Source organism: Pseudomonas sp. NFX15 (genome assembly GCF_049132105.1).
In the GTDB taxonomy this organism is placed as follows: Bacteria; Pseudomonadota; Gammaproteobacteria; order Pseudomonadales; family Pseudomonadaceae; genus Aquipseudomonas.
Genome location: NZ_JAFMPV010000023.1, coordinates 1 through 57,553, shown reverse-complemented (window position 1 = coordinate 57,553; position 57,553 = coordinate 1). Strand labels below are relative to the sequence as shown.

General features: G+C 59.3%; 47 protein-coding genes, 1 tRNA gene and 2 pseudogenes. 19 read left to right on the top strand and 31 right to left on the bottom strand.

Annotated features, from left to right (window positions below):
* Positions 1 to 131 precede the first annotated feature (131 nt).
* Positions 132 to 1,574: a mechanosensitive ion channel domain-containing protein gene (locus J1D76_RS21420; protein ID WP_421140345.1), complete on the bottom strand. Its 1,443-nt coding sequence runs from the start codon at positions 1,572 to 1,574 to the stop codon at positions 132 to 134.
* A 170-nt stretch (positions 1,575 to 1,744) separates the two neighbouring features.
* Entirely contained in the window at positions 1,745 to 2,509 is a 765-nt protein-coding gene (locus J1D76_RS21415; RefSeq protein ID WP_421140344.1) for a GntR family transcriptional regulator, read from the bottom strand.
* 348 nt (positions 2,510 to 2,857) lie between these two features.
* Between J1D76_RS21415 and J1D76_RS21410 the strand changes: the two genes are divergently transcribed.
* Positions 2,858 to 4,048 (top strand): benzoate/H(+) symporter BenE family transporter, encoded by a 1,191-nt coding sequence (locus J1D76_RS21410; protein ID WP_421140343.1) that lies wholly within the window; start codon positions 2,858 to 2,860, stop codon positions 4,046 to 4,048.
* An 82-nt stretch (positions 4,049 to 4,130) separates the two neighbouring features.
* On the opposite strand, the gene J1D76_RS21405 is transcribed toward J1D76_RS21410, so the two are convergent.
* Positions 4,131 to 4,472: a YggL family protein gene (locus tag J1D76_RS21405; RefSeq protein WP_421140342.1), complete on the bottom strand. Its 342-nt coding sequence runs from the start codon at positions 4,470 to 4,472 to the stop codon at positions 4,131 to 4,133.
* A 233-nt stretch (positions 4,473 to 4,705) separates the two neighbouring features.
* Here J1D76_RS21405 and dacB point away from each other — a divergent pair, with 233 nt between their 5' ends.
* Complete coding sequence (gene dacB / locus J1D76_RS21400) at positions 4,706 to 6,166, top strand: D-alanyl-D-alanine carboxypeptidase/D-alanyl-D-alanine endopeptidase (protein WP_421140341.1); 1,461 nt, start codon at positions 4,706 to 4,708, stop codon at positions 6,164 to 6,166.
* 111 nt (positions 6,167 to 6,277) lie between these two features.
* On the opposite strand, the gene J1D76_RS21395 is transcribed toward dacB, so the two are convergent.
* Positions 6,278 to 8,677, bottom strand: a complete 2,400-nt coding sequence (locus tag J1D76_RS21395) for a sensor domain-containing diguanylate cyclase (protein ID WP_421140340.1) — start codon at positions 8,675 to 8,677, stop codon at positions 6,278 to 6,280.
* Between the two features lie 211 nt (positions 8,678 to 8,888).
* A complete protein-coding gene (gene rlmKL, locus J1D76_RS21390; protein ID WP_421140339.1) occupies positions 8,889 to 11,159 on the bottom strand; it encodes a bifunctional 23S rRNA (guanine(2069)-N(7))-methyltransferase RlmK/23S rRNA (guanine(2445)-N(2))-methyltransferase RlmL in 2,271 nt (756 codons plus the stop codon).
* Positions 11,160 to 11,689: 530 nt separating this feature from the next.
* On the opposite strand from rlmKL, the gene rmf reads away from it, so the two are divergent.
* Positions 11,690 to 11,905 (top strand): ribosome modulation factor, encoded by a 216-nt coding sequence (gene rmf, locus J1D76_RS21385; RefSeq protein ID WP_003223300.1) that lies wholly within the window; start codon positions 11,690 to 11,692, stop codon positions 11,903 to 11,905.
* 297 nt (positions 11,906 to 12,202) lie between these two features.
* Here rmf and J1D76_RS21380 read toward each other — a convergent pair whose 3' ends face one another.
* Complete coding sequence (locus J1D76_RS21380; protein WP_421140338.1) at positions 12,203 to 13,222, bottom strand: quinone-dependent dihydroorotate dehydrogenase; 1,020 nt, start codon at positions 13,220 to 13,222, stop codon at positions 12,203 to 12,205.
* Positions 13,223 to 13,420: 198 nt separating this feature from the next.
* Here J1D76_RS21380 and J1D76_RS21375 point away from each other — a divergent pair.
* Positions 13,421 to 14,017 (top strand): annotated as a pseudogene (locus J1D76_RS21375) ((2Fe-2S)-binding protein); the annotation flags it as partial.
* A gap of 165 nt (positions 14,018 to 14,182) precedes the next feature.
* Here the strand turns inward: J1D76_RS21375 and J1D76_RS21370 are convergent.
* From J1D76_RS21370 to ppsA, 8 genes are all read right to left on the bottom strand, one after another.
* Positions 14,183 to 15,229 carry an OmpA family protein gene (locus J1D76_RS21370; protein WP_421140337.1) on the bottom strand — a complete coding sequence of 349 codons (1,047 nt, stop codon included), beginning with the start codon at positions 15,227 to 15,229 and terminating at the stop codon, positions 14,183 to 14,185.
* Positions 15,230 to 15,336: 107 nt separating this feature from the next.
* Entirely contained in the window at positions 15,337 to 15,927 is a 591-nt protein-coding gene (sigX, locus tag J1D76_RS21365; RefSeq protein ID WP_015096065.1) for an RNA polymerase sigma factor SigX, read from the bottom strand.
* Positions 15,928 to 16,018: 91 nt separating this feature from the next.
* On the bottom strand, positions 16,019 to 16,843 hold the full coding sequence (locus tag J1D76_RS21360) for a mechanosensitive ion channel family protein (protein ID WP_034147984.1): 825 nt from the start codon (positions 16,841 to 16,843) through the stop codon (positions 16,019 to 16,021).
* Positions 16,844 to 16,845: 2 nt separating this feature from the next.
* Positions 16,846 to 17,094: a hypothetical protein gene (locus tag J1D76_RS21355; protein WP_008048593.1), complete on the bottom strand. Its 249-nt coding sequence runs from the start codon at positions 17,092 to 17,094 to the stop codon at positions 16,846 to 16,848.
* A 63-nt stretch (positions 17,095 to 17,157) separates the two neighbouring features.
* A complete protein-coding gene (locus J1D76_RS21350; RefSeq protein ID WP_421140336.1) occupies positions 17,158 to 18,153 on the bottom strand; it encodes a zinc transporter ZntB in 996 nt (331 codons plus the stop codon).
* 26 nt (positions 18,154 to 18,179) lie between these two features.
* The gene (rraA, locus tag J1D76_RS21345; RefSeq protein WP_421140375.1) at positions 18,180 to 18,668 is read right to left on the bottom strand and encodes a ribonuclease E activity regulator RraA; all 489 of its coding nucleotides are present in this window, start codon (positions 18,666 to 18,668) and stop codon (positions 18,180 to 18,182) included.
* Positions 18,669 to 18,808: 140 nt separating this feature from the next.
* Positions 18,809 to 19,798 carry an alpha/beta fold hydrolase gene (locus tag J1D76_RS21340; RefSeq protein ID WP_421140335.1) on the bottom strand — a complete coding sequence of 330 codons (990 nt, stop codon included), beginning with the start codon at positions 19,796 to 19,798 and terminating at the stop codon, positions 18,809 to 18,811.
* 194 nt (positions 19,799 to 19,992) lie between these two features.
* Complete coding sequence (ppsA, locus tag J1D76_RS21335) at positions 19,993 to 22,314, bottom strand: phosphoenolpyruvate synthase (protein ID WP_421140334.1); 2,322 nt, start codon at positions 22,312 to 22,314, stop codon at positions 19,993 to 19,995.
* A 228-nt stretch (positions 22,315 to 22,542) separates the two neighbouring features.
* On the opposite strand from ppsA, the gene ppsR reads away from it, so the two are divergent.
* Positions 22,543 to 23,361: a posphoenolpyruvate synthetase regulatory kinase/phosphorylase PpsR gene (gene ppsR, locus J1D76_RS21330; RefSeq protein WP_421140333.1), complete on the top strand. Its 819-nt coding sequence runs from the start codon at positions 22,543 to 22,545 to the stop codon at positions 23,359 to 23,361.
* Positions 23,362 to 23,531: 170 nt separating this feature from the next.
* Here the strand turns inward: ppsR and prpF are convergent, their stop codons facing one another.
* From prpF to J1D76_RS21305, 5 genes are all read right to left on the bottom strand, one after another.
* Entirely contained in the window at positions 23,532 to 24,722 is a 1,191-nt protein-coding gene (gene prpF, locus J1D76_RS21325; protein WP_421140332.1) for a 2-methylaconitate cis-trans isomerase PrpF, read from the bottom strand.
* 63 nt (positions 24,723 to 24,785) lie between these two features.
* On the bottom strand, positions 24,786 to 27,380 hold the full coding sequence (gene acnD / locus J1D76_RS21320) for a Fe/S-dependent 2-methylisocitrate dehydratase AcnD (RefSeq protein ID WP_421140331.1): 2,595 nt from the start codon (positions 27,378 to 27,380) through the stop codon (positions 24,786 to 24,788).
* A gap of 197 nt (positions 27,381 to 27,577) precedes the next feature.
* A complete protein-coding gene (prpC, locus tag J1D76_RS21315; protein WP_421140330.1) occupies positions 27,578 to 28,705 on the bottom strand; it encodes a bifunctional 2-methylcitrate synthase/citrate synthase in 1,128 nt (375 codons plus the stop codon).
* A gap of 151 nt (positions 28,706 to 28,856) precedes the next feature.
* Positions 28,857 to 29,747, bottom strand: a complete 891-nt coding sequence (gene prpB, locus J1D76_RS21310; RefSeq protein WP_274073170.1) for a methylisocitrate lyase — start codon at positions 29,745 to 29,747, stop codon at positions 28,857 to 28,859.
* On the bottom strand, positions 29,744 to 30,463 hold the full coding sequence (locus J1D76_RS21305) for a GntR family transcriptional regulator (RefSeq protein ID WP_421140329.1): 720 nt from the start codon (positions 30,461 to 30,463) through the stop codon (positions 29,744 to 29,746). The genes prpB and J1D76_RS21305 overlap by 4 nt, the downstream gene beginning before the upstream one ends.
* A 297-nt stretch (positions 30,464 to 30,760) precedes the next feature.
* On the opposite strand from J1D76_RS21305, the gene J1D76_RS21300 reads away from it, so the two are divergent.
* The 4 genes from J1D76_RS21300 to pabB all read left to right on the top strand — a co-directional run bounded on the left by J1D76_RS21300 (position 30,761) and on the right by pabB (position 35,385).
* Positions 30,761 to 31,297 (top strand): ATP-dependent zinc protease, encoded by a 537-nt coding sequence (locus tag J1D76_RS21300; protein ID WP_421140328.1) that lies wholly within the window; start codon positions 30,761 to 30,763, stop codon positions 31,295 to 31,297.
* A gap of 5 nt (positions 31,298 to 31,302) precedes the next feature.
* Positions 31,303 to 32,838 (top strand): inactive transglutaminase family protein, encoded by a 1,536-nt coding sequence (locus J1D76_RS21295; protein ID WP_421140327.1) that lies wholly within the window; start codon positions 31,303 to 31,305, stop codon positions 32,836 to 32,838.
* Positions 32,838 to 33,824, top strand: a complete 987-nt coding sequence (locus tag J1D76_RS21290) for an alpha-L-glutamate ligase-like protein (protein WP_421140326.1) — start codon at positions 32,838 to 32,840, stop codon at positions 33,822 to 33,824. Before J1D76_RS21295 ends, J1D76_RS21290 begins: the two co-directional genes overlap by 1 nt.
* Before the next feature lie 217 nt (positions 33,825 to 34,041).
* Positions 34,042 to 35,385 (top strand): aminodeoxychorismate synthase component I, encoded by a 1,344-nt coding sequence (gene pabB, locus J1D76_RS21285; RefSeq protein ID WP_421140325.1) that lies wholly within the window; start codon positions 34,042 to 34,044, stop codon positions 35,383 to 35,385.
* 85 nt (positions 35,386 to 35,470) lie between these two features.
* Here pabB and thrH read toward each other — a convergent pair whose 3' ends face one another.
* Complete coding sequence (gene thrH / locus J1D76_RS21280) at positions 35,471 to 36,088, bottom strand: bifunctional phosphoserine phosphatase/homoserine phosphotransferase ThrH (protein ID WP_421140324.1); 618 nt, start codon at positions 36,086 to 36,088, stop codon at positions 35,471 to 35,473.
* Between the two features lie 173 nt (positions 36,089 to 36,261).
* Between thrH and J1D76_RS21275 the strand changes: the two genes are divergently transcribed.
* From J1D76_RS21275 to J1D76_RS21265, 3 genes and pseudogenes are all read left to right on the top strand, one after another.
* On the top strand, positions 36,262 to 37,002 hold the full coding sequence (locus J1D76_RS21275) for a phosphoadenylyl-sulfate reductase (RefSeq protein ID WP_421140323.1): 741 nt from the start codon (positions 36,262 to 36,264) through the stop codon (positions 37,000 to 37,002).
* Positions 37,003 to 37,228: 226 nt separating this feature from the next.
* Positions 37,229 to 37,357 (top strand): annotated as a pseudogene (locus J1D76_RS21270) (Asp/Glu/hydantoin racemase); the annotation flags it as partial.
* A 140-nt stretch (positions 37,358 to 37,497) separates the two neighbouring features.
* Positions 37,498 to 38,244, top strand: coding sequence for a 3-oxoacyl-ACP reductase family protein (locus tag J1D76_RS21265; RefSeq protein ID WP_421140322.1), 747 nt, complete (start codon positions 37,498 to 37,500; stop codon positions 38,242 to 38,244).
* A 117-nt stretch (positions 38,245 to 38,361) separates the two neighbouring features.
* Here the strand turns inward: J1D76_RS21265 and J1D76_RS21260 are convergent, their stop codons facing one another.
* Entirely contained in the window at positions 38,362 to 39,057 is a 696-nt protein-coding gene (locus tag J1D76_RS21260) for an HAD-IA family hydrolase (protein ID WP_421140321.1), read from the bottom strand.
* Between the two features lie 248 nt (positions 39,058 to 39,305).
* Between J1D76_RS21260 and J1D76_RS21255 the strand changes: the two genes are divergently transcribed.
* From J1D76_RS21255 to J1D76_RS21245, 3 genes are all read left to right on the top strand, one after another.
* Positions 39,306 to 44,102: an RHS repeat-associated core domain-containing protein gene (locus J1D76_RS21255; protein WP_421140320.1), complete on the top strand. Its 4,797-nt coding sequence runs from the start codon at positions 39,306 to 39,308 to the stop codon at positions 44,100 to 44,102.
* A complete protein-coding gene (locus J1D76_RS21250; RefSeq protein ID WP_421140319.1) occupies positions 44,099 to 44,386 on the top strand; it encodes a contact-dependent growth inhibition system immunity protein in 288 nt (95 codons plus the stop codon). The genes J1D76_RS21255 and J1D76_RS21250 overlap by 4 nt, the downstream gene beginning before the upstream one ends.
* 775 nt (positions 44,387 to 45,161) lie before the next feature.
* Positions 45,162 to 45,578, top strand: a complete 417-nt coding sequence (locus J1D76_RS21245) for a hypothetical protein (RefSeq protein ID WP_421140318.1) — start codon at positions 45,162 to 45,164, stop codon at positions 45,576 to 45,578.
* Between the two features lie 305 nt (positions 45,579 to 45,883).
* Here the strand turns inward: J1D76_RS21245 and J1D76_RS21240 are convergent, their stop codons facing one another.
* From J1D76_RS21240 to J1D76_RS21210, 7 genes are all read right to left on the bottom strand, one after another.
* Positions 45,884 to 46,054 (bottom strand): hypothetical protein, encoded by a 171-nt coding sequence (locus tag J1D76_RS21240; protein WP_421140317.1) that lies wholly within the window; start codon positions 46,052 to 46,054, stop codon positions 45,884 to 45,886.
* Positions 46,055 to 46,070: 16 nt separating this feature from the next.
* Positions 46,071 to 46,538: a glycine zipper domain-containing protein gene (locus tag J1D76_RS21235; RefSeq protein ID WP_421140316.1), complete on the bottom strand. Its 468-nt coding sequence runs from the start codon at positions 46,536 to 46,538 to the stop codon at positions 46,071 to 46,073.
* A 109-nt stretch (positions 46,539 to 46,647) separates the two neighbouring features.
* A complete protein-coding gene (locus tag J1D76_RS21230) occupies positions 46,648 to 47,016 on the bottom strand; it encodes a bacteriocin (protein ID WP_421140315.1) in 369 nt (122 codons plus the stop codon).
* A 310-nt stretch (positions 47,017 to 47,326) separates the two neighbouring features.
* Positions 47,327 to 47,515: a hypothetical protein gene (locus J1D76_RS21225; RefSeq protein WP_421140314.1), complete on the bottom strand. Its 189-nt coding sequence runs from the start codon at positions 47,513 to 47,515 to the stop codon at positions 47,327 to 47,329.
* A gap of 145 nt (positions 47,516 to 47,660) precedes the next feature.
* Positions 47,661 to 47,981 (bottom strand): YbjQ family protein, encoded by a 321-nt coding sequence (locus J1D76_RS21220; protein WP_421140313.1) that lies wholly within the window; start codon positions 47,979 to 47,981, stop codon positions 47,661 to 47,663.
* Between the two features lie 27 nt (positions 47,982 to 48,008).
* A complete protein-coding gene (locus J1D76_RS21215; protein WP_421140312.1) occupies positions 48,009 to 48,191 on the bottom strand; it encodes a hypothetical protein in 183 nt (60 codons plus the stop codon).
* Positions 48,192 to 48,518: 327 nt separating this feature from the next.
* Positions 48,519 to 48,608 (bottom strand) — tRNA-Ser (locus tag J1D76_RS21210).
* Between the two features lie 308 nt (positions 48,609 to 48,916).
* On the opposite strand from J1D76_RS21210, the gene J1D76_RS21205 reads away from it, so the two are divergent.
* From J1D76_RS21205 to J1D76_RS21195, 3 genes are all read left to right on the top strand, one after another.
* A complete protein-coding gene (locus J1D76_RS21205) occupies positions 48,917 to 49,606 on the top strand; it encodes a crotonase/enoyl-CoA hydratase family protein (protein ID WP_421140311.1) in 690 nt (229 codons plus the stop codon).
* 214 nt (positions 49,607 to 49,820) lie between these two features.
* Positions 49,821 to 50,543, top strand: coding sequence for a lysophospholipid acyltransferase family protein (locus tag J1D76_RS21200; protein WP_421140310.1), 723 nt, complete (start codon positions 49,821 to 49,823; stop codon positions 50,541 to 50,543).
* Positions 50,544 to 50,705: 162 nt separating this feature from the next.
* The gene (locus tag J1D76_RS21195) at positions 50,706 to 51,677 is read left to right on the top strand and encodes a magnesium and cobalt transport protein CorA (RefSeq protein WP_421140309.1); all 972 of its coding nucleotides are present in this window, start codon (positions 50,706 to 50,708) and stop codon (positions 51,675 to 51,677) included.
* A gap of 97 nt (positions 51,678 to 51,774) precedes the next feature.
* Here the strand turns inward: J1D76_RS21195 and J1D76_RS21190 are convergent, their stop codons facing one another.
* The 3 genes from J1D76_RS21190 to J1D76_RS21180 all read right to left on the bottom strand — a co-directional run bounded on the left by J1D76_RS21190 (position 51,775) and on the right by J1D76_RS21180 (position 55,968).
* Positions 51,775 to 52,497 (bottom strand): amidotransferase, encoded by a 723-nt coding sequence (locus J1D76_RS21190; protein ID WP_421140308.1) that lies wholly within the window; start codon positions 52,495 to 52,497, stop codon positions 51,775 to 51,777.
* A gap of 95 nt (positions 52,498 to 52,592) precedes the next feature.
* Positions 52,593 to 54,737: a 3-hydroxyacyl-CoA dehydrogenase NAD-binding domain-containing protein gene (locus J1D76_RS21185; protein ID WP_421140307.1), complete on the bottom strand. Its 2,145-nt coding sequence runs from the start codon at positions 54,735 to 54,737 to the stop codon at positions 52,593 to 52,595.
* A gap of 25 nt (positions 54,738 to 54,762) precedes the next feature.
* Positions 54,763 to 55,968 carry an acetyl-CoA C-acetyltransferase gene (locus J1D76_RS21180; protein ID WP_421140306.1) on the bottom strand — a complete coding sequence of 402 codons (1,206 nt, stop codon included), beginning with the start codon at positions 55,966 to 55,968 and terminating at the stop codon, positions 54,763 to 54,765.
* A 598-nt stretch (positions 55,969 to 56,566) separates the two neighbouring features.
* Here J1D76_RS21180 and J1D76_RS21175 point away from each other — a divergent pair.
* The gene (locus J1D76_RS21175; protein WP_421140305.1) at positions 56,567 to 57,388 is read left to right on the top strand and encodes a c-type cytochrome; all 822 of its coding nucleotides are present in this window, start codon (positions 56,567 to 56,569) and stop codon (positions 57,386 to 57,388) included.
* The last annotated feature ends 165 nt before the right edge of the window (positions 57,389 to 57,553 follow it).

Here is a 57,553-nt window from a genome sequence, read left to right as displayed (position 1 = left end):
TGCAAGTGGGTGTGGCGCTACGTTAGTCCCATGACCGGTTTGTACAAATAGCCAATCTTGCAGAAGTCGAGTAGGCCACTGCGCAATCCCTCTTCAGGAACAAGCCTGCTCGTGAACCGCGAAGCGGCCCTTCACGCCCGATTGCGCAACCACTGCAAAAAGCCCTTTTTCTGCACCGCCACCGGCAAATCCTGAGTGAGAATCCTGGCTTTTTGCAGCCGGTAATCGAGCAAGGCCTTCATCGCATCGTTGATGTCGTGACGGGCGTCCAGGCACGGCTTGAGGTAGGATTTTTCGATGCGGTACAGGCCACAAAAAGTCTTGGCGGTAAACTGCGCAGGCAACGCGCTGTCGCTGAGAATACCGGCCTCGCCGATCACCTCCCCCGGCCCCATGCGACCGGATTCGTAAGGCGCTCCGTGACGCATCAGGGTCACCGAGATCACCCCGGATTCGATAATGAACAAGTGATCGCTGACCTCCTGCGCTTCCAGGATCACCTCCCCGGCGCGAAAGGTTTGCAGGGTCATGTTCTGGGCGAATGTATCTTTCTCTTCCTGACGCAACGTGGAGAAAATTGGCGAGCTGTCGAGCAACGCCCGTTTGCGCGTCGACGTGATGAGTGGAGTGGGCTCCACGCTGGACAACAGGTTGACCCCGGACGCCTGCAAGTGCCGATAAGCCAGGTCGTAGAGTTGATTGCGCACCTCGCGTTTCTCGTCCATCGACGCGACGAAACCGCTGATTTCATAGACCGCGCCGGTGTTGCTCGCGGTTTTCAGGCCGACGCTGGGCGACGGCGTATCCAGCAGCGCACGGCAACCCTGCATGGCCCGTTCCAGAGCATCGATCACGGTGTTCGGCCGCGCGTGGGGGCTCACTTCCAGGGAGACGGAAATGCCGAACATGTCGTTCGGCCGGCTGAAATTGATGATCTTGGCCTTGGCGGCCAGCGAGTTGGGAATCACCGCCATGCAGCCCTGGGAGGTTTGCAGGCGAGTGGCGCGCCAGTCGATGTCGGTGACCTTGCCCTCCATACCATCGATGGCGATATAGTCATCGAGTTGATAGGGTTTGGTGGTGTTCAACACGATCCCGGAGAACACATCGCTGAGGGTACTTTGCAACGCCAGACCGACCACGATCGCCAATGCACCGGAGGTCGCCAGCACGCCCTTGACCGGCAGGTCGAGCACATAAGCCAGGGCTGCAATCACCGCGATCAGGAAAATCACCGCGCCGAGCAGATCCTGGAGCAAGCGCCCGGTGTGCCCGACCCGTTGCATCATCACCGCGCCAATCAGCACGGTCAGGGTTCGCGCACCGAACAACCACCAGCCGATCTGCAGCCCGGTCGCCGCCAGGTGCAGCGGCACATTATCGGCCCAGGGTGGCGGCTCCATCGGGTTCAGGCCTTCGTTGAACAGCAGCAGGCTGAACAGCGAAAAAATAACCACCCGCACCAGCAGTCGCCAGCCACTGCCCAGGGCACTGAGCAAGTACCACAACCCCAGATCGATCAGGATCAGCGCCATCGCGCAGATCAACGGGTGTTCGGTGAGCAATGACAGCATCAAGCAACTCCAGCCTGGGCCAAAATGCGAAGATCGCACGGATTGGCCTTAGTGTAGGAGCAATTGGTTTCACGGGGCTAAAGGCATGTCACAAAAACAACGGTGGGAGATTCTATGGTCGAGGGCTTTTCCTCAACCATGGAATCTCCCACATTTTCGATCGTTGGCGATCAGATTTTCGCGGGCGAACGGCCTGGTTTCTTGGTTTGCAGCAAATGCGAGAACACCGCGTGCAAATCATCCGACGCACTTTCTTCGTCGAGGTTGAGTTTGCTGTCGATGTGATCCATGTGGTGCATCATCAGGTTCACCGCCAGCTCACCGTTGCCCGCCTCGATGGCGTCGATCAGTTGGGTGTGTTCGTCGTAGGAACAATGGGAACGGTTGCCGCTTTCGTACTGGGCAATGATCAACGAAGTCTGGGACACCAGGCTGCGCTGGAAACTGATCAACGGCGTGTTTTTCGCCGCTTCGGCCAGCTTCAGGTGGAACTCACCCGACAGGCGGATGCCGGCACCGCGATCGCCACGGGAGAAGCTGTCGCGTTCGTCGTTGACCATCTGCCGCAATTCGGCAATCTGCTCGGCGGTGGCGTGCACGACCGCCAGTTCGGTGATCGCACGTTCGACCAGGCGACGGGCGAAGAACACCTGGCGCGCCTCCTCGACGCTCGGGCTGGCGACTACCGCGCCGCGATTAGGCCGCAACAGCACCACCCCTTCATGGGCCAGGCGCGACAGCGCACGGCGAATGATGGTGCGGCTGACCCCGAAAATTTCCCCCAGCGCTTCTTCGCTCAACTTGGTGCCGGGCGCCAGACGCTGTTCGAGGATGGCCTCGAAGATATGCGCGTAGACAATATCGTCCTGGGTACCGCTGCGGCCGGCTTTGCCTGCTCGCGGTTGTTTCTTTAGGGGCTGCAACTGTTCGTTCATGGGCACTCGAGTCAGGAAAACTGCGGCGAATTGACGATGACTGTAATACGGCACAGTGGGTCGCTGGCAAGTATCGCGTAAAAAACACCGCGATTGTACACAATGGATGGTGGCAACACGACTGTATGGCTGAATGTTGCCTCGGCTGTATCGCAACGTCGGGTTGCTTTTGAGTTTAGGCTTAATCGCGAAATCCGTGGCGAACACATCCCTTGTAGGAGCCGGCTTGCCGGCGAAGGCGTCCTCAGGCTTTGTGCAACCTGTGCGGGCGCCTTCGCTGGCAAGCCAGCGCCTACACAGGGTGCGGGTTTTCGGAAATTTTTTATCCAGATAAGGAACACCTCCGTCATGAATGACGCCACGCACACGCAACTGCACCCCCTGGCCGACACCTCGCCCTCGGCCATCGTCGCCGGGTTCATCGCCATGATGACCGGCTACACCAGTTCCCTGGTGCTGATGTTCCAGGCCGGGCAAGCGGCGGGCCTGAGCAGCGGGCAGATTTCCTCGTGGATCTGGGCGATCTCCATTGGCATGGCGGTGTGCTCCATCGGCCTGTCCCTGCGCTACCGCACGCCGATCACCATTGCCTGGTCGACCCCCGGCGCGGCGTTGCTGATCACCAGCCTGGGCGGCGTGACCTACGGCGAGGCCATCGGTGCCTATATCACCTGCGCGGTACTGGTGACGATTTGCGGGCTGACCGGCAGCTTCGAACGACTGGTAAAAAAGATCCCGGCCTCGCTGGCCGCGGCTTTGCTCGCCGGAATACTGTTCAAGATCGGCAGCGAGATTTTCGTTGCCGCCCAGCATCGCACGGCATTGGTGCTGGGGATGTTTGTCACCTACCTGGTTATCAAGCGCCTGTCGCCGCGCTATGCCGTGTTGGCGGCGTTGTTGGTGGGCACGGCGTTGTCCGGGTTCATGGGGCTGCTGGACTTCAGCGGCTTTCACCTGGAAGTGGCGACGCCGGTCTGGACCACGCCGCATTTCTCCCTGGCGGCAACTATCAGCATCGGCATCCCGCTGTTCGTGGTGGCCATGACCTCGCAAAACATGCCCGGCATCGCCGTGTTGCGCGCCGATGGCTACACGGTGCCTGCTTCGCCGCTGATCACCACCACCGGCATCGCTTCATTGTTGCTGGCGCCGTTCGGCTCCCACGGCATCAACCTGGCGGCCATCAGCGCAGCGATCTGCACCGGGCCGCATGCCCATGAGGATCGCAACAAACGCTACACCGCCGCAGTGTGGTGCGGGATTTTCTACGGGATCGCCGGGGTGTTCGGTGCGACGTTGGCGGCACTGTTTGCCGCGCTGCCTAAAGAGCTGGTGCTGTCGATTGCGGCGCTGGCGTTGTTCGGCTCGATCATCAACGGCCTGAGCATCGCCATGAGCGAAGTAAAGGAACGTGAAGCGGCGCTGATCACCTTCATGGTCACGGCATCGGGGTTGACGCTGTTTTCCATCGGGTCGGCATTCTGGGGGATTGTCGCGGGGGTGTTGACGCTGCTGATTCTGAATTGGCGCAAGGCCTGAAAAGCTTCGCTGGCAAGCCAGCGCCTACACTTAATTGGCAGGCAAAAAAACGGCGACCCTTGGGTCGCCGTTTTTTCTGGAATCAAGCCTTGTTGATCGGCTTTTCCGGGTACCACACGTCCAGCAACGGGCTGACTTCAACGCTGGTCAGCTCGGTGCGGCCTTTGAGCCAGGCTTCAACAGTTGCACGTTGCTCTTCGGAAACCGAGCCACGCTTTTGCAGGCAAACCAGACCGTAGTCGTCGCCGCCAACATAACCCAGACCGTTGGCTTCCATGGCTTCTTTGAGGAACGCGTCGAGGAAAGCATCAATGGCTTCATCAGCCAAATCTTCTTTGAAATCCAGGTTCAGTTCGAAACCCAGCTCTTGAAATTCATCGACGCACAGTTTTTTGCGCAGACGCTGGGAACGGTTAGTCGCCATTGGAACAATCCTCTTAAGTAATAACGGGCGGCACTTTAGCAGTTTAAGCCGCCGCTTGCCTGACTCTCTGGGCAACAACGCTACCGTCGGTAAAAAAAATAGCTGATTAGACGGCCACCGTACGGCACAAGCCGCGACACCTTGGGGCATAATGCCGACACTTTCATGACCATTGAGGGAATTTATCTTCATGCCCTCGTCTTTTTCCCCTCGGCTGTAGGGTTTTATTTCAGATGATTAAATCTTTGCGTCCCTTGTTGCTGGCCAGCCTTCTTTTCCCCCTGGCCCTCCCCGTTTCCGCCGCTGCGATCAATTCCGCGCTGACGCCCAACGTCGAAAAAGCCCTCAAGGCCAGCAAGCTGCAAGACAGCGCCTTGTCGCTGGTGATGATCCCGCTCACCGGTCCCGGCACCCCCACCGTGTTCAACGCCGATGTATCGGTCAACCCCGCCTCGACCATGAAACTGGTCACCACCTACGCGTCCTTGGAAATGCTCGGGCCGAACCATCAGTGGAAAACCGAGTTCTACACCGACGGCACCCTCAGCGGCGGCATTCTCAACGGCAATCTCTACCTCAAGGGTGGCGGCGATCCGAAGCTGAACATGGAAAAACTCTGGCTGCTGATGCGCGACCTGCGCGCCAACGGCGTGACCCAGGTCACTGGCGACCTGGTGCTGGACAAAACCTTCTTCGTGCAACCGCAGTTGCCGGAATTCAATGACGACGGCAACGACGAGAACAAGCCGTTCCTGGTCAAGCCCGATTCGCTGCTGGTCAACCTCAAGGCCCTGCGCTTCGTTGCGCGCAATGACTCGGGCAAGGTGCTGGTCTCGGTCGAGCCGCCGATTGCGAGCATCCGCATCGACAACCAGGTCAAGGCCCTCAACGCCAAGCAATGCACCGGTGGCGTGCGCTACAACCCGGTGCCGCAGGCCGACGGCAGCGTGACCGTAACCGTCGGCGGCCAGTTGGGCGAAGGCTGCAGCTCGCAGACCTACCTGTCGCTGCTCGACCACGCGACCTACACCGCCGGCGCCGTTCGTGCGATCTGGAAAGAACTGGGTGGCAGCATCCAGGGCAAGGATGTGCTGGCGCCAACGCCGAAAGACGCCAAGGTCCTGGCCCGGGCGTTTTCGCCGGACCTGGCGGAAATCATCCGCGACATCAACAAGTACAGTAACAACACCATGGCCCAGCAGTTGTTCCTGAGCCTGGGCCAGCGTTTTCGCACCGATGCCGACGCTGACGACGCCAAGGCTGCGCAGCGCGTGGTGCGTCAGTGGCTGGCGAAAAAGGGCATCACCGCGCCGCACCTGGTAATGGAAAACGGCTCCGGCCTGTCCCGCGCCGAGCGTGTCAGCGCGCGGGAAATGGCCTCGATGCTCGAAGCGGCCTGGCATAGCCCGTATGCCGCCGAGTACATCAGTTCGTTGCCGATTGCCGGCACCGACGGCACCATGCGCAAGCGCCTGAAGACCACGGCGATGCGCGGTGAAGCCCACGTCAAGACCGGCACCCTGAACACCGTGCGGGCGATTGCCGGCTTCAGCCGCGACGTCAACGGCAACACCTGGGTCGTGGTGGCGATCCTCAACGACAAGGCCCCGTTCGGCGCCTCCTCGGTGCTCGACCAGGTGCTGCTGGACCTGTACCGCCAGCCGAAACTGCCGCAGACGGCTTCGGTGTTGTAAGAGGGACCGCGGATTCAACTGGAGCTGGCTTGCCAGCGAAGAGGCCGGCACATCCAGCATTGATATTGGCTGGCAGGACGCTTTCGCTGGCAAGCCAGCGCCTGCAGGGGATCAGGTCATTTCGCCTTCGACCCGATCCCTGCCCCCCTGCTTCGCCGCGTAAACCCCCGAGTCCGCCCGCAACAGCAAGGCGTCGGCGCCCTCTCCGACCCGCCAACTGGCGATCCCGAAACTCGCAGTGACAATGCCAACGCCGTCGATCGGTGAACTGCGCAAGCCCTGCCACAATTGCTGGGCCAGCACATAGGCATGCTCGCGGCTGATGTCCGGGCACAACACCATGAACTCCTCGCCGCCCAAGCGGCAGAACACGTCGGTGCGGCGCAACCGGTGGCCGATACGTTCGCACACCGCCTGCAACACCCGGTCTCCCACGGCATGCCCGTGCAGGTCATTGATGCGCTTGAAATGGTCGATATCGAGCATGATCACCGACAGCTCACCGCCGCCGCGCTCGACCCGAGCCATTTCGGTGGTCAGGCGTTCCTGGAAATAGCGTCGGTTGTGGATGCCGGTCAGCGAATCGGTGACCGACAACGCACGCAATTCTTCCTCCACCCGCTTCATGTCGGAAATGTCCGAGATATAGCCGTGCCACAGCACTCCGCCACCCGGCAGTTCTTCCGGCGTGGCCTCGCCGCGCACCCAGCGCAGCCCCCGCAGCGGCAATTGCACGCGGTACTCTTCGCGCCAAGGGCTCAGGCTGTCCGCAGAGGCGCGGATCGAAGCCCGGACGCGGGTGGTGTCCTGCGGATGAATCCGGGTGAAGATCGACTCGGCATTCATCAGCAGCACGTCCGGTTCCAGCTCGTAGATTTCGCGAATGCCGTCGCTGGCGTAGATCACGCTGAAACGCCCATCGAACTCCATCTTGAACTGATAGATGCCGCCGGGCACGTGGGCGCTGAGTTTCTTCAACAGCAGGTCCCTTGCGGCAAGTGCTTCGTGGACCCGCTTGCGTTCGGTGATGTCGATGCACACCGCCAGGTGCCCGACCCACAGGCCTTGTTCGTCGAGCACCGGCGTGGCGAGCATGTTGACCATCAGATGGCTGCCATCGCCGCGCACCAGCGTCCACTCCCGCGTCTCATGACCGCCCTCCACATCGCCTTCGACCAGCATGGCGTGGCAGGACGGCACGGGTTTGCCATAGCGCGTACTCAGCTCCGCCGAACGCGCCTCGAGCTCCCGGGGCAGGTGCAGGTTTTCCAGGGTCATGTGCCCCACCACCTCGGCGCTGGTGTAGCCGAGCATCTGTTCGGCGCCAGCGTTGAAGGTGCTGATGACCCCGCGCAGGTCGGTGGCGATGATCGCGACCTGGGTCGCCGCGTTCAACACCCCACGCAATTGTCCGTGGGTGCCGCGCAGTTCCTGCTCGCGCTCGCGCAATTCCCCGGTGCGCTGCTCGACCAGCTTCAGCGCGCGTTGCCGCTGGCTGACCAGGACATACAGCAAGGCACTGAGCAACAGACTCAGCAACCCGCCCAGCACCACCACGCTGCTTACCGACGAATGGTTGGCTTGCAGGAAAGCTTCGCTGGGCAGGATATCGACCTGGTAATCATGGTCGGCCAGGCGCAACAGGCGTGTGGCGGACAGCTCGCTCACGGCCGGTGGATTGGGCGACTCGAACAGCACTTCGTGCTGGTCATTGGTGGACAAATCGAGGATGCGCATCGAGAGGTAGTCACGACTGGGCTCCGGTAATCCGTCCGCCAGCAGTTGACGCATGCTGATCACCGCCATCACGTAGCCGTAGGGCTTTGCCGACTTCGCATCCTGGCTGTTGCGCTGCGTCACCGGCGCGACCAGCAGCACGCCGCGGGCATACGCCGGCTCGACACTCACCAGACGCATCGGTTGCGACACCGCCAGCCCGCCATGCTGGTCGGCCCGTTCCAGCGTCGCGCGGCGCAATGGCTGGGCCAGCAAGTCGTAGCCCAGCGGCGAACCGAGTTTGCTTTGCGTCTGGCTGTAGAGTACCGCCACGTACTCGTCGCGCTCGCCCGCGAGCTTCAGTTGGCCGTTGCTATCGAGCTCACGCAGGCTGAAGTTACTCAAGCCTTCGTCGCGCACGCGGCGCTCAAACGCCGCCCGCTCGTCACCAGTGACCCGTTCCGCGTAGGAATAAGCCTGGGTGCGCAGCAGCAAAGGTTGGGTGTAGCCGTCGAATTCGGTGCGGGACACCGAATCGGAGTTGGCGAAAAACCGGCGCAAGCCATCGAGGCGCTGCTCCTGATCTTCGAAACGTTCTTCGATGCGGCTGTACCGCTCACTGGCCAAGAGCTGAAAACGTTGCCGCAATTGATGGTGAAACAGGTTCAGTGTCGACCAGGCGAGCAACCCCGTGAGCACGCCGCCGATCAGCAATACCAGCAGAGCGACCAGCCAGGCCGAGACATCTTCGCTGATAAAACCCAGGATCTTTGGGCGCACGGCGTGCAACGACATAGAACGCGACTCAAAACGCCAGGTGCGGGAAAGCCCTTTGGCCCTGAGTTGAGTTATAGCTATTAGCCACTAATTTGACCAGCGCTGATAGACCTGTAGGAGCGAGCCTGCTCGCGATGGTCAATAACGCTAACGCGTACTGTCTGAATACACGCGGCGCTTTCGGGTTCATCGCGAGCAGGCTCGCTCCTACAAGGGCTCATTGAGCGATTCAACGCGCCATGATTTTCCAGGCACGGTGGATCTTGGCGTTGCGCGTAAAATCCGGATCGAGGGTCTGGGCGCTGATCTCTTCCACCGAATAACGCTCGCCCAGATTGGCCTCCAGTTCGAACTTGCGGAAGTTATTCGAGAAGTACAACACGCCACCGGGCGCCAGGCGTGCCATGGCCAGGTCGATCAGTTGCACCTGGTCGCGCTGCACGTCGAACACGCCTTCCATGCGCTTGGAGTTGGAGAACGTCGGCGGGTCGATGAAAATCAGGTCGAACTCGTCACGACTGGCTTCCAGCCACGCCATCACATCGCCCTGCTCCAGGCGGTTCTTGTCGGAAAAACCGTTCAGCGACAGGTTGCGACGCGCCCAGTCCAGGTAGGTTTTCGACAGGTCGACGCTGGTGGTGCTGCGCGCGCCGCCCTTGGCCGCATGCACACTGGCCGTGGCGGTGTAGCAGAACAGGTTGAGGAAGCGCTTGCCGGCGGCCTCTTTCTGGATGCGCATGCGCATCGGCCGGTGGTCGAGGAACAGGCCGGTGTCAAGGTAGTCGGTGAGGTTCACCAGCAGCTTCACACCACCCTCATAGACCTCGACAAACTTGCCCTGCGCCGCTTGGCGCTCGTACTGCCTGGTGCCGCTCTGGCGCTCGCGGCGCTTGACGACCACACGGCTCTTGTCGATGTTCAGTGCCTGCGGAATCGCGGCCAGGGCATCGAACATGCGACCCGAAGCCTTTTCCGGGTCGATGGATTTCGGCGCGGCGTATTCCTGCACATGGACCCAATCGTGATACAGGTCGATGGCCATGGAGTATTCCGGCATGTCGGCGTCATAAACGCGGTAGCAGTCGATGCATTCCCGCTTGACCCACTTGCCCAGTGCCTTGAGGTTTTTCTGCAGGCGGTTGGCAAACATCTGCCCGCCTTCGCTCAGGCGCGGCTGCTCGATCACCGGGGCCGGTGCCGGCGTCGGTTTGATTGGGTTGCCGTTTTTGTTGAACTTGCGTTCCTGCGGCTCGTTCGGTGCCTGATCGTAAGCGGCTTGCTCACGCTCGACCTGACGCTGTTCCGGGGTGCGACGCTCGCCCGTGACGAACTGGTCCGGCAACACCTTGATCAGCAGCAACTTGCACGGCAAGGCACCGTTCCAGAACGAATATTGCTTGTGGCTTCGAATGCCCATGCGCTTGCCCAGGTCCGGCGCGCCGGTGAACACTGCCGCTTCCCAGTTCAGGCAGGCCTGACGCAGGCGTTCGCCAAGGTTTTGGTAGAGATAAAGCAGGCTCGCCTCATCGCCCAGACGCTCGCCGTACGGAGGGTTGCAGATGACCAGGCCTTTCTGGTTCTGGTCCGGGCGCGGCTCGAACGTCGCCACTTCGCCCTGGTAGATCTTGATCCACTCGCTCAGGCCGGCGCGTTCAACGTTGTTGCGACCCGGTTGAATCAACCGTGGATCGGCTTCGTAGCCGCGAATCCACAACGGCGTTTTCGCCAGGCCGGCCGACGCGCGCTCGGACGCTTCTTCATGGAGTTTTTTCCACAGCGCCGGGACGTGCCCGAGCCAGGCGGTGAAGCCCCACTGTTCGCGTCGCAGGTTCGGTGCGATGTCGGCAGCGATCATCGCCGCTTCCACCAGGAAGGTACCGACGCCGCACATCGGGTCAGCCAGTGCGCCGCCTTCGGCCGCGATACGGGGCCAGCCGGAACGGATCAGGATGGCGGCCGCGAGGTTTTCCTTCAGCGGCGCCGCACCTTGCTGCAGGCGGTAGCCGCGCTGGTGCAGGCTGTGCCCGGAAAGATCGAGCGACAGAATGGCTTCGCCGCGGTCCAGGCGCAGGTGAATGCGCAGGTCCGGGTTGAGCTTGTCGATGGACGGACGGTCGCCTTGCGGGGTGCGCAGTTTGTCGACGATAGCGTCCTTGACCTTCAGCGCGCCGAAGTGGGTGTTGTCAATACCCGAGCCGTGGCCGCTGAATTCGACGGCCAGGGTGCCGTCATTGAGCATATGGTCTTGCCACTCGATGTCCAGCACGCCGTGATAGAGGTCTTCGGCGTCCTTCATCGGGAAGCGCTTGAGCACCAGCAGCACGCGGTTGGCCAGGCGCGACCACAGGCACAGGCGATAAGCGGTTTCCATGGTGGCCATGCCGCGCACGGCAGAGGTGTGCTCCCGCGCTTCCTCAAGGCCAAGCCCGACGGCTTCCTCGATGAGCAGGCCTTCAAGGCCTTTGGGGCAAGTGAGGAAGAGTTCGAAATGATCGGACATGGAATTCATGAGCCTTTGGCTGAGTGACCGGGCAACGCATTGCCGGTCCGGTTTTCAATCAGGCGCTTTTCTCGAAGAGCGCCCGCGTGGCACGAACGTGTGCCGTTCCACCCTTGCTGCCCGGGTTAAATGAGCTTAGATGCAAGGACAGATAAAAAAGTTGATGCAACAAAATGTCATAAGTCGACCCTTCGTCGAATAGTGCTCTTGGGTAACAGGAGCCATTCTCACTAAAGGATTAACCCCATCATCCAGCGCGGGGCCGATCATACCGGGGTTTGTCCAATAAATACGTTAGAAAGACATTGTTACTTATGGCCATACCACGCTTTTCGTTACGCCCTTATGACAAAACGATCATTCCCTCGATGTGACGCATTGGTTAGAACTCAACACAGGTTGGCGCCGCAAATGACGTCAACACCTTGGCTCGTCACGCCGGCAACGAGCCCCCAACGGCAGAGTTTTTCTGCCAGACCTCGATAGAGGTCGACGCTACAAATACAGTCAACAAGTGAGGGCAATACCCTATGAGAAGACTTAAGCGTGATCCGTTGGAAAGAGCATTTTTGCGCGGATATCAATATGGCGTTGGTGGCAAATCCCGTGAGCTTTGCCCATTTACTCTACCGTCGGTGCGCCAAGCCTGGATTAACGGCTGGCGAGAAGGACGCGGCGACAATTGGGACGGTATGACCGGCACTGCGGGAATCCACAGACTCAACGAACTTCACGCCGTCGGCTAATTACAGGGCACAACACTGCGACACGACAATCTGATTTTGTACTGAATTAACCACGCACGTCCCATCCGGACGGCGGGCTCCGGCCCAGGGGCTCCTTTAAAGGAGCCCTTTTTTATGGTTCTTCATTTTCGACTCGGACGCGTCAGTCACTTGTAGGAGCTGGCTTGCCAGCGATGGTCGTTAACGATAACGCGTGTGAACTGAATAAACGCGGCGCACTTGAGTCCATCGCCAGCAAGCCGGCTCCTACAGTTTCCCGGGATTGCGTGAAGAACCACAAAAAAAGCCCCAGGCTGTTCAGCGCAGGGCGGCGATCGCGTCCACCGACTCACGAATCAACGCCGGGCCCTTATAGATGAAGCCCGAGTAGATCTGCACCAGACTCGCGCCAGCGCTGATTTTCTCCGCCGCATGCTTGCCTTCGGTGATGCCGCCGGCCGCGATGATCGGCAAGCGACCGCCCAGCTCCGCCGCCAGCACTTTAACGGTGTGGGTGCTCTTGTCGCGCACCGGTGCGCCGGACAGGCCGCCTGCCTCGTCACCATGTTCCATGCCCTCGACGCCGACACGGCTCAACGTGGTATTGGTGGCAATGACCGCATCCATGCCGGTTTCGATCAGCGCTTGGGCAACCTGCGTGGTTTCTTCGTCGCTCATGTCCGGCGCAATCTTGATTGCCAGCGGCACATGCCTGCCATGACGCAGCGCCAGTTCGGCGCGACGCTCGGCCAGATCGGCCAGCAATTGCTTGAGCGAATCACCGAACTGCAAGCTGCGCAGGCCCGGGGTGTTTGGCGAGCTGACGTTGACCGTCACGTAGCTGGCGTGGGCATACACCTTGTCCAGGCAGATCAGGTAATCGTCCACCGCGCGCTCGACCGGGGTATCGAAGTTCTTGCCGATGTTGATGCCCAGCACGCCCTTGTACTTGGCCGCGGCCACGCGGGCCAGCAGGTGATCGACGCCGAGGTTGTTGAAGCCCATGCGGTTGATGATCGCCTCGGCTTCCGGCAGGCGGAACAGGCGTGGCTTGGGGTTGCCCGGCTGCGGACGCGGGGTCACGGTGCCGATTTCGACAAAACCGAAACCCAGTTGGGCGAAGCCATCGATGGCCGCGCCGTTCTTGTCCAGGCCGGCGGCCAGGCCGACCGGGTTCGGGAAATCCAAGCCCATGACGTTCACCGGCTTTTTCGCCGGGGCCTTGCACAACAAGCCGTTGAGCCCAAGACGCCCGCCCGCGCCGATCAGGTCCAGGGACAGATCGTGGGAGGTTTCCGGGGAAAGTTTGAACAACAGCTGACGGGCCAGGGTGTACATGGGCGCGATGGACTCGATGGGCGGCGAAATGAGGCGGCGATTATAGCCGGGCAACGGGAGTGCAAGCGAGACGCGTGATCAAATCAACGCATCCGTACCCATGCCAACGAAGGAATGGGTGCACAGACAATGGCGTCGTCCCCGGCCTGCTCATGCAGGGGCTGGGTACGACGTTTTTTTGCAAGATGGACGCCATGAGAACTGTTCGCACCGATCGAGGGTGACGTTCAGCGGCATTTTGAGACGCTACGACCACTGTGTGAGGCGTTTTCCTACGTGAGCCTCAGCTTCGTTGGTCGTGAGCGCCCTGCCCTGCTTGTACGCGCTGCCAACACGTCAGCGCCTTCAGCGGGACTGCTGAGCGAAATCGATGAAAGCCTGGCACTCAATGAAGGTCCGGTTCTGGCGTATGACGACCCCCGACGGGCTATTGGCAAGCGGGTGCGAATCGAACAGGGCCGGATCACCGCCATTCGACTGGCCGGTGAAACCCTGGCCCAGTACTGGTTGCAGGGGCTGTGGCTCGAAGGTCACGCGGACGAGCAACTGCGGCGTTGGTTGCTGGCGCCGCTGAGCGCACCACCGGGCAACCTCGAGGCGCCCGCCAACGCCAACAAAATCCTGTGCAATTGCAAGAATGTCGGTCAAAACACGATCTGCGCCGGCATCAGCCGCGGCCTGGGCTTGCAGGACCTGAAGCAAGAACTGGGCTGTGGCACGCAATGCGGGTCCTGCGTTCCCGAAATCAAACGCCTGCTGGCCGCCAAGGCGCAGCCAGTGACCGTCGTCTTGTGAGGAAAACGCTATGAGTGCAAAAGTCTGGCTGGTCGGTGCGGGACCGGGCGATCCGATTGGCCAGTGACGGCGGCAGATCAGTCAGCGTAGCAGTGGCTGTTTCACCAAATCGCAGGCAAAGAAAAGCCCGGCCTGAGCCGGGCTTTTCTCAAAGCGGCGAGCTAATTACTTAGCTTTGGCTTCAACCTGCGCTTCTACGCGACGGTTAACAGCGCGACCAGCTTCAGTTTTGTTGTCAGCAACTGGGCGGGATTCGCCGTAGCCAACAGACTGAACGCGGGACGATTCAACACCGTACTGGTTGGTCAGAACTTGCTTAACGGCGTTTGCACGACGCTCGGACAGTTTCTGGTTGTAAGCGTCAGGACCGACGGAGTCAGTGTGACCTTCAACAGTAGTGGTGGTGGATGGGTACTGCTTCATGAAGTCAGCCAGGTTTTTGATGTCGCCGTAGCTGTTAGGCTTGACTACCGACTTGTCGAAGTCGAACTTCACGTCCAGCTCAACACGAACGACTTCAGCAACAGCTGGGCAGCCATCAGCATCAACAGTTACGTTGGCTGGGGTGTCCGGGCACTTGTCAACGTTGTCGCAAACGCCATCGTTGTCGCTGTCGGAGCACACTTCAGCTGGCGCTGGAGCTGCAGCAACAGGCTTGTTGCCGCCACCGAAGTTAACACCCAGACCGATCGACGGGATGTAGTCCCACTTGCCGTTGTCCAGCTTGTAGTCAGCTTCTACGCCAGCACGAGCGTAAACGTTTTCAACGAAGTAGTACTTAACGCCAGCACCAGCAGTCAGGAAAGTCGACTGGTCACGGCCGCTGTGGCCGTCAGCTTGAACGTTGCCCATGCTGCCGTGCTTGACACCACCTTGAACGTAAGGACGCAGAGCGTCGCCAGCGTTGTTGAAGTGGTACTGAGCGTTCAGACCGAACTGGTCGCCTTCGATTTTCTGGTGACCGGTACCGTTGTTCGAACGGGTGTAGTCATCAGCGTTGTAGGTCAGGTTCAACGATACGTCGTCGGTCAAGAAGTAACCGATGGAGGCGCCAGGAGTGTAGCCGTCTTCAACGTTCTTAACGCTGTCGTTGTACTTCTTCCCGTAGTTGAGCTCGCCTTCAACTGCGCCTTGGCCTTGTGCCAATGCGCCGAACGAAGTAGCGGCAATAAGAGTACCAATGGCCAAGCCCAAGGTGTTTTTCAGTTTCATCCGTTAAATCCCCATCTGGTGATTGTGAAGCAGTCCCGCAAACCGGGGGACAACTCGGCGGCAAGTCTAACAGAACTTGCCTACACGTAAGAGATATTTGCGCTGAACTAAGTTTCAGCAATGCCTGCAAATTTCTCACGCAGTTTATCTAGAGCGCGTTTGTACCGCATTTTTGTTGCACTCAAACCCATATGCATGATGTCTGCGATCTCCTGAAATTCCAACTCTGCGACAAATCGTAGCACCAGAATTTCACGGTCAATCGGGTTCACATACACCAGCCAGCGATCAAGTCCACCCTTTTCCTCGGGTTTTGGCGTCTTTTCTTCGGACGCTTCCTCAAGCGGGTCAAGACTCAATGCGTCCATCAAGCGACGCTTTCGCCGTTCCTTCCGATACTGTGTGATGCACTCGTTGTACGTGATGCTATATAGCCATGTCTTGAACTTCGATTTTCCCTCAAAGTTCTTCAGGCCATACAGCACCTTCAACATGACCTCCTGACAGACATCGTCTGCGTCGCGATCGTTCCCGAGATATCTTGCACACACGTTAAATAATGTTCGTTGGTAACGCCGCATCAGTTCTTCATAAGCGCGTGTTACGTGAAATAGCTCGGTATGCGAGCGCGCGACCAACTCCTCATCAGAGAGCTCGCGGGGGTCGTAGCGCATGGATAACGATTGGGCTTTATTCAAAACAAGTCGGGCCGACAGTCAGGTCAATGTCCACCGCAGCCTGCATCAGCAGGCATTTTTGCGGCGGCATACATTAGCAGGGTTTGCCGGGTTAGCGGCTACTCACATGCTGCTCAAGAAGGATCCGATTGGAAAGAGAGACTAGCTCACCTTCATCGGTCAGCAATGTGGTTTTAACCGTGCCGATCTCTTCGATCTGGCCTTCGACCTCGCCAACACGTACTTGTTGCCCAACCTGGTACAGCTCACGCACGTAGATTCCCGCAAGAATCTGACCGGCAATTTCCCGGCTTCCCAACCCCATGGCCAGCGCTACCGCCAGACCAACGGTTATCAACACAATCACGATCACATGGTTGAGCAGGTCAGTTTTTACCTCCAACTGGCTGATCGCAACCGAAATACTGATGATGATGACCAAACCTTGAGCAATTCGCCCAAGCCCAGAAGCATAGTCCAGTCCTACGCCTTCTGCCGCGCCGCGCACCAGTCCATTGGCCAGTTGCGCCAGCAAGACACCTACCAGCAACACCAGCGCCGCGCCGAATACTTTCGGCAAATACAACGCGAGCATATCCAGCGTAGCTGAAACTCGTTCAAGTCCAAGGGATTCTGCGGCAGAAACGAGAAAAATAAGCAGAACGAACCAATAGACTATTTTTCCGATCAAGGTCGAGATCGGTACCTGCAATCCGGCACGCGACAACAACTTGGTCAGGCCGGTGCCGCCCATCAGGCGGTCAAGGCCCAATTTGGCCAGCAACTTGGAGAGCAGCGTGTCCAGCAGCTTGGCCACGACAAAACCCAACAGCAGCACCACCAGTGCGCCGAACAGGTTCGGGATGAAGTTTGCAATCTTGGTCCACAACGCAGTCATTGCAGTGACGAGGCTCTGAGTCCAGAGATCAAGTTCCATATTCAATCAGCCTTATCAGCAGTGCGGGCAGCGGGTTTACGAAGACGGGAGACCGGCGCTACATGGGCCGAGCCGTTGTTCAGGGCGATCATCAGTGCGGGCAACCAACGCCCCAGCAGACTGAACAGATCACCGGCGCCGACCTGGCGATTGGCGGTTTTGAGCACGCGCCCCAGACACGCATCGTCGTCGCGCGTGGACGGTGAAGCGTTGAGCATGTCGCGTAGAGACTGTTCAAACGGATCGTGCATACGCACCTCTCGTGATGTCTGTGGGAGACGCGGTCAGTTTTCGTCGGGTCACATGAAATTCCTTCAGACCCAACGCAAACGTCGGAACAACCACCACTGCCCCAACGCCACCGACACCATCATCAGGCAGGCGATCAGGAACCCGTAAGGGCTGGCAGAAAACGGGATGCCACCGACGTTGATCCCCAACAAGCCGGTCAGGAAACTCATCGGCAAAAAGATCCCGGTGATAATCCCGAAGCGATACATCGTTCGGTTCATGCGCACGCTCAATCGCCGGTCTTCGGTCTCCAGCACCAGCCCCACCCGCTCCCGGGTCAATTCCAGTTCCTCGAGGTAACGGGTCAGGCTGTTGTTCAGTTCGTTCCAGTAATCACCATCGTCTTCGACGAACCAGGGCAATTTGATTCGCGTCAGTTGCCCGAAAATATCGCGCTGCGGAGCCAGAAAGCGCTTCAACGCAGCGGCCCGGCGACGGATCTGCAAAACTGATCCGTGCTCAGGAGTATACCGTTCGTCGGCATCCAGTTTTTCTTCTTCCTCATCGACCACTTCCGAGAGACAGCTGACCAGGTCCTGCACCTTATTGGTGAGGTACTGCGCCATGCACAGGATGAGTTCGGAGGCGGTTTTCGGTCCCTTGCCTTCGGACAGTTGCGCCAGCAACTCATCCGTGGCACGCAACGGACGCAAGCGCAGGGAAATGACACGCTGGGCTGAACCGAAGATCCGCACCGAAACCATGTCCTCCGGTTCGGCACCGGGGTTCAGGTTGACCCCGCGCAAAAATAGCAGCAGCTCGCTGTCGGAAAGCTGTAGAAGTCGCGGACGGGTGTTCTCCTCGAGCAGCAGGTCGCAGCTGAATTCGCTCAGGCCGCTGGATTTGCGCAGCCAGGTCTGGGTTTGCGGATGACTGCGATCCCAGTGCAGCCACAGGCTTTCGTAGGCCTGCAGCTGCAAATCGTCTAGTTCAGTCCGGGCAATCGAACGCGCGCCGCCTTTACCGTCCAGCACCAGGGCATGTACCAGCCCCCATTGCGCGTTGTCTTCCTCGAACATCCGCACTCCTTTAGTCAACCCGCGCTTTATTCAGGCATTTTCAGCGGGCTTGGCGAGATGATCACGCCGTTGTTGTCCGCATAGATGAAATGGCCCGGGTGGAAGGTCACACCGGCGAAGGTCACGGCAATGTTGAGGTCGCCGATACCGCGCTTGTCGGTTTTCATCGGGTGGCTGGCCAGCGCCTGAACCCCCAGGTCGGTTTGCGCGATGACGTCGACGTCACGGATGCAACCGTAGATCACCAGGCCTTCCCAGCCATTGCTGGCGGCTTTCTCGGCGAGCATGTCGCCCAGCAGTGCACGACGCAGGGATCCGCCACCATCGACCACCAGGACCTTGCCATTGCCCTTCAGTTCGACCTGCTCCTTGACCAGCGAGTTGTCTTCGAAGCACTTGATGGTCACGATTTCGCCGCCAAAGGAATCACGGCCGCCGAAATTGCTGAACATCGGTTCCAGCACCTGCACCAGTTCCGGGTAGGCGTCGCACAGGTCAGGCGTGAGGTAATGGATCATCGAGAAACTCCTGTAAAGAGGAAGACGACACGAACATCAGTGATGACTCAGTCACCGAAAGTGACCAGAACAGCTCAACGCGTCATATCTTAGCCGCAAGCCGACCGGAGCGAAATGCCCTTGTTAGAGCGCCAGGCTCAAACTGCCGCGGCCAAATCCGATTGCTCACCCATCAACGGCGTTTGCTGGTCTGCCAGCCAGCGCGTTACCAGCGGCCAGACCTCGGCCTGGGCGGGTTTGCTGACGAGCATTTCAACGTGGCCAAAATTGTCGGTAAAACCCTGATCCCGGCCCAGATTGATAAATTGCTTGTGCTCCGAGCCGAACTGCTCGAACAGTTTGCGGCACGCCCATGCAGGGTCCTGATGATCGCCCGCGGCACTGACGGCAAGTATCGGTAGCTTGACCTCGGCCAAACCGTCCCACCAGTTTTTATCGGCATCGCCAAAACGCCCGAACAGACCGAACCAACGCATGCTCTCCACGGCCAGGCCGATCGGCTCGTCCTCGGGGCCGCGTTTGAGCCGCGAGCCGGACAACTGCGCAAAACGCTTCAGGATGAAGCGACTGCCCCATTCCACCGGCGGAATCTTCAATGGCCAATAGGTACGGCTGACCTGAGTGCCGAAAAACGCCGCCGAAGCCACCACCGGCTCGCCGATGTACGCGCCGCCCAGCGCCGCCGCCAGTGTGGTACCGCCCAGCGAATGACCGATCCAGTGCGGAATCTGCCCACTTTGTTCGCGCACGAACGCACCGATGGCCGGCAGATCATAGCGCGCGTAATCGGCGACACGGTTCTTGCGGTAGTCGTGATTACGCTGGGACAAGCCGTGGCCGCGCATTTCCGGAATCCACACGTCGAATCCCAGGCGTGCCAGATAAGCGCCCAACCCCAGGCCCTTGGGGGAAAACCAGAACCGGCGATTGGAAAAGCTGCCGTGCAGCAGAATCACCGGCACGCCGCGCGAAGACGGCTCATCGGCCATGCCGAGGCGAGTTACCGCCAGCTCGACGGTGAAGTCAGGGCTGTTGCCGGGTTTCAAACGATACACATCTTCGCTCAGATCACCGCGCCGTTCGGCGCTGATCAGGGCGACAGGAAATAGGTTGCTGCTGCTTTGCATAATCTCTTGCACAAAAAAGGGCGGCATCCTGAAGGAGCCCGCCCTACTTGAATCTCAAAAGCAGTGCTCACCCACCACACTGCCAATCATTGTGGGAGCGAGCCTGCTCGCGATGGTCTTGAACGATGACGCGTTTGTTCTGGATAAACGCGGTGTTCTGCAACCCATCGCGAGCAGGCTCGCTCCCACAGGGGTCAAGCCTGCGCCTGACCCTCAGCCAGGAAGAACCAGGTTTCCAGCACGCTGTCCGGGTTCAACGACACGCTTTCGATGCCCTGCTCCATCAGCCACTTGGCCAGGTCCGGATGGTCCGAAGGGCCCTGACCGCAAATGCCGATGTACTTGCCAGCCTTGTTGCACGCGGCAATGGCGTTGGCCAGCAACTTCTTGACCGCCGGGTTACGCTCGTCGAACAGGTGCGCGATGATACCGGAGTCGCGGTCCAGACCCAATGTCAGCTGGGTCAGGTCGTTGGAGCCGATCGAGAAACCGTCGAAGAATTCAAGGAACTCATCCGCCAGGATGGCGTTGGATGGCAACTCGCACATCATGATCACACGCAAACCGTTCTCGCCACGGGCCAGACCGTTTTCCGCCAGCAGGTCGACCACCTGGCTCGCTTCGCCCAGGGTACGGACGAACGGCACCATGATTTCAACGTTGGTCAGGCCCATCTCGTTGCGTACGCGCTTGAGGGCGCGGCACTCGAGCTCGAAGCAGTCACGGAACGATTCGCTGATGTAGCGCGAAGCGCCACGGAAGCCCAGCATCGGGTTTTCTTCTTCCGGCTCGTACAGCTTGCCGCCGATCAGGTTGGCGTATTCGTTGGACTTGAAGTCCGACAGACGCACGATGACCTTTTTCGGCCAGAACGCGGCGGCCAGGGTGCTGATGCCTTCAACCAGCTTCTCGACGTAGAAACCGACCGGATCGTTGTAGCCGGCGATGCGCTTGTCGACGCTTTCCTTGATTTCCAGCGGCAGGCCGTCGTAGTTCAGCAATGCTTTTGGATGCACGCCGATCATGCGGTTGATGATGAATTCCAGGCGGGCCAGGCCTACACCGGCGTTAGGCAACTGCGCGAAGTCGAAGGCGCGGTCCGGGTTGCCGACGTTCATCATGATTTTGAACGGCAGTTCCGGCATGGCATCGACGGAGTTTTTCTTGATATCGAAGCCCAGTTCGCCTTCGAAGATGTAACCGGTGTCGCCTTCAGCGCAGGATACGGTGACGCCCTGGCCGTCTTTGAGCAGTTGGGTGGCGTTGCCGCAACCCACGACAGCCGGAATGCCCAGCTCACGGGCGATGATCGCCGCGTGACAGGTACGGCCGCCACGGTTGGTGACGATGGCGCTGGCGCGCTTCATGACCGGTTCCCAGTCCGGGTCGGTCATGTCGGACACCAGTACGTCGCCTGGCTGGACCTTGTCCATCTCGGACACGTCCTTGATGATGCGGACCTTGCCGGCGCCGATGCGTTGGCCGATGGCGCGACCTTCGACCAGCACGGTGCCGGTTTCTTTCAGCAGGTAACGCTCCATCACGTTGGCCTGGGTGCGGCTCTTCACAGTTTCCGGACGGGCCTGCACGATGTACAGCTTGCCGTCGTCACCGTCCTTGGCCCACTCGATGTCCATCGGGCACTTGTAGTGCTTCTCGATGATCATCGCTTGTTTGGCCAGCTCGCTGACTTCAGCGTCGGTCAGGCAGAAACGGGCGCGATCAGCCTTGTCCACATCGACGGTTTTCACCGAACGACCGGCCTTGGCTTCGTCGCCGTAGATCATCTTGATGGCTTTGCTGCCCAGGTTGCGACGCAGGATCGCCGGGCGACCGGCGGTCAGCGTGCCTTTGTGGACATAGAACTCATCCGGGTTCACCGCGCCTTGTACGACGGTTTCACCCAGGCCGTAGGCGCCGGTGATGAACACCACGTCACGGAAGCCCGATTCGGTATCGAGGGTGAACATCACGCCGGCGGTGCCGGTTTCGGAACGGACCATGCGCTGCACGCCAGCGGACAGGGCGACCAGCTTGTGGTCGAAACCCTGGTGTACGCGGTAGGAAATGGCGCGGTCGTTGAACAGCGAGGCGAACACTTCTTTGGCAGCGCGGATGACGTTTTCGACGCCACGGATGTTCAGGAAGGTTTCCTGCTGGCCGGCGAAGGAGGCATCCGGCAAGTCTTCGGCAGTAGCAGAAGAACGCACGGCCACGGCCACGTCAGGGTTGCCGGCGGACAGCGCGGCGAACGCGGTACGGATCTCGGCGTTGAGTTTTTCAGGGAACTCGGCGTCCATGATCCATTGGCGGATCTGGGCGCCGGTCTTGGCCAGGGCATTCACGTCGTCGACGTCCAGGGCATCGAGGGCATCGTGAATCTGCTGATTCAGGCCGCTCAATTCCAGGAAGTCACGATAAGCCTGAGCGGTCGTGGCGAAGCCACCGGGCACCGATACGCCGGCACCTGCCAGGTTGCTGATCATCTCGCCCAGGGATGCGTTCTTGCCCCCCACGTGCTCAACGTCGTCTTTGCCGAGCTTGTCGAGGGAAACTACGTACTCTACCAAGGTGATCTCTCCACTAACTGTGTTGGAAAAGCTCAGAAACCGGCTGCTTAAGTGAGCATTTGCCGGCTATATGGCCTGGACCTGGAAAATAAGTGAGAATGCGGGCCATTGGCGGCCGGCAAATCGCGCCTATCATATCCAAGATTCGTCACTAGCTTAAGGCCCAAGGTGCAAATGAAACGATCTGCTTTCTTTATCTCCGATGGCACCGGCATTACCGCCGAAACCCTGGGTCAAAGCCTTCTGGCGCAGTTCGAAAACATTACCTTCAGCAAAGTCACGCGGCCGTATATCGACAACGTGGACAAAGCGCGGGCCATGGTACAACAAATCAACAAAGCCGCCGAAACCGACGGCTTTCGTCCGATTATCTTCGACACCATCGTCAATCAGGACATTCGTGAGATTCTTGCGACTTCGAATGGTTTCATGATCGACATTTTCTCGACGTTCCTGGCGCCGCTTGAACAGGAGCTGACCGAGCATTCTTCCTACACCGTGGGCAAATCCCACTCCATCGGTGCCAACACCAATTACATGGAGCGTATCGAGGCCGTTAACTTCGCCCTCGACAACGACGACGGCGCCCGCACGCACTATTACGACAAGGCCGACCTGATTCTGGTGGGCGTGTCGCGCTGCGGCAAGACCCCGACCTGCCTGTACATGGCCATGCAATTCGGCATTCGCGCAGCCAACTACCCGCTGACCGAAGATGACATGGAGCGCCTGCAACTGCCGGCCGCCCTGCGCGCCCACCAGCACAAGCTGTTCGGCCTGACCATCGACCCGGACCGTCTCACGGCGATCCGCAACGAGCGCAAGCCCAACAGCCGTTACTCAAGCTACGCGCAGTGCGAGTTCGAGGTGCGCGAGGTCGAGAACCTGTTCCGCCGCGAAAACATTCCGCACATCAATTCCACGCATTTTTCCGTGGAAGAGATCTCCGCGAAGATTCTCGTGGAGAAAGGTGTGGAGCGGCGGTTCAAGTAATCTCCAGCGCCTGTTCCGGCTTCTTCGCGGGCAAGCCCGCTCCTACAGTTTATTGTGGATGGGTCCGAATCCAGTGTAGGAGCGAGCCTGCTCGCGATGGTGTGTCAGTGGACATCAATGCAACTGGCAAACCGTCGCGAGCAAGCTTGCTCCTACAAGTGCTGCGTTGATCAGAACGAGTCGCCCGGCACGCGCACGAACCCTTCCATCAACACCCGCGCACTGCGGCTCATGATGGCTTTCTTCACCACCCATTCACCGTCGACCTGGCTGGCCTCGGCGCCGACGCGCAAGGTGCCGGACGGGTGGCCGAAACGTACCGCGTTGCGTTCGATACCGCCCGCCGCGAGGTTCACCAGCGTGCCGGTGATCGCGGCCGCCGTGCCGATGGCGACGGCCGCGGTGCCCATCATGGCGTGATGCAGCTTGCCCATGGACAGCGCACGCACCAGCAGGTCGACATCGCCTGCCGCAATGGCTTTGCCGCTGGACGAAACGTAGTCCGCCGGCTTGGCCACGAACGCCACCTTCGGCGTGTGCTGACGCTTGGCCGCTTCGTCGACGTTGGAAATCAGGCCCATGCGCAAGGCGCCGTAGGCACGAATGGTCTCGAACATCAGTAAGGCTTTTGGATCGCCGTTGATTGCGCCCTGCAACTCGGTGCCCTTGTAGCCGATGTCTTCGGCATTGACGAAAATCGTCGGGATGCCGGCATTGATCATGGTCACCTTGAAGGTGCCGACACCGGGTACTTCCAGGTCATCGACCAGGTTGCCGGTGGGGAACATCGAACCGCCGCCGCCCTCTTCTTCCGCCGCCGGATCGAGGAACTCGATCTGCACTTCGGCCGCCGGGAAGGTCACGCCGTCAAGTTCGAAATCGCCGGTTTCCTGCACTTCACCGTTGGTGATTGGCACGTGGGCAATGATGGACTTGCCAATGTTGGCTTGCCATACACGAACCACCGCCACGCCGTTGTGCGGGATACGGCTGGCATCGACCAGACCATTGCTGACCGCGAACGAACCGACGGCCGCCGACAGGTTGCCGCAGTTGCCGCTCCAGTCCACGAAAGGCTTGTCGATCGACACCTGACCGAACAGGTAATCGACGTCGTGGTCGACCTTAATGCTTTTCGACAAGATCACGGTTTTGCTGGTGCTGGAGGTCGCGCCGCCCATGCCGTCGATTTGCTTGTCGTACGGGTCCGGGCTGCCGATCACGCGCAACAACAAAGCATCGCGGGCCGGGCCTGGGACCTGGGCTGCTTCAGGTAAATCCTTCAGGCTGAAGAACACGCCTTTGCTGGTGCCGCCGCGCATGTAGGTCGCGGGAATCTTGATCTGAGCTACGTGAGCCATGCTTGTTACTCCTTCCTTTAAAACAGACACGGGACTCAAGGTCCCGTGTCTGCAAAGCGTGTCTTAAACGGCAACCGCCGACTCTTCGAGGAAGTCCTGGGCAAAACGTTGCAGCACGCCGCCGGCCTCGTAGATCGACACCTCTTCGGCGGTGTCGAGGCGGCAGGTCACCGGCACGTCGACGCGCTCGCCGTTCTTGCGATGGATCACCAGCGTCAGCTCGGCGCGAGGTGTGCGATCACCAATCACGTCGTAGGTTTCGCTGCCGTCGATGGCCAGGGTGTGGCGGTTGGTACCCGGCTTGAATTCCAGCGGCAACACGCCCATGCCCACCAGGTTAGTGCGGTGGATACGCTCGAAACCTTCGGCGGCAATCGCTTCCACACCGGCCAGGCGTACGCCTTTGGCTGCCCAGTCGCGGGACGAGCCCTGACCGTAGTCGGCGCCGGCGATGATGATCAGCGGCTGCTTGCGGTCCATGTAGGTTTCGATGGCTTCCCACATGCGCATCACTTGGCCTTCCGGCTCGACGCGGGCCAGCGAACCCTGCTTGACCTTGCCGTTTTCCAGAACCATTTCGTTGAACAGTTTCGGGTTGGCGAAGGTCGCGCGCTGCGCGGTCAGGTGGTCACCACGGTGAGTCGCGTAGGAGTTGAAGTCCTCCTCCGGCAGGCCCATTTTCGCCAGGTATTCGCCGGCGGCGCTGTCGAGCATGATCGCGTTGGAGGGCGACAGGTGATCGGTGGTGATGTTGTCCGGCAGCACCGCCAGTGGGCGCATGCCCTTGAGCGGACGCGCGCCGGCCAGCGCGCCTTCCCAGTACGGCGGACGGCGGATGTAGGTGCTCATTTCGCGCCATTCGTACAGCGGCGCGACTTTCGGGCCGGTGTCTTCGTGGATGGCGAACATCGGGATGTAGACCTGGCGGAACTGCTCCGGCTTCACCGACGCCTTGACCACTGCGTCGATTTCTTCGTCGCTCGGCCAGATGTCTTTCAGGCGGATTTCCTTGCCGTCGACCACGCCCAGCACGTCTTTTTCGATGTCGAAACGGATGGTGCCGGCGATGGCGTAAGCGACTACCAACGGTGGCGAAGCGAGGAACGCTTGCTTGGCGTACGGGTGGATCCGGCCGTCGAAGTTACGGTTGCCTGACAACACGGCCGTGGCGTACAGGTCGCGGTCGATGATTTCTTGCTGGATCACCGGGTCCAGTGCGCCGGACATACCGTTGCAGGTGGTGCAGGCGAAGGCCACGACGCCGAAACCGAGCTTGTCCAGCTCATCGGTCAGGCCGGCCTCGTCGAGGTACAGCGCGACGGTTTTCGAACCTGGCGCCAGAGACGACTTGACCCATGGCTTGCGGGTCAGGCCGAGCTTGTTGGCGTTGCGCGCCAGCAGGCCGGCGGCGATCACGTTGCGCGGGTTGCTGGTGTTGGTGCAACTGGTGATGGCGGCAATGATGACGGCGCCGTCGGGCATTTGACCCGGTACGTCGTCCCATTGGCCGGAGATGCCTTTGGCGGCCAGATCCGACACCGCAACGCGGGCGTGCGGATTGCTCGGGCCGGCCATGTTGCGCACGACCGAGGACAGGTCGAACGTCAGGCCACGCTCGTATTGCGCGCCTTTCAAGCTGTCAGCCCACAGGCCTGTGGTCTTGGCGTAGTTTTCGACCAACTGCACCTGCTCGTCTTCACGACCGGTGAGCTTGAGGTAGTCGATGGTCTGCTGGTCGATGTAGAACATCGCCGCGGTGGCGCCGTATTCCGGCGCCATGTTGGAGATGGTGGCGCGGTCGCCCAGGGTCAGGGCCGAAGCACCTTCACCGAAGAACTCCAGCCATGCACCGACCACTTTCTGCTTGCGCAGGAACTCGGTCAGCGCCAGCACCATGTCGGTGGCGGTGATGCCCGGTTGCAGCTTGCCAGTCAGTTCGACACCCACGCTTTCCGGCAGGCGCATCCACGATGCGCGGCCGAGCATCACACTTTCGGCTTCCAGACCACCGACACCGATGGCGATCACGCCCAGCGCATCGACGTGCGGGGTGTGGCTGTCGGTCCCGACGCAGGTGTCAGGGAACGCGACGCCGTCACGCACCTGGATCACCGGAGACATTTTCTCCAGGTTGATCTGGTGCATGATGCCGTTGCCCGGCGGGATCACGTCGACGTTCTTGAACGCCTTCTTGGTCCAGTTGATGAAGTGGAAACGGTCTTCGTTACGACGGTCTTCGATGGCGCGGTTCTTCTCGAACGCCTGCGGATCGAAGCCACCGCGCTCGACGGCCAGGGAGTGGTCGACGATCAGTTGCGTCGGCACGACCGGGTTGACTTGCGCCGGGTCACCACCTTGCAGGGCGATGGCGTCACGCAGGCCGGCGAGGTCGACCAGTGCGGTCTGGCCGAGAATGTCGTGGCACACCACGCGAGCCGGGAACCACGGGAAGTCGAGGTCGCGCTTGCGTTCGATGAATTGCTTCAGGGATTCGGTGAGCGTGGCCGGGTCACAGCGACGCACAAGGTTTTCCGCCAGCACACGGGAGGTGTACGGCAGGGTGTCGTAGGCGCCAGGCTGGATCGCCTCGACCGCTGCGCGAACATCGAAGTAATCCAGGTGGCTGCCGGGCAGCGATTTACGAAATTGTGTGTTCATCGTCAGGACTCGGTCACGGTAGTTACAAAAGGCGGGGCCTGGCACAGGATCCTGAGCGGACCTCTTGTAGGAGCTGGCTTGCCAGCGAATGCGGTGGATCAGTCAACATCAAGGTTGAATGACCAATCGTCTTCGCTGGCAAGCCAGCGCCTACAGGGTCACCGGTTCAACCGGTAACCGGCGCTGGCCGCCACCATTCAGCGTTGTTCGATGGGTACGAACTTGCGCTGTTCAACGCCGGTGTATTCGGCGCTTGGACGGATGATGCGGTTGTTGGCGCGTTGTTCGTACACGTGGGCCGCCCAGCCGGTCAGGCGCGAGCAGACGAAAATCGGTGTGAACAACTTGGTCGGAATGCCCATGAAGTGGTACGCCGAGGCATGGTAGAAGTCGGCGTTCGGGAACAGTTTCTTTTGTTCCCACATGGTCTTGTCGATAGCTTCGGAAACCGGGAACAACACCTTGTCGCCCACTTCGTCGGCGAGTTTCTTCGACCAGCCCTTGATCACCTCATTGCGCGGGTCGTTGTCCTTATAGATCGCGTGGCCGAAGCCCATGATCTTGTCCTTGCGCTCGAGCATGCCGAGGGTGCCTTGGATGGCGTCTTCAGGCGAGCTGAAGCGCTCGATCATTTCCATCGCCGCTTCGTTGGCGCCACCGTGCAGCGGGCCACGCAGGGAACCGATGGCAGCGGTGATGCACGAGAACAGGTCGGACAGGGTCGAGGCGCAAACACGGGCGGTGAAGGTCGAGGCGTTGAATTCGTGTTCTGCGTACAGAATCAGCGAAACGTTCATCACCTTGACGTGCAGCTCGCTTGGCTTCTTGCCGTGCAGCAGGTGCAGGAAGTGGCCGCCGATGGACTGTTCGTCGCTCACGCACTCGATGCGCTTGCCTTCGTGGCTGAAGCGATACCAGTAGGTCATGATCGCCGGGAAGGCAGCCAGCAGGCGGTCGGTCTTGTCGTGTTGCTCGGAAAAGTTGTTCTCGGGTTCCAGGTTGCCCAGGAACGAGCAGCCGGTGCGCATCACGTCCATCGGGTGGGCGTCGGCGGGGATGCGTTCCAGCACTTCTTTGAGCGCTTGCGGCAGGTCGCGCAGCTTGCTCAGCTTGGCGATGTAGGCGCTCAGTTGTGCTTTGCTTGGCAGTTCGCCGTACAGCAGCAGGTAGGCGACTTCTTCAAACTGTGCGTCAGCCGCCAGTTCGCGAACGTCGTAACCACGATAGGTCAGACCTGCACCCGACTGGCCCACGGTGGACAGTGCGGTTTGCCCGGCAACCTGGCCACGGAGCCCGGCGCCACTGAGTACTTTTGCTTCGGCCATTGCTGTCTCCAATTTTCTTGAATTTGTCAGAGAAACCTGTAGGAGCGAGCTTGCTCGCGAAGGTGGACGACACACCTCGATGCATCAGGGACATCGCGTAATCGTTGACGTCCATCGCGAGCAGGCTCGCTCCTACAGGTACAGGGTTTGATTACTTCTTCGCAGCGAACAACGCATCGAGCTTCTGCTCGAAGGTGTGGTAGTCGATGCGATCGTAAAGCTCCATGCGCGTCTGCATGGTGTCGATGACATTCGCCTGGGTGCCATCGCGGCGTAGCGCGGTATAAACGTTTTCCGCCGCCTTGTTCATGGCGCGGAAGGCCGACAGCGGGTACAGCACCAGCGATACATCGGCACCGGCCAGTTGCTCGGTGGTGTACAGCGGGGTCGCGCCGAATTCGGTGATGTTGGCCAGGATCGGCGCTTTCACGCGGTTGGCGAACAGCTTGTACATGTCCAGTTCGGTGATGGCTTCCGGGAAAATCATGTCGGCACCAGCCTCGATGCAGGCAGCCGCGCGATCCAGGGCGGACTCCAGGCCTTCCACCGCCAGGGCGTCGGTACGGGCCATGATCACGAAGCTGTCGTCGGTGCGCGCATCGACGGCGGCCTTGATGCGGTCGACCATTTCCTGCTGGGTCACGATCTCTTTATTAGGACGGTGGCCACAGCGCTTGGCGCCGACCTGATCTTCGATGTGAATCGCCGCCGCGCCAAACTTGATCATCGACTTGACGGTGCGAGCGACGTTGAACGCCGAGGAACCGAAACCGGTGTCCACATCCACCAGCAACGGCAGGTCGCACACGTCGGTGATACGGCGCACGTCGGTCAGGACGTCATCCAGGCCGGTGATGCCCAGGTCCGGCAGGCCGAGGGAGCCAGCAGCCACCCCGCCACCCGACAGGTAGATCGCTTTGAAACCGGCGCGCTTGGCCAGCAGGGCGTGGTTGGCGTTGATCGCGCCGACCACTTGCAATGGATGCTCGCTGGCGACCGCATCGCGGAAACGCTGGCCTGGTGTGCTCTTGTTCAAACTCATGACTCACCTCGTTTGGCTGTCGGGTTAACGCCGTCCTGGTAGTGACGGGCGATATTACGTTTGGAGGCGCCGATGTGGCGGCGCATCAACAACTCGGCCAGTTCACCGTCACGGTCGGCGATGGCATCGAGAATGCGGTGGTGCTCGGCGAACGCCTGGTGCGGGCGATTGGGCGTGGTGGAAAACTGGATGCGGTACATGCGCACCAGTTGATACAGCTCGCCGCAGAGCATTTGGGTCAGCGTGCGGTTGCCGCTGCCCTGGATGATTCGGTAGTGGAAGTCGAAATCGCCTTCCTGCTGGTAATAGCCACGACCGGCCTGGAACGCCTCGTCGCGCTCGTGGGTTTCCAGCACCCGGCGCAACTCGTCGATTTCTTCGACACTCATGCGCTCGGCTGCCAGGCGACAGGCCATGCCTTCGAGGGATTCGCGAATTTCGTAGAGCTCGATCAGTTCGGCGTGATTGAGCGACACCACGCGTGCGCCGACATGCGGCACGCGCACCAGCAAACGCTGGCCTTCCAGACGGTGGATGGCCTCGCGCAACGGGCCGCGGCTGATGCCGTAGGTGCGCGCCAGCTCCGGTTCGGAGATTTTGCTGCCCGGCGCGATATCGCCCTTGACGATTGCCGCCTGAATGCGGCGGAAGACGTTTTCGGAAAGCGTCTCCGTATCGTCTTGCGTAGAAACCGGGGGATCGAGTTGATCCAGCATATTGTCGACACCTTGTAAGCCAGTGCCGCAAAAACTAACGAAAACAGGCGATGCAGTCAAAGGATAAATCGATATTGTCGACAATCTTCTGATAACCGGTTGCACCATAACGAAGCAACCTGCCTGTTTATAGCCACCGGCCAGCGCTGGCGCCAACATTCCACCGTGCTAGAATGCCGCCCGCATTTGTTTGTCACATCTGCACTGCCTGTCATAAAACCCTGATAGGCATACGAGGGAGCTTGCGCAGCGATGCCAGGGCCTTGAATCAAGTCGGACCGCTGCGCACCAGGATTTATGAGACTCAAGCCCTTCCCCACCTTCCTTTATTGCCTTTGCCTGCCCGGCTTCGCCATCGCCGGGGAAAAAACCGTGTACGGCCTGAATGAATACGCCTCGCTCAACGGCATCGACCTGGAAGTGGCGGCCAAACTCGACACCGGGGCGAAAACCGCATCCCTGAGTGCCCGCGATATCAAGCGCTTCAAACGCAATGGCGAATCGTGGGTGCGCTTTTACCTGGCCATCGACGCCGCCCATTCGCACCCGATCGAGCGCCCGCTGGCCCGTGTCAGCAAGATCAAGCGCCGCGCCGGCGACTACGACCCCGAAGAAGGCAAGAAATACACGGCCCGTCCGGTGATCGAACTCGACATTTGCATGGGCTCGGCCCTGCGCAGCATCGAAGTCAACCTGACCGACCGCAGCGCCTTCCAGTACCCGCTCCTGATTGGTTCCGAAGCCCTCAAGCGCTTCGATGCGCTGGTCGACCCCAGCCTTAAATATGCTGCCGGCAAACCTGCCTGCACCGCCGACGCTCATACCGCCGAGTAATTTAAATGCGCGCTCTTAACCTACATCTGAAACTGCTGATCGCCATCCTGGTGGTGCTGGGCATTTCAGTTACGGCCTATCAGATCTTCGTGCTGGGCATCCCTGTGACCGAAGACGCCACCGACGACCTGTGGAACATCGACGCCAAGGTCGAGTTCGTCGCCAGTGCCAAGGATCCGGTGAAGATCCAGATGTTCGTGCCGCCGCTGAGCCGCGACTTCGTCAGCCTCAACGAGAGCTTCATCTCCAACAACTATGGCGTGGCCGTGAACCGCGTCGACGGCAACCGCAAGGTCACCTGGTCGGCGCGCCGGGCCAAGGGCAACCAGACGCTGTATTACCGCCTGGTGCTGACCAAGCGTTATTCCGGCGAAAAAGCCAAGATCAAAGGCCCGACCTTCCGCGACAGCATAGCCATCGAAGGCCCGGAAAAAATCGCCGCCGAAGCCCTGCTCGCCCCGATTCGCCAGCACTCGGCCGACGTCGAGACTTTCGTCGGCGAAGCCATCAAGCGTGTCAACAATCTCAACGACGACAACGTGAAACTGCTGTTGGCCGGTGACCCCACCACCGCACACAAGGCTAAAATCGTCGAATTGCTGCTGTCCATCGCCCACGTGCCGATCGAAAAAGTGCACACCATCCGCCTGGTCGCCGACCAGCCGCAAACACCGGAACTGTGGCTGCGCAGTTTCAACGGTACCGACTGGCTGTACTTCAACCCGGAAACCGGCGAACAGGGCCTGCCAACCGACCGCCTGCTGTGGTGGACCGGCGATGAAAACCTGATCACCGTCGACGGTGGCAAGAAAGCCAACGTGACCTTCAGCCTGAACAACAGCGAAATGAACGCCATTCGCCTGGCCAAGCTGACCGACGAAAACACCGACGCCAACTTCCTCGAATACTCGCTGTACGGCCTGCCGCTGCAAACCCAGCAGACCTTCATGATCATGGTGATGATCCCGATCGGTGTGCTGGTGATCCTGATCCTGCGCAACCTGATCGGTATCCAGACGTTGGGCACCTTTACCCCGGTGCTGATCGCCCTGGCCTTTCGCGAAACCCAGCTCGGCTTCGGCATCGTGCTGTTTACCATCATCACGGCGCTGGGCCTGTCGCTGCGCTCCTACCTCGAACACCTGAAGCTGCAAATGCTGCCGAGGCTGTCGGTGGTGCTGACCTTCGTGGTGGTGCTGATCGCGGCGATCAGCCTGTTCAGCCACAAGCTCGGCCTGGAGCGCGGCCTGTCGGTGGCGCTGTTCCCGATGGTGATCCTGACCATGACCATCGAGCGCCTCTCGATCACCTGGGAAGAACGTGGTGGCGGGCATGCCATGAAAGTGGCCATCGGCACGCTGTTCGCTGCGTCCCTGGCGCACCTGATCATGACCGTGCCGGAACTGGTGTACTTCGTGTTCACGTTCCCGGCGATCCTGCTGATCCTGGTGGGCTTCATGCTGGCGATGGGGCGTTATCGCGGCTACCGCCTGACCGAACTGGTGCGTTTCAAGGCCTTCCTGAAAAAGGCTGACGCCTGATGTTCGGCTTCTGGAAGACCTGGAAGGCCCTGGACGCCCAGGGCATCATGGGCATCAATCGGCGCAACGCAGACTACGTGCTCAAGTACAACAAGCGCAGCCTGTACCCGATTGTCGATGACAAGATCATCACCAAGGAGCGCGCCATCGCCGCCGGCATTCATGTGCCGGAACTCTACGGGATCATTTCCACCGAAAAGGAAATCGACAACCTCGACAAGATCATCGGCGGGCGCAACGACTTCGTGATCAAACCGGCACAAGGCGCTGGCGGTGACGGCATCATTGTGGTGGCCGACCGCTTCGAGGGTCGCTATCGCACGGTGTCGGGCAAAATCATTGCCCACGAAGAGCTGGAGCACCACATCTCCAGCATCCTCACCGGCCTGTATTCCCTCGGCGGCCACCGCGACCGGGCCCTGATCGAATACCGCGTGACCCCGGACCAGATCTTCAAGAGCATCAGCTATGAAGGCGTGCCGGACATTCGCATTATCGTGCTGATGGGCTACCCGGTCATGGCCATGCTGCGCCTGCCGACGCGCCAGTCCAACGGCAAGGCCAACCTGCACCAGGGCGCCATCGGCGTCGGTGTGGACCTGGCCACCGGCCTGACCCTGCGCGGCACCTGGCTGAACAACATCATCAACAAACACCCGGACACCACCAACGCGGTGGATGGCGTGCAACTGCCCTACTGGGACGGTTTCATGAAACTCGCCGCCGGCTGTTATGAGTTGTGCGGGTTGGGCTACATCGGCGTCGACATGGTCCTGGACCAGGAGAAAGGCCCGTTGATTCTTGAACTCAACGCCCGGCCGGGCCTGAACATCCAGATTGCCAATGACTGCGGCCTGACGCACCGCACCCATGCGGTGGAAGCTCGGCTGGAAGACCTCAAGACGCGGGGCGTGGCCGAAACCGTCGAAGAGCGCGTGGCGTTTGTGCAGGAGATGTTTGGGCATATTCCTGCGGTTGAGGGCTGATCCGAGACCCAGTTGTGGCCTTCGCTGGCAAGCCAGCTCCTACAGGGATTGCGTCGTACGGGCACTGCGCTGTCGACATCAATACTGTAGGAGCTGGCTTGCCAGCGAAGACGGACTCCCAGCCACCAATGTCTCCAACCTGCCAATCCCCTCTAGGAGCAATGCCCCGAGGGGACTACAATCGCCACCCCGCCTCGATGGCTGATTTCCCCCACCCATGTTGACCTGTTCTGTACACCCGCTGCCCTATTGTGCCAACCCCGCCGACTACTTCGCGGCGATCCGTCATGCACCAGGCGCCGTGCTGCTCGACAGCGGCCGCCCCAGCGCCGATCGCGGACGCTATGACTTGCTCAGCGCCTGGCCATTGGAACAACTGACGGTAGCGCCGGACGAAAGTGGCGAGGCGTTCCTTGAACGTCTGCGCGCCAACCTGACACGACTGGGCGAAGCGACGCTGCCAGCCACCCATGAGTTACCGTTTGCGGGTGGACTCATCGGCTACCTGAGTTACGACTTCGGCCGACACCTTGAACGCCTGCCGAGCCAGGCACGGGACGACCTGCAATTACCCGACGCACGTTTCGGCGTGTACGCCTGGGCGTTGATCAGCGACCATCATTCGCAGACCAGCCAACTGGTGTTCCACCCGACGCTGCCAGCCAGCGAGCGTCAGCGCTTGATCGAATTGTTCAGCCGACCCTCCACGGAAGCGGTCACGCCCTTCAAGCTGCAAAGCCCGATGACGGCCGACCTGAGCGCTGACGACTACCGCCAGGCCATCGAGCGTATCCAGCACTACATTCAGGCCGGCGACTGTTACCAGGTCAACTTCGCCCAACGCTTTCGCGCGCCCTGCCTGGGTGATCCGTGGGCCGCCTATTGCGCACTGCGGGCGGCATGCCCTACGCCGTTTTCCGGTTTCCAGAGCCTGCCCGATGGCGCCGCCGTGCTCAGCCTGTCACCGGAACGCTTCGTCAAAGTCAGCCAGCGCCAGGTGGAAACCCGTCCTATCAAGGGCACACGCCCGCGGGGCCCGACGCCTGAGCAAGACACACAGAACGCCGCCGAATTGCTGGCCAGCCCCAAGGACCGTGCCGAAAACCTGATGATCGTCGACCTGCTGCGCAACGACCTGGGGCGTACCTGCCGCATCGGTTCAGTGCGGGTACCGGAATTATTCAGCCTGGAAAGTTACCCGAACGTGCATCACCTGGTGAGCAGCGTCACCGGTGAACTGGCGGATGAGCGCGATGCCCTGGACCTGATCGCTGGCAGCTTCCCCGGTGGCTCGATCACCGGCGCACCGAAAATTCGCGCCATGCAAATCATCGATGAGCTGGAGTCGACCCGACGCGGGCTGTACTGCGGTTCGTTGCTGTATCTGGACGTGCGCGGCGAGATGGACAGCTCCATCGCCATTCGCAGCTTGCTGGTCAAGGATGGGCAGGTGTGCTGCTGGGGTGGCGGCGGGATTGTTGCGGACTCGCAGTGGCAGGCTGAGTACCAGGAGTCGATTACCAAGGTGAAGGTGTTGCTCGATACCCTGCAAGGACTTTAAAAGCTTCGCCGGCAAGCCGGCGCCTACAGGGATCACTGTTATCTTGTAGGAGCTGGCTTGCCAGCGAAGGCGTCCTTTCAGACGACTATAAACTCAAGGTACGGTTCGAAGCCTTGATGAACTCCTGCTTCAACGCCTCGAACGTGTGCACCGCCGGGAACTGCGGGAACTCGGCAATCACATTGTCCGGCGCATGGAACAGAATCCCGGCATCGGCCTCACCCAGCATGGTGGTGTCGTTGTACGAATCCCCCGCCGCAATCACCCGGTAGTACAGGCTCTTGAAGGCCAGGACCGACTGACGCTTGGGATCTTTCTGACGCAACTGATAGCTGGTCACTCGCCCGGTGTCGTCAGTAATCAGACGGTGGCAAAGCAAGGTCGGGAAGCCCAGTTGACGCATCAGCGGCTGCGAGAACTCGTAGAAGGTGTCTGACAGGATCACCACCTGGAAGCGCTCGCGCAGCCAGTTCACGAACTCGATAGCGCCGTCCAGCGGCTTGAGCGTGGCGATCACTTCCTGAATGTCGGAGAGCTTCAAGCCGTGCTCGTCGAGAATGCGCAGGCGCTGCTTCATCAGCACGTCGTAGTCGGGAATGTCCCGGGTGGTGGCCCTGAGGGATTCGATCCCGGTTTTTTCGGCAAAGGCGATCCAGATTTCCGGAACCAGCACACCTTCAAGATCCAGACAGGCAATTTCCACAAGACACTCCCATTTGTATTGATTATTGAGTCGAGCAAGCAAAAAGACTGCCGAACTCTAGCGATTCGAGCCTCCCGGCGCAACGCAGAGGATGCCCCGGCGCGTGCAGCTTTTTGTTACCATCGCCCCCCTATAGAGCGCCCAGCGCCACCGACCTGTAGGAAGCCGCCCTGATGAGCCCAACGTTCGACGTCGTGGAACTCGCCACGACCTATGCCAACAAATCCGCCGAGGACATCCTGAAACTCGCGTTCGCCGAGTTCGGCGATGACCTGTGGATATCTTTCAGCGGTGCCGAGGATGTGGTGCTGGTGGACATGGCCTGGAAGCTGAACAAGAACGTCAAGGTGTTCAGCCTCGACACCGGGCGTTTGCACCCCGAGACCTACCGTTTTATCGATCAGGTGCGCGAGCACTACAAGATCGACATCGAACTGGTGTCGCCGGACTACACGAAACTTGAACCGTTCGTGAAGGAAAAGGGCCTGTTCAGTTTCTACAAGGACGGTCACGGCGAATGCTGCGGCATTCGCAAGATCGAGCCGCTGCGCCGCAAGCTGTCCAGCGTGAAAGCCTGGGCCACCGGCCAGCGCCGCGACCAAAGCCCCGGCACCCGCAGCGCCGTGGCGGTGATGGAAATCGACACCGCTTTCTCCACCCCGGAACGCACCCTGTACAAGTTCAACCCGCTGGCGCAGATGACCAGCGAAGAAATCTGGGGCTACATCCGCATGCTGGAGTTGCCGTACAACAGCCTGCACGAACGCGGTTTCATCAGCATCGGCTGCGAACCCTGCACCCGTCCTGTCCTGCCCAACCAGCATGAGCGCGAAGGTCGTTGGTGGTGGGAAGAAGCCACGCAGAAAGAATGCGGGCTGCATGCGGGAAATATCATCAGCAAATCGAACGCCTAACCCCCTGTAGGAGAGAGCCTGCTCGCGATAAACCCGAGAACGCCATAGGGTGTCAGGTTTACAGCGTTCATTAACGAGCATCGCGAGCAAGCTCGCTCCTACAAAAAATGTGTACACACGAATGTCACCATCGGTGCCATTCCTGCGTGCACTTTTTGTTTCTACGCCTAAAAAGTTACATCCCCGCGCCTGCCTTTCCTCGCCACCCCCTTCTGAATCCCCGTTCGGCGTGACGGCGGCGGTGACCATTGCCGAGTCCCTGGTGCGGCTCGGATTGTCGACGTCAAAAGTGCGGACCTATGCAACACCGCGACCGAAAAACATCATTGGCTGGCCGGCACGGTTTGCCCGTTAGGCCGGGTTATCGCTCATCGCGGGCGAGCCGTTCATCGTACCGTCATACGACGTAGATCCTGAGGGAGCGTGGCGCGCAATCGCGAATCAGTACTAGGCTCCATCAACCGAGACATCTCGCCTCGGCACTTGGAGACCGACATGACTACTCAAAACCTCAGCGGCAAAGTGGCATTGATTCAAGGTGGTTCCCGCGGTATCGGTGCCGCCATCGTCAAACGCCTCGCTGCTGAAGGCGCGACCGTTGCCTTCACTTATGTCAGCTCGACGGCCAAGGCCGAAGAACTGCAAAACAGCATCACTGCCGAGGGCGGCAAAGCCCTGGCGATCAAGGCCGACAGCGCCGACGCCGAAGCGATCCGCGGTGCCGTGTCCGCCACGGTAGAAGCTTTTGGCCGCCTGGACATCCTGGTCAACAATGCGGGCGTACTGGCGGTTGCACCGCTGGCGGAGTTCAAGCTCGAGGACTTCGACCAGACCCTGGCCATCAACGTACGCAGCGTGTTCGTTGCCACCCAGGCCGCGGCCAAATGCATGACCGAAGGCGGTCGCGTCATCAACATCGGCAGCACCAACGCCGATCGCATGCCCTTCGCCGGTGGCGGCCCGTATGCCATGAGCAAGTCCGCCCTGGTCGGCTTGACCAAAGGCCTGGCCCGCGATCTTGGCCCCCAGGGCATCACCGTCAACAACGTACAACCGGGACCGGTCGACACCGACATGAACCCGGCCGACGGTGACTTTGCGCAAAGCCTGATCCCGATGATGGCGGTGGGCCGCTATGGCAAGGCCGAAGAGATCGCCAGTTTCGTCGCCTACCTCGTCAGCCCTGAAGCCGGCTACATCACCGGTGCCAGCCTGACCATCGACGGTGGCTTCGGCGCCTGATGCCCTAAATGCAATGCACAATGTGGGAGCGAGCCTGCTCGCGAAAACAGTGGTTCAGACACTATTAATGTTGTCTGGCCCACCGCCTTCGCGAGCAGGCTCCCACATTGTTTTGTCTCAGGTCCACTCAAGCGCCGGTAGGCCACAAGCGTGCGGTTCGAACGCTTTCAACGTACGAAGAATGCCATCGGCGTGTGCGTACTTGGCATCGGCCATGGCCGCATCCGGGATCGCAATCGCCGTCATCCCCGCCGCTTTCGCCGCCGTCACGCCAAAGGGCGAATCCTCGAATACCAGGCAATCCTCAGGTGCCACACCCAGGCGCCGCGCTGCGGTCAGGAATATATCCGGTGCAGGTTTGGCTGCGCCTACCTCGGGGTCGTCGGCGGTGACAACGAAGTCAAACAAGGCAAACCAATCGCGATGCAAGGTGGTTTTCTGGCCGAACGACTGGCTCGACGAGCTGGTGCCCACGGCGATGGGAATGTTGTTGTCCTTCAGATGCCGTACCAATTGCTGTGCGCCTGGCATCGCTTGCGCTGTAGGAAAACGTTCGCGCATCAGCGGTTCGCGGACCAGTAGAAACTCCTCGGCGGTGATCGGCAAATCCAGTGCCTGCACCACATAGCGCGCCAGATCCGCCGCGCCCCGGCCAATGATGTTCTGCTTGATGCTCCAGTCGAACGTCCGGCCGTAGCGCGCGGCGATGATGGACGTGACTTCGGTGTAGATGCCCTCGGTATCGAGCAATAAGCCGTCCATGTCGAATATCACGGCCTTGATCGGGCCGAATGCTATCAGGGGTGCATTCATCGCATCTGATCCGTTTTCTGAGGCATCCCGGGCGGCGCAGACATTGCCAAGGCCCGGAGGGATTAAAGGTTTCAGCAGCATAGCGACCACCGCTAGCCCAGGGCAACGATGAAATCCCGATCCACGCCCAACGGCTTTCCGTCATTTAGCGAATCGCCCTACATCAACCGCCAACTTTCCCGACTTCTTTCCTTGCCGATCCCCCGCAGAGTTTCGCGCTCCACAAGCCACCCAGCGAAAGACTGCCGATGTTCAATCCCCAACAGATGTTGGCCCTGAATAACACCATCGGCCTGCTGGTGGTTGCCGCCATGAACCCCGAGCATCCGGATTTTGAAGCTTTGCTCGGGGAATTTCGTCTTTGCCTCAACGATTACGACACCTGGGCGGAAAATTTCTGGACCGGCCGACTGCTGGATGTCGAGCAAGTCTTCAAGGTCGGTAACCAGGTCCGGCTCAGCGCACCGAAAAATTCAACGTCCCCCGTCAGCTCGACGGTTGCCGCCTGCCCCGCTAGCGGTCCGTTGACGCTGGTGCATATGTTCGACGCCGCGCGATTCGTGCCCATCGGTGACACACCGGTCAAGCTCGAGCCGTTACTCAATGAGGGTCAAGGTGAACCCGAATATGGCGCGCCGATTCACGCCACCATCGGCCCCAGCGGCATCTTGGAAATCCCCGATTGCTGGCGCGGCCAACGCTATCGCATCACCTTCTTTCCCAACGTTTGCGCCGCGCATGTCAAAGCACTTTACGACTCCTATGTGGGTGTAATCGGCGACCTGGAGGGCTGGCTGCGCTCTGAGTGGGAGACAGAGTTCCAGCCTTTGTGGGCCGAGTTTTCCGGGGCGGGCTTCACGGAACGCTATCGCACATTGCAACGGGCCGATTGGCGTGGTTTCGAGAAGTCACTGCATGGATTGTGGGATGACGTGAAGCAGGTGTACGCCCTGATCGCGGACCTGCAAGCCAACAGCGAAAAGCTTCTTGAGTACCTCAGTGAGGCGGACCTTGCGGCGTTGTTGAATGCATCGTCCGAGGCCATCGCCAACCTGCTGCTGGTGCTCGGTGACGAGCCGCTGATGTTCATTCATCTGGCCGCGTTCACCAGTTGGCTGAAGATGTTGCCACCGCAATACAGCGCCGAAGTCGTGGCGCAAATTCGAACGGAGATCCTGATTGGTTTCCTGCTGGCCTGTCTGACCGGACCTGTGGGCCTGAAGCTAGGCCTTAGCGTCAAAGTGTTGAACAGGATCAACTCCCCACGTGCCCGCCGCTGGTTGGCTGCGGCCAGCCTGCGACTGGCCGAACTGGCCTCTCGATCCGACCTGCAAGCTCACGCTGGGGCACTGAAGCCGTTAATGGTCGGTGCCCGGAATGCGCCGCTGAAACCTGCACCCGCGGTCCCATTGCTGATCAGCGCGACGGACAAACCCGTTGTCCAGATCGAAAACCCGATGGCCATCGCTCGGAAAAAGTCAGGAGCCACGACTCGTCTTAGCCGACATGAACATCGGGACGATGCTTCGAGCCAGGCGAAAAACCCCAACGGCGACAGCAGCGATACCGTCGAACGCACCGCGACCAACCAGTGCCCGGTGTCGATGGTCACCGGCGAAGAACTGCTGACCCTCACCGACGGCACCCTCGACGGCATTTTGCCCTTCGACTTCACCCGCCTTTATCGCACCAGCGCCGTCGAACTCGATTGCGGTTTGGGTTTTGGCTGGAGCCATTCGCTGTCGCAACACCTGGAGGTCGACGGCGAGCAAGTGATCTGGGTCGATCAGGAAAACCGCCGGACGCGGTTTCCGCGACCGACGCGCGAACGCCCGGTGATCCATAACAGTTTGTCGCGAGCGGCGATTTACCTCGGCGAGGAGCCGGATGAACTGATCCTCGCCCTGGCCGGTGATGCACCGCGCTTTTATCACTTTCGCGATGGCCGACTGACAACGATCAGCGACGCCTATGGCAACCGCCTGGGCCTGCGCCGCGATTACCGCGACCGGATCGAACGCCTCGATAACGGCGCCGGCCGTTCGTTGTTCTTGCGCTACGAGCACCAGCACCTGATGGCCATCGACTATCAGGTGCGGCAACCGGCGCCCAGTGAGGAACACTCCTGGCGTACCGAACAGACGCTGGTGACTTACCGCTACGACGCGCGCCAGCGGCTGGTCGAAGTGACCAACGCCGCCGGCGAGTCCGAGCGTTACGACTACGACGAACAGCACGTCATCCTGCAACGGCAACTGGCCGGCGGCGCGAGTTTTTTCTGGGCCTGGGAACGGGCCGGCAAAGCGGCGCGTTGCGTGCGGCACTGGGCGTCGTTTGCGCAGATGGAGGCGCGTTACACCTGGGATGAGCGCGGCACGGTCACGGTAAAAAACGCCGATGGCAGTGAAGAAATTTACCAGCACGACGAGCGCGCGCGGCTGGTGCGGCAGGTCGGGCTGGACGGTGGCGAACGGCATAAGGCCTATGACGATCAAGGCCGTCTGATCGCCAAGCAGAACGCCCTCGGCGCTGTTACCGAATACCGTTATGACGAGGTCGGACGGCTGATCGCGCTATTGCCGCCGTTTGATGCGCCGACGTCCTACGAGTATCGCCACGGTTTCCTGCACGCGCGCCGCCGCGGTGAGGCTGAGTGGAAATACCAGCGCAATACCCAGGGCGATATCAGCGCGGTCACCGACCCGGAGGGGCAGATCACCCGCTATTTCTACGACCCGCAGGGACGGCTGCTGACCGTCCGTTATCCGGACCAGAGCGGCCATCACTTCGTCTGGAACGGCTTGGGGCAATTGCTCGAAGAGACCTTGCCGGACGGCAGCCGACGGGCCTTTTCCTACGACGATTTGGGTCGGCGGATTACCCAGCGCGATGAGCACGGCGCGGTCAGCGCTTATGCGTGGGACGCCGTTGGCCGACTGACCCAGACGACTTTTCCGACCGGCGCACGTTGTCGTTATGCCTACAACGCCTACGGCCAGATCACCAGCGAAACCGACGAACTGGGCCGAATCACCCGCTACGAGTACGCCGACGACCTGCATCGGGTCAGCCGCCGCATCAACCCCGACGGCAGCACCCTGAATTACCGTTACGACCACGCGCAGTTGTTGCTCACCGCCATCGACAACGAGGTCGGTGACACCTACAAGCTGGACTACACGCCGGGCGGACTGATCCGCCAGGAAACCGGTTTTGATGGCCGGCGCACCGCGTACGCCTACGACCTCAACGGCCAGTTGCTGGAGAAAACCGAGTTCGGCGACGACGGTTCTTCTCTGGTCACCCACTACCAACGCGATGCAGCCGGACGTCTGTTGCTCAAGACCCTGCCCGACGGGGTCAAGGTCGCCTACCGCTACGACGACCTCGGCCGCCTGCGCAGCGTCGATGGCGGCCAAAACCATCCGCTGGAGTTCGAATACGACCGCCAGGACCGGCTGATCACCGAACACCAGAGTTGGGGCACCCTGCGTTACGCCTACGACAGCGGCGGGCGGCTCAAGCGCTTGCGCCTGCCCGACGGCTGCGTGCTGGATTATCAGCATGCCGAGGGCGGCGCGCTCACGGCCATCGACCTCAACGGCACCCGCCTGACCAGCCACCGCTTCGTCGCCGGCCGCGAACGGCAACGCCAGCAGGGTCAGTTGCTCAGCGACTATGCCTACGACGATCAGGGCCGTTTGCAGGCGCATGCCGTCAGACACCACCAGCAAACCCTGTACCGCCGCGACTATGCCTACAGCGCCCGCGGCAATCTGCTGCAGATCGACGACAGCCGCCACGGCCAGCGTCGCTACCAGTACGACGCCCTCGACCGCCTGACCCGGGTGCGCCATCTGCGCGACGAATCGCTGGAACACATCAGCCACGACCTGGCCAACAACCTGCTGATCCACAACCGCCCCGGCCCCACCCGGATGCAGGGCAACCGCCTGCGCCAGCGCGATGACAGCCATTACGACTACGACGCCTTCGGCAACCTGATCCGCGAACGCCGCGGCATCCCAAGCCAGGTCACCGAATACCGCTACGACAGCCAGCACCGCCTGACCGGCGTCACCACCCCGGACGGCCGAAAAGCAAGCTACCGCTACGACGCCTTCGGCCGACGCATCGCCAAAACCGTCAACGGCCAGACCACACAATTTTTCTGGCAAGGCGAGCAACTGATCGCCGAAAGCGGCCCCAACCACTACCGCAGCTACCTCTACGAACCCGGCACTTTCCGACCCTTGGTCATGCTCGACGGCAAGGGCCGCCAAAACGCCCGCCCGTTCTACTACCAACTCGACCACCTCGGCACCCCGCAGGAGCTCACCCGCCACGACGGCCAACGGGTCTGGTCAGCGCGCTACAGCGCCTACGGCAAACTGCGCGAAGTGAGCCACGGCAGCGGCGAACACCTGGAACAACCGCTGCGTTTTCAGGGGCAGTACTGCGATGCCGAGACCGGCCTGCACTACAACCGCCATCGCTACTACCACCCGGATCTTGGACGTTACCTGACGCCGGATCCGGTCAAATTGGCCGGTGGGCTGAACCCGTACCAGTACACGCGCAACCCGACGGGGTGGGTGGATCCGTTGGGGTTGGCTTGCAAATGCCCAGGAGATATCAATGCGGACGGACCGTTTAGCGAAATTGTCCCCGGCGGCGGATTGGCGACGCATGAAGCTCGGGGCGGTCACCTAATTGCGAAACACATCGGTAGATCCAAGGAACAGTTGGCAGAAAGGCTCAGTGATGAGCCGTGGCTGGGCAGAGCATCTACTTTTTATGATCGAGCCATAGCAGAAAAATCCACATCTAGTGTATTAGCAAAGAACAAAGCACAAATAGAAACCTTCACTAAAAGCAAAGAAAATCAACTAATCATTAAGGATTCAGTACCTTACCCAGTCGGTGTTATCCTAAAACGCCAAGCATCTGATGTGGTACCTGGCTCTGGAGTGCTACTAGTTTTACGGAAGGACAAACAATTGCCTAGCGGATATCGAATACACACGGGATATGCAGAAAAATGAGTACGCAATACCCAGCGTTAGTCCAATTTTTTTCTGGTTATTTTCATCAAGATTGGAGATCTGATCATGCGACCGAAGACGAAGTGATTCGAGCATTCGTTGCAGACTCATCAATTGAGATGATTGCACGAGTGAAAGATGAGTTAATACTTGTTGTGAATACAATCCAAAATGAAGGTGAATTACAAGAATTCCTATTTGAGGGATTAGGATGCTCCTACTATTACCCTTATGCATGGCCGTCAGGTAGGGCTTGGCTGGAGCATGTTTTAGGCATGCTCTGATTATAAGCCTCGACTGGCTGAACTCATTGGATATAGGCAGTAGCGAAATAATGGACAGAGTTTTCGGTTACCTATTTCAATACATAGCAGTATCCATAAATTGGTGAGGCGAAGTTTCTACTGCATTCCTTTTATGGTCGATGGCGTTTCAGTGGCGGCGTGTACGAGCCCTCACTTATTGGAACACGTTGGCGTCGACCTTTGAGGCTGCTAATGCGCACTTCGTAAGACTTATAGCACCGACTGTACCATGGTACACGTTTCGACGAGGCGGGGTTCTCAGCAACACTATTTTAGACGCTACTTCTGCTAACTACGAAGGTAGCTAAAAAACGTTTAACATCCAACCCATAGGGAAATAGGTATGAAAATTATTGAAATACCAATAATTACACACGGAGTTACTCAGAAAGCCATTATCGAATGCGACCGACGAAAACGGACTTTGATACTAATAATGGAGAACGGATCAAAAAAAACCTATACAGCTCGAGACTTCTATGAATGTCTGGGATTATTAAGAGCAGATTTTCCGGAAACGATTTTTCTATGTAAAGGGGCGAAGCTCAATGTTTATCCGTCTAGAATGTCGTCCCAAATGTCCACAGGCATATTGGCCTATGAACACACACTAGAACAATCAGCTGAGCCTGAAGACCTTGTTAATATCTTCGATTATGAAGAAGTCGACATAACACACGACATTCAACAACAAAGAGAATTTTACAAACGATGGCTCGACTCCTTACGAACAAATCGACCAGAGTAATACGGGGTGGTTCGCTCTAGGAAATTTGAAACTTTAGAAGTATTGATCATCGCGAATGGAACGCGTCAAGGGGCCGAACTCCTGTGCGACTCAAAAAACCTAACAATTACTTTCATTATGAAAAATGGCTATAAAAACTCGGAGACCGGCAGCGATCTATATGAATGCTTTGGAAAAATAAGAAAAAACAACCCTGATGTAACCTTTTTATGTAAAGGCGCAAAAATCAATGTCCACCCTTCAAGTATGTCTTCACAGATGACTCAAGGGGTGAAGGCATACGAGCTAACACTGGGAAAAAATGCACACAGAAATGATGTGGTGAGTATCTTCGACTACGAAGAGGAAAACCTGACAAATAATCCGGAGATCCAAAAGGAATTCTTTATGAGGTGGATTAATACTGACCCTGTCGACCAATAAATAGAATGCTAGAAACACTCAATCAAATTTTGCCACCGACAACGTCAGTTTTTATTTGCATCAAGATCACCCTCTTTTGTCTCATTGCTCGTAGCTTGTTCCTCCCCTACATCATCCTCTGGCGGAAGTTGATCTCGCGCCAAGGAATTCGTCGGCGAAGGCAGCGGATATTCTGGAGTGTCGTCAACTTCGGGGTCTTTCAAATCAGCGCACATATTGCACCTCTCTATCGGATTGAAGTGCAGAGAACTGGGCGCGGAATGCGTTCGTCCAGGCACACCCGCCCAATTCAATACCGCTCTCAATCAATCCTCATCTTCAAAATCCACATTCCCCACATCCCCAGCATCATCCGCATCGTTCAGCGGTACCGTCGCATCATCCATCAACGATCCCGGATCTTCGTTGCCGGGATCGTTGATGAATGGCAGCCCGCTTGGTCCTTTTTCTTCCTTGCCTTCGGTTTCCGGAGTCATGGGATGCCTCGCTCAGTCAGTGATGTTTGTTGTGGTGTTTGTTTGAGTGTTTATGACCGCCACCGGAGTGTGAGTGGCTGCTGTCACTTCCCAGATTGTTACCGACCGCTCCGCCTGCCGCGCCGCCAAGCCCAGCACCGACGGCCGATCCGGTCGAGCCGCCGAGGTTGTTACCGACGACCGAGCCACCGGCTGCGCCCAACCCACCGCCGATCGCCGCTTCTGTGCGACTGTGCTTGGGTGCCGCAACGGCACTGCCGGCCGCGCCGCCGACACCGGCACCAATCGCTGCACCGGTGCTACCGCCCACATGGCCGCCGACGACATTGCCCAGCACGCCACCCAGTCCACCGCCCACCGCGGCATCGCCGTTACCGGCTGCCAGTGCGGCCTGAGAGAGCAGCAATCCGAAAACAATCGCTGGCAACATCAATCGTCGAGCGCTCAAGCTTCCGGTTTCTTTGCCGCTGGGTTTCGGGTTCATGGCACGCCTCGCATTCTTCAAGGGTATGGAAGTTTTGAGCCGCAGCACCGCAAAACGTTCACATACGAAAAAGCCCGGCATAAAACCGGGCTTTTTATACCTGGATGGATCAGTGACGCTTGTGACCATTTGCCATGTTGCTGCCGACGCCGCCGCCCAGTGCGCCGCCCAGGCCTGCACCGATGGTTGCGCCGGATTTGCCGCCGAGGCTGTTGCCGATCACCGAACCACCTGCCGCGCCAACGCCGCCACCAATTGCCGCACTGGTGCGATGACCTTTCTTGGCAGTCACTGCGCTCCCGGCCGCGCCCGCAACACCTGCGCCAATCGCTGCACCGGTGCTGCCGCCCATTTTCTGGCCGACCACATTGCCCAATGCGCCGCCCAAGCCACCACCTAGCGCGGCTGTGCCGTCACCCGCCATTGCACCTTGAGCAAACAGAAGCCCCAGAAAGAGAGCGGGCAGAGTTAAACGCATGACAAAAACCTCAAAAATAGGGGTACACAAAAAGGGGGCGAGATTGAATGCTTTTGCGCGGATAAAGTCCAGCACGCCGGTCCAACTTCGCGATTGGCGACGGTTGGACAGCGTTTACGGAAAAGGTTTTATCGCGGACAAAAAAAAGCCCGCTGGGGAAACGGGCCAGGTGTTGCTTTCTAACGGATGAGCTGAGACTACGGAGCCTGCTGTGAAAAGTTTGTGAAGGATCGAAACCTTAAACTATTTGTCATACAACCCGTTCAGGCATGAAAAAACCCGCTCAATGACGGGGTCTGCTGAAGGTGAATTACTTCATGACCGGCACTGTCACCTTGGGCAGAAATTTGCCCTTCAGCACCCTGCAAGCCCGGGTCTTGATCTTGTCGACCTCGGTCTGGTCCTCGCCGAAACCGGCCACATACTGGGTCTGGCCACACCGCACGGAATTGTTGATCGGAAACTCTGCGCCATCGTCCTCGAGATACGGATCAGTCATTTCTTCACCCCTTTTCTGAAAGCGGGATCGACACCGGCAAGCCCTTTTGCCCGAAAAATATCGATCACCAAGGCTTTCGAGACTAGCCGGTCACTAACGGACTTGCCGTTCCATTTTTCCCGACACCGACGAATGGCCTGCCCCTTTACCCCAGCTTGACCGCCGTCCCGGTGACAAATACCACGACCATTGCGCCCTTGCCCGCCGGCATACTGATCTCATAATCGAGCCCGACTACCGCGTCTGCCTGAAGCGCCTGCGCCCGCTCCTTGATTTCATCGGTGGCCTGGATGCGTGCTTCCTTCAACGCTCGCTCCAGTGTCTGCGAACGCCCACCGAAGAAGTCACGCATCCCGGCAAACACGTCACGGACGACGTTGATCCCTTGCACCGACTCAGCACTGACGATGTCCAGGTAGGCTGTAATCTGCCGGCCTTCGATGGAATGGGTGGTGGTGGTGATCATTGCTGCTCCTTGGATAACTCGACGCCGTCAAAGCAGCTTGATCAGCACCGCAGTGATAGTGGCAACCGTACCGATAAGGCCAGTCGCAACCGCCACAGGATACCAAAACGTTTCACGCGTCATCTTGCCCGCCTCAGCGTTCAGCTTGCGCTGCTCCGCCATCAGCTTGACGATTTCCACGTGAACCTTTTCGAGTTCGGCCTGCTTCATTGTGAATTCCTGCATACCGTGTATATGCCCATTTTGGCAAAGCGTCGCACCAAGTACGCGACTCGTTTTTGCATTCTGTACGTAGAAAACAAAAACGCAAAGCCTTTGGCGGAACACATAATTTGAGCTGTCAGGATCTCTGAAAGACACGAGTTGCTGTGCCTTTCGCCATTACGTCCGACAAGATACTCTTTCTTCCTACGATCATTTCGGAAAGCACCTTAAGCCGCAAACCTGAGTCACCTCGAAACGGCGCGAAAAATCTTGGGCAATAAAAACACAAAACCCCCGGCTTCTTTCGAAACCAGGGGTTTTGTTTACAGAATGTGGCGGTGAAGGAGAGATTCGAACTCTCGATACAGTTTCCTGTATACACACTTTCCAGGCGTGCTCCTTAAGCCACTCGGACACTTCACCGTATCTCTTCAAACATGTTCTGTCTGTCGAGGCGCGCTAATGTAGTCGAAAGCTTTTCCGATGGCAAACATTTTTTTGAGAATTTTCATGCGGTTAACGCGATTCACTGTTTGTGGTCGCTGCGAGCCATGGCAAACCGGCCAAACTCCGGCTTCGTGCCTGCTCCTATATAGAGGGGAATGCCCAATAGGCGCGGCCGGGTGCCTGTGACGTACAGCAAAAGGGTGACTGGCGGGTCAGTCACGGCGCTTTACCTGGCCGGCGGCGGTGGGTAACGTCTGCCCAACTTTATTGAAAGGAATAGCGTCATGAGTGAGTTGATTTCCTACCATCTCGAAGACGGTATCGCGACCCTGACCTTGAGCAATGGCAAGGTCAATGCCATTTCCCCGGATGTGATTGCCGCGTTCAACGCTGCGCTGGATCAGGCGGTGGCTGATCGTGCGGTGGTGATCATTACCGGCCAGCCGGGCATTCTTTCTGGCGGCTATGACCTGAAGGTGATGACCTCCGGCCCTAAAGAAGCCGTGGCGTTGGTGACTTCCGGCTCGACCCTGGCCCGTCGCCTGCTGTCGCACCCCTTCCCGGTAATCGTCGCGTGCCCTGGGCATGCGGTGGCCAAAGGTGCGTTCCTGCTGCTGTCGGCCGACTACCGTATCGGCGTGGATGGGGCCTTCAGCATTGGCCTGAACGAAGTGCAGATTGGCATGACCATGCACCACGCCGGCATCGAGATTGCCCGTGATCGCCTGAACAAAGTGGCGTTGCAGCGTTCGGTGGTCAACGGCGAGATGTTCACGCCACAAGGCGCTGTGACGGCTGGTTTCCTGGATGTGCTGGTGTCGGCTGAAGAACTGCAAGGCGCGGCGCTGGCGGCGGCTCGCCAGTTGAAGAAGATCAATATGACCGCGCACAAGAACACCAAGTTGAAGGTGCGCAAGGCATTGCTCGAGGCCCTGGACAACGCAATCATCCAGGATCAGGAGCATTTGGGTTAAGCCCGAATCTGTAACGTCGAAAAGCCCGACCGTCGTGTCGGGCTTTTTCTTACCTGTCACTCTGAAAGGTGTGTAACCGCTCTAGACCGCATCTGACCGATAAGTCGGAAACATCAGCACAAACATCGGTTATCTCCTACCTATCTGGCGGCAATTGCCGAAAACAGTGCACATCCGTACACTGCGCCACCTTTTGTCCCGCTGGGGCCTGTAAATGCTGTTTTTGTTTCGTATGTCATTGATGGGCATGCACTTTATCGTGGCGGGTGTGCTGGGCGTGATACTCGGCCTGTGCCGGCCGTTCAACCCGGACAATAGCCGTCTGTGCGCACGCCTGTACGCGTGGCCGGCCATGTGCATTTTGCGCTTGCGGGTGAAGGCCGAGGTCGGGCCGCTGATGGACAAACCCGACAGCTGCGTGATCATCGCCAACCACCAGTCCAACTATGACCTGTTTGTGTTTGGCAATGTGGTGCCGCGCCGTACCGTGTGCATCGGCAAAAAGAGCCTGAAGTGGGTGCCGCTGTTCGGGCAGTTGTTCTGGCTGGCGGGCAATGTGTTGATCGACCGTGGTAACGCGCACAAGGCACGCCAGTCGATGCTGACCACCACCCACACCCTGCAAAACAAGGAAACTTCGATCTGGGTGTTCCCGGAAGGTACGCGCAACCTGGGTGAAGAACTGCTCCCGTTCAAGAAAGGCGCGTTCCAGATGGCGATTGCCGCCGGTGTACCGATCGTCCCGGTGTGTGTCAGCAGTTACGTCAAACACATGCGATTGAACCGCTGGCGAAGTGGGAAAATTCTGATTCGCTCATTGCCAGCGATCCCCACAGTCGGATTGAGTCTGGATGACATGCCCCTGCTGATTGCTCAGTGTCGCGAGCAGATGCGTGAATGCATCGAATCGATGGACCGGCAACTGCAAGCCGCCTGAAAATCAAAACCCGCCTGGTGCGGGTTTTCTTTTGCCTGCGAACCTTTGCCGGCGAACTCGGCAGATTTAACTGACTCTCAAACACTGGCAAGGCTAAGCTGATCAGCACTGCCATTGCATTTGTTGCCAATTAAAGCTGCCAATAAGAAGTGAACCACCATCATGGGTAGAGTTGTTGCTGCTGCGGTTTATAGCGCGGGAAAGAAAGTCACCAATATCACCCTCGACGAAGGCGCAGCCTGGGCAGCCAAACCCGGCCACTTTGTCTGGATCGGCCTCGAAGAGCCAAACGCCCAGGAGCTGGCCAACCTGCAACGCCAGTTCAACCTGCACGAACTGGCCATCGAGGACGCCCTGGAAAAACACAGCCGACCGAAGCTGGAAACCTTCGGCGATGCGCTGTTCATCGTGACCTATTCGCCCATCCGCCATGAGGGCAAGCTCGAGTTCATCGAAACTCACATCTTCGCCGGCAACGGCTACATCATCACGGCGCGCAACGGTCACTCGGCGTCCTACGCCCACGTCCGACAGCGCTGTGAGGCGCGTCCGCTGTTGCTCGACCACGGAGAAGATTTCGTTCTGTATGCCCTGCTCGACTTCGTGATCGAAAACTATCAGCCGATGGGTGAAGCCATTCACGCGGAAATCGATGAGCTGGAGCGCAATGTGTTGTGCGGTTCGCTCAATGATTACGACATCCAGAAACTCCATGGCCTGCGTCGCGATGTCTTGCGCTTGCGCCGTTATGTGGCGCCGATGATCGAAGTGGGCGAGGAACTGCAAAAGCTGAGCTTCCCGTTCATCGACAAGAACATGCGCCCGTACTTTCGCGATGTGCAGATCCATGTCACGCGGCAGATGGAAGACCTGACGACCCTGGCGGATATTGCCAGCCAGACGATTGAAGTCGGGGTGTTGCTGGAAGCTTCACGTCAGAGCGTGGTGCAACGCAAATTCGCAGCTTGGGCGGCCATTCTGGCGTTTCCGACGGCGGTGGCGGGGATTTACGGGATGAACTTCCAGAACATGCCGGAGTTGAGCTGGCACTACGGGTATTTCGCCGTCCTCGGCTTCATTACAGTTGGATGTGTAGGGTTGTGGGCGAGCTTCAAGAAGTCGGGGTGGTTGTAGTCGGGACCTGGGTGTTTGGGAGATTCGCTGGCAAGCCAGCTCCTACAATGGACACGAATTCTTCTGTAGGAGCTGGCTTGCTAGCGAAGCTTTTGCCTTAAGCCGTTTGTGGCTTGTGCGCCACAAACCGCATCATCCATTCGGCAACCGTAGCGCCGTGATGTGCCTGTTCCAGGCTTGCAATGCCTTTGGAGTAAATCGGCTCACCCAAGGCTTCCTGGCGAATCTCCAGCAGGGCACGGGAATAGTCGTGGATGAATTCCGGGTGCCCCTGGAAGCACAGCACCTGGTCGTTGATGTGGTAGGCGGCAAACGGGCAGAAATCACTGGACGCGATGACCGTAGCGTTTTCCGGCAGGGATGTGACCTGATCCTGGTGGCTGATCAGCAGCGTCAGTTCCTCACGCACCGGACTCATCCATGGCGCCTTGGCGGCCATTTTATAGTTATGCGTGCCGACCCCCCAACCCTGGGTTGCCCGTTCGCTCTTGCCGCCCAGCAGCAGTGCCAGCAATTGGTGACCAAAGCACACACCCAACAGCTTGTCGCCGCGCTCGTAGCGGGTCAGCAGGTATTGCCTGAGGGTTTCGATCCACGGGTCGGTGCCGAAGGAATCGGCCTTGCTGCCTGTCACCAAGTAGGCGTCGAACGTCAGGTCGTCGCTTGGGTATTGACCCTGCACCACGTTGTAGATGGTGAACTCGGCGGCAATCGGTTGCTGCGAAAACAGGTGTTTGAACATCTGCCCGTAGCCCTGATATCGGTCAACCAATTCCGGACGCAGGTGATCGGTTTCCAGAATGCAGATGCGTAACGACATAAAAAATACCTGACACGTGATGGGAATAATGCACACCCCAGAGCCTGCCTTGAAACACCGTGACAAGGCAAGCCCCGAAATGCGTGATCCCGCCCTTAGAACCCCTCCCCCTTGGCCGCTTTCTCCAGCAACAACGCGGGTGGCGCAAACCGTTCACCGTATTGCTTGGCCAGGTATTGGGCCCGGGCGACAAAGTCCTGCACGCCGTACTGGTTGATGAACTGCAGCGCACCGCCGGTCCACGCGGCAAAGCCGATCCCGAAGATCGAACCGACGTTGGCATCGGCCGTTGAGGTCAGTACCCCCTCCTCCACACAACGCACCGTTTCGAGGGCTTGCACGAACAGCAAGCGATCACGCACATCCTTGGGTGAAATCTGACCGTCGGCTTTCTCGAAGCGGGTTTTCAGTTCAGGCCACAGGTGTTTCTGGCCGCCCGCCGGATACTCGTAGAAACCGCCACCGGCTGCCTTGCCCGGACGCTTGTATTCATTGAGCAGCAAGTCAATCACGGCGAATGCCGGATGCTCTATCAGCGGTTTCCCTTCTGCTTGCAGGTCCTTGGCCGTTTGCAGGCGGATATGGCTCATGAGACTGAGGGAAACTTCGTCGGAAATCGCCAGCGGTCCTACAGGCATGCCGGCTTTGCGCGCTTCTGTCTCGATCATCGCCGCATTGACGCCTTCGCCCAGCATGGCGATGCCTTCGTTGGTGAAGGTGCCGAACACCCGCGAGGTGAAAAAACCGCGGCTGTCGTTGACCACAATCGGGGTTTTCTTGATTTGCAGGACGAAATCAAATCCGCGGGCCAGGGTTTCATCGCTGGTATTGGCGCCCTTGATGATTTCCACTAGCGACATTTTTTCCACAGGGCTGAAGAAATGCAGGCCAATGAATTTGCTCTGGTCAGGCACGGCGTTCGCCAGGCCACTGATCGGCAAGGTCGAGGTGTTGGACGCGATCACCGCGTCCGCGCCGACGACCTTCTGTGCCGCCAACGAAACCTTGGCCTTCAGCTCACGATCCTCGAACACGGCCTCGATGATCAGGTCACAACCGGCCAGGTCGGCATCGCTTTCGCTGGTTTGAATGCGTGACAGAATGGTGTCCCGTTGCTCATGGCTCAAATGTCCGCGAGCGACTTTCTTGTCCAGCAGCGCCGCCGAATGCGCCTTGCCCTTCTCTGCTGCGGCAAGGTTGATGTCCTTGAGCACCACCTCAATACCTGCCGACGCACTGACAAATGCAATACCGGCCCCCATCATCCCGGCGCCCAGCACTCCGACCTTACGGGTGACATAGGGCGCAAAACCTTGCGGCCGCGAGCCGCCGGCATTGATTTCGTTGAGCTGGAACCAGAACGTACCGATCAGGTTTTTCGAGACCTGGCCGGTGGTCAGTTCGGTGAAGTAGCGGGTTTCGATCAGGTGCGCGGTGTCGAAATCGACCTGGGCGCCTTCGACCGCCGCACAGAGGATCTTCTCCGGCGCCGGCATCGTGCCTTGGGTTTTGCTGCGCAGGATAGACGGTGCAATCGCCAGCATCTGCGCGACTTTCGGGTTTGACGGCGTGCCACCCGGAATCTGGAAACCCTTCACATCCCAACGCTGCACAGCCGTCGGGTTGGCGACAATCCACGCCCGCGCCTTGGTCAGCAAGTCGTCGTGATCGGTTGCCAGCGCATCGATCAAGCCGGCCTGCAGCGCCTGCTGTGGCCGCACCTTCTTGCCTTCGAGCAGATACGGCAGGGCCTTTTCGATCCCGAGCATGCGCACCATGCGCACCACGCCTCCGCCGCCCGGCAGCAGGCCGAGAGTGACTTCCGGCAGGCCCAGTTGCACCGACGGATTGTCCAGCGCTACGCGGTGATGGCAGGCCAGGCAGATTTCCCAACCGCCGCCTAATGCAGCGCCGTTGATCGCGGCGACCACGGGTTTGCCGAGGGTTTCCAGGGCGCGCAACTGGCCCTTGAGGGTCAGGACCATGTCGTAGAAGGCCTTGGCGTCGGGTTTGCCGACCTTGATCAGTTCATTGAGGTCGCCGCCGGCAAAGAAGGTCTTCTTGGCCGAGGTGATGATGACACCGGCGATGTTGTCCTTGTCCGCCACCAAGCGTGCAACGCAGGCGGCCATGGCCTCGCGGTATACCGCGTTCATGGTATTGGCGCTCTGGCCGGGCATGTCGATGGTCAGGACGACAATCTGGTCCTGGCCTTTTTCGTAACGAATGGCTTCGTTCATATTCAGGTTTCCTTGAAGTCCAGGCTCAGAGGCGTTCGATGATGGTGGCTATGCCCATGCCGCCGCCGACACACAGGGTCGCGAGGCCATAACGCAGGCGCCGGGCTTCCAGCTCATCGAGCAGCGTGCCAAGAATCGCGCAGCCGGTGGCGCCCAGCGGGTGGCCCATGGCGATGGAACCGCCGTTGACATTGACCTTGTCTGGGTCAACTGCCATGTCCTTGATGAACTTTAATACCACCGATGCGAATGCCTCGTTGACCTCAAACAGGTCGATGTCCTCGACTCGCAGCCCGGCCTTGGCCAGCGCTTTACGGGTCGCCGGTGCGGGGCCGGTGAGCATGATGGTCGGATCGGTGCTGGTGACCGCCGTGGCGACGATCCGCGCCCGAGGCTGCAAGCCCAGCGCCCGGCCCTTGGCCTCGGAGCCGATGAGCATCAGCGCCGCGCCATCGACAATCCCGGAACTGTTGCCGGGGGTGTGAACGTGGTTGATCCGCTCGACATGGCTGTAGACCCGCAGCGCGGTGGCATCGAAGCCCATCTGCCCCATCATCTCGAAGCTCGGCTTGAGTTTGCCCAGGCCTTCAAGGGTCGAATCGGCGCGAATGAACTCATCGTAATCGAGCAGGATGATGCCGTTCTGGTCCTGCACCGGCACCAGCGATTTGTTGAACGAACCGTCGGCCCGTGCCCGCGCAGCTTTTTGCTGGGAGTGCAGCGCGTAGGCGTCGACGTCCTGGCGGCTGAAACCTTCGAGGGTGGCGATCAGGTCGGCGCCTACGCCCTGCGGCGTGAAGTGACTGTGCAGATTGGTCGCCGGGTCCAGCGCCCACGCCCCACCATCGCTGCCCATCGGTACCCGGGACATCGACTCGACACCACCGACGACCACCAGGTCTTCGAAGCCGGAACGCACTTTCATCGCACCGAGGTTTACAGCCTCCAACCCCGAAGCGCAGAAACGGTTGATCTGGACTCCCGCCACGCTGACATCCCAATCGGCCACCTGAGCGGCGGTCTTGGCGATGTCGGAACCTTGATCGCCAACCGGCGTCACGCAGCCGAGCACCACATCATCGACCTGGCTAGTGTCCAATGCCGTGCGCTGTTGCAGTGCGGTGAGCAAACCGGCCACCAGGTTCACCGGTTTGACACTGTGCAAGGCGCCATCGGCCTTGCCTTTGCCGCGGGGCGTGCGTAACGCGTCGAAAATCAATGCTTGGGTCATGACGTCCTCGAACCGCAGTGCAGGTGGGGAAATACCGAGTGCCCACTCTTGGCCCGAGTCGCGTTTGATTCAATGACCGCAGCGCTCACGCGCGTTGACGCACACGCTCAGACGGACGGTAGTGAGCGGCTGGATTAACCGATTCAGGACAGCAAGCTGTCTAGCCAACGGGCGGCAAAGAAGCTGGCAATAGGCCTCATGCCTTTTTTAACACGATTCGTAACCGAACCATACGAAATGGATCTAAACCAGACGCAGCGCGGGCTCTAAGGTGAACTTGTACGAAGTTGTCGTCGGGTTTTGCCGAGGCGCTCGTCGCTACAGGAGTGCACCTGCCGTCATGGAGCTATGCAGGCAGGCATCAGGAAATAACAAAAAAGGCGGTCAAGCCATGTTCAAACAACCGAAAGTACGTCAAGCCGGACTCATCCTTTTCGCCACCACGCTGTTGTTGATACTGCCGAACCTGACCAGGGTCATCGGCTAGTCGCGTCTAAAAGAAACGGCGTCACAGTTTTTGAATGGCCACCCTCAAAATGTGACTGGCCCGCTACCCGGGCCAGCGTGGCTGTGCCAACCTTAACGGCACTTCCACGACATGGACGGCAATCATTTGAAAATACTCATACTGCTCGGGGCCCTGCTTATCGGCTCGCCCCTGTATGCCGCACAGTTGAACCTTGGGCTGGGCGAGAACAGTCGCACTTGGCAGACCGAGGAATTGCTCAAGCATCCTCAGGTTCAAACCATTCACATCAGTAACGACGTTTCCTACAAACGGGACATGAGCTACCGCGCCGTGCCCCTGTCCGCGTTGCTGACTGGCATCCAGCCTGACGATCATCTACAAGCCGTGGCGCTGGATGGCTTTGCCGCCGAGATGGCCGCTGCGCCGCTGCTCAGTAGCCGGGGTGCCCGGGCCTGGTTGGCGATTGAAGATCCGGCCCAACCGTGGCCATCGCTGTCGGAAGGCAAGCCGGGCGCCGGGCCTTTCTATCTGGTCTGGACCGACCCGCAGGCTGGCAATATCAGCCCGGAGCAATGGCCGTTCCAGGTGGCGAGCATCAAGCGCCTGGCACCTGTGGCCGAGCGCTTTCCCGCCCTGCTGCCCGACCCGGCGTTGAAGGCAGATGATCCGGTTAACAAGGGGTTTGCACTGTTCCAGAAGAACTGCCTGGCGTGTCATCGACTCAACGGTGCCGGAGATGCGCAGTTCGGGCCGGACCTGAATATTCCGTACAACCCGACTGAATATTTTGGCGCAGACTTCCTCAAGCGCTACATCCGCGATCCACAGAGTTTGCGCCAGTGGCCACAGGCGAAAATGCCCGGGTTCTCGACCGAGGTGTTGCCGGAGGGGGATCTGGCGATGCTGGTGGGGTATTTGCAGCACATGGCCGGACGCAAGGTTAAGCCCTGATTTCAGGGGCTGGCCCACTATATCCTTGTCCATATTGGCCCCCCTGTAATTGGATGGACTCGCCCAAGCCGAGGCGTCAATGCGCCACGGTGGCAGTCTAAACAGCCAACGACAGCGAGGGCGAGTCCATGAAAAATCATAGTTCGATTCATCAATCCGTGTCTT

What these genes read in the sequence shown, in the direction of transcription:
- J1D76_RS21420 (WP_421140345.1), bottom strand. Translation starts at nt 1,574, where the DNA reads ATGCTGTCATTGCTCACCGAACACCCGTTGATCTGCGCGATGGCGCTG.
- J1D76_RS21415 (WP_421140344.1), bottom strand. Translation starts at nt 2,509, where the DNA reads ATGAACGAACAGTTGCAGCCCCTAAAGAAACAACCGCGAGCAGGCAAA.
- J1D76_RS21410 (WP_421140343.1), top strand. Translation starts at nt 2,858, where the DNA reads ATGAATGACGCCACGCACACGCAACTGCACCCCCTGGCCGACACCTCG.
- J1D76_RS21405 (WP_421140342.1), bottom strand. Translation starts at nt 4,472, where the DNA reads ATGGCGACTAACCGTTCCCAGCGTCTGCGCAAAAAACTGTGCGTCGAT.
- dacB (WP_421140341.1), top strand. Translation starts at nt 4,706, where the DNA reads ATGATTAAATCTTTGCGTCCCTTGTTGCTGGCCAGCCTTCTTTTCCCC.
- J1D76_RS21395 (WP_421140340.1), bottom strand. Translation starts at nt 8,677, where the DNA reads ATGTCGTTGCACGCCGTGCGCCCAAAGATCCTGGGTTTTATCAGCGAA.
- rlmKL (WP_421140339.1), bottom strand. Translation starts at nt 11,159, where the DNA reads ATGTCCGATCATTTCGAACTCTTCCTCACTTGCCCCAAAGGCCTTGAA.
- rmf (WP_003223300.1), top strand. Translation starts at nt 11,690, where the DNA reads ATGAGAAGACTTAAGCGTGATCCGTTGGAAAGAGCATTTTTGCGCGGA.
- J1D76_RS21380 (WP_421140338.1), bottom strand. Translation starts at nt 13,222, where the DNA reads ATGTACACCCTGGCCCGTCAGCTGTTGTTCAAACTTTCCCCGGAAACC.
- J1D76_RS21370 (WP_421140337.1), bottom strand. Translation starts at nt 15,229, where the DNA reads ATGAAACTGAAAAACACCTTGGGCTTGGCCATTGGTACTCTTATTGCC.
- J1D76_RS21360 (WP_034147984.1), bottom strand. Translation starts at nt 16,843, where the DNA reads ATGGAACTTGATCTCTGGACTCAGAGCCTCGTCACTGCAATGACTGCG.
- J1D76_RS21355 (WP_008048593.1), bottom strand. Translation starts at nt 17,094, where the DNA reads ATGCACGATCCGTTTGAACAGTCTCTACGCGACATGCTCAACGCTTCA.
- J1D76_RS21350 (WP_421140336.1), bottom strand. Translation starts at nt 18,153, where the DNA reads ATGTTCGAGGAAGACAACGCGCAATGGGGGCTGGTACATGCCCTGGTG.
- J1D76_RS21340 (WP_421140335.1), bottom strand. Translation starts at nt 19,798, where the DNA reads ATGCAAAGCAGCAGCAACCTATTTCCTGTCGCCCTGATCAGCGCCGAA.
- ppsR (WP_421140333.1), top strand. Translation starts at nt 22,543, where the DNA reads ATGAAACGATCTGCTTTCTTTATCTCCGATGGCACCGGCATTACCGCC.
- prpF (WP_421140332.1), bottom strand. Translation starts at nt 24,722, where the DNA reads ATGGCTCACGTAGCTCAGATCAAGATTCCCGCGACCTACATGCGCGGC.
- acnD (WP_421140331.1), bottom strand. Translation starts at nt 27,380, where the DNA reads ATGAACACACAATTTCGTAAATCGCTGCCCGGCAGCCACCTGGATTAC.
- prpC (WP_421140330.1), bottom strand. Translation starts at nt 28,705, where the DNA reads ATGGCCGAAGCAAAAGTACTCAGTGGCGCCGGGCTCCGTGGCCAGGTT.
- prpB (WP_274073170.1), bottom strand. Translation starts at nt 29,747, where the DNA reads ATGAGTTTGAACAAGAGCACACCAGGCCAGCGTTTCCGCGATGCGGTC.
- J1D76_RS21305 (WP_421140329.1), bottom strand. Translation starts at nt 30,463, where the DNA reads ATGCTGGATCAACTCGATCCCCCGGTTTCTACGCAAGACGATACGGAG.
- J1D76_RS21300 (WP_421140328.1), top strand. Translation starts at nt 30,761, where the DNA reads ATGAGACTCAAGCCCTTCCCCACCTTCCTTTATTGCCTTTGCCTGCCC.
- J1D76_RS21295 (WP_421140327.1), top strand. Translation starts at nt 31,303, where the DNA reads ATGCGCGCTCTTAACCTACATCTGAAACTGCTGATCGCCATCCTGGTG.
- J1D76_RS21290 (WP_421140326.1), top strand. Translation starts at nt 32,838, where the DNA reads ATGTTCGGCTTCTGGAAGACCTGGAAGGCCCTGGACGCCCAGGGCATC.
- pabB (WP_421140325.1), top strand. Translation starts at nt 34,042, where the DNA reads ATGTTGACCTGTTCTGTACACCCGCTGCCCTATTGTGCCAACCCCGCC.
- J1D76_RS21275 (WP_421140323.1), top strand. Translation starts at nt 36,262, where the DNA reads ATGAGCCCAACGTTCGACGTCGTGGAACTCGCCACGACCTATGCCAAC.
- J1D76_RS21265 (WP_421140322.1), top strand. Translation starts at nt 37,498, where the DNA reads ATGACTACTCAAAACCTCAGCGGCAAAGTGGCATTGATTCAAGGTGGT.
- J1D76_RS21260 (WP_421140321.1), bottom strand. Translation starts at nt 39,057, where the DNA reads ATGAATGCACCCCTGATAGCATTCGGCCCGATCAAGGCCGTGATATTC.
- J1D76_RS21255 (WP_421140320.1), top strand. Translation starts at nt 39,306, where the DNA reads ATGTTCAATCCCCAACAGATGTTGGCCCTGAATAACACCATCGGCCTG.
- J1D76_RS21250 (WP_421140319.1), top strand. Translation starts at nt 44,099, where the DNA reads ATGAGTACGCAATACCCAGCGTTAGTCCAATTTTTTTCTGGTTATTTT.
- J1D76_RS21240 (WP_421140317.1), bottom strand. Translation starts at nt 46,054, where the DNA reads ATGACTCCGGAAACCGAAGGCAAGGAAGAAAAAGGACCAAGCGGGCTG.
- J1D76_RS21235 (WP_421140316.1), bottom strand. Translation starts at nt 46,538, where the DNA reads ATGAACCCGAAACCCAGCGGCAAAGAAACCGGAAGCTTGAGCGCTCGA.
- J1D76_RS21230 (WP_421140315.1), bottom strand. Translation starts at nt 47,016, where the DNA reads ATGCGTTTAACTCTGCCCGCTCTCTTTCTGGGGCTTCTGTTTGCTCAA.
- J1D76_RS21225 (WP_421140314.1), bottom strand. Translation starts at nt 47,515, where the DNA reads ATGACTGATCCGTATCTCGAGGACGATGGCGCAGAGTTTCCGATCAAC.
- J1D76_RS21220 (WP_421140313.1), bottom strand. Translation starts at nt 47,981, where the DNA reads ATGATCACCACCACCACCCATTCCATCGAAGGCCGGCAGATTACAGCC.
- J1D76_RS21215 (WP_421140312.1), bottom strand. Translation starts at nt 48,191, where the DNA reads ATGAAGCAGGCCGAACTCGAAAAGGTTCACGTGGAAATCGTCAAGCTG.
- J1D76_RS21205 (WP_421140311.1), top strand. Translation starts at nt 48,917, where the DNA reads ATGAGTGAGTTGATTTCCTACCATCTCGAAGACGGTATCGCGACCCTG.
- J1D76_RS21200 (WP_421140310.1), top strand. Translation starts at nt 49,821, where the DNA reads ATGCTGTTTTTGTTTCGTATGTCATTGATGGGCATGCACTTTATCGTG.
- J1D76_RS21195 (WP_421140309.1), top strand. Translation starts at nt 50,706, where the DNA reads ATGGGTAGAGTTGTTGCTGCTGCGGTTTATAGCGCGGGAAAGAAAGTC.
- J1D76_RS21190 (WP_421140308.1), bottom strand. Translation starts at nt 52,497, where the DNA reads ATGTCGTTACGCATCTGCATTCTGGAAACCGATCACCTGCGTCCGGAA.
- J1D76_RS21185 (WP_421140307.1), bottom strand. Translation starts at nt 54,737, where the DNA reads ATGAACGAAGCCATTCGTTACGAAAAAGGCCAGGACCAGATTGTCGTC.
- J1D76_RS21180 (WP_421140306.1), bottom strand. Translation starts at nt 55,968, where the DNA reads ATGACCCAAGCATTGATTTTCGACGCGTTACGCACGCCCCGCGGCAAA.
- J1D76_RS21175 (WP_421140305.1), top strand. Translation starts at nt 56,567, where the DNA reads ATGGACGGCAATCATTTGAAAATACTCATACTGCTCGGGGCCCTGCTT.